The following is a 57671-nucleotide window of genomic DNA, read 5'->3' on the forward strand; positions in this document are numbered from 1 at the left end:
CATCGTTGTCGTCGTCCTCACCTGTGGGCCCTACATAGCCATCAGTCGGCTGGCCCTCAACATTGTCCGGGATCCCGTCATCGTCACTGTCGATGTCCAATCTATCTGGTAAACCATCCCCATCGGTATCGATATCATCGTTGAAAGATGTAGTCTGAGGGCTAACAAAATTATTTAGACATGAAAACTGAATTCCAGCTTGTCTAGCAACATTTGTTGTGAAATTTTCTAAAGTAGCGGTTTGAATACCAAATCGAAAAACAAAACTAGAAAGCTCTACAAACTCAACAGCTACATTAACTGATGGGTTCTGATTAGAAATACCATCATATTCTTTCATTCCTCCATTAACCAACAACCCCCCTAAGGTATTATTGACCAATATTTCATTATTCTCGTCCACAGTATAACTTGCCGGGGTATCAAATCTATTATATTCCTGATATTGATTATTACCGTCAACATCTATAAAGTTCATGATTATTTCATTTAATACAACAGAATTACTGGTTCCCTTATTCACCAGTGTTATTCTGAAATCAACATATGGACGTTTTTCATCGTCAGTTGTGGTAAAGAAAATTTCAGGCTTAAAAAATTCAGCATCAATTTCATTTTGATCAAGAATTGCAATTTCCCCATTAACAACTTTATCAATTGTTATCAAAGCATCCAAATCATTAGTGATATTTCTTATTCTATATACAGAACCCTCGGTAAACTCATACCCGGATTCCAGCTCGGGAGTTGAAGAAAAGTTCAAATTTGGAACAGTATTGCAATCAAAATTTGTAGTAACAGTACTGGACTCATTTCTGTCCAAAATACCATCGTTATCAGAATCTAAATCCAAATAATCATATATTGAATCTAAATCCGAATCTATTGGGTTTACTCCATTTGAAAAAACCTCATAAACATCGTCAAGACCATTTGAATTATCATCTATTCCCGAAGGTTTTTGATATGAACCCGGGGATTGACCTTCAATATTATCGGGAATACCATCATTATCAGAATCTATATCCAAATAATTTGGTGTTCCATCATTATCAGTATCTATATCTATAGTTTCAACAGTGTCAATAATTCCGTCACCATCATCATCCAAATCATTAATATTAAGAATTCCATCTCCATCAGTATCCACATCTGAAGTTAAATCAAAATTGTTACTGGAAATATTAAAGGAAGTACTAAGACAGAAAATAAAAAGAAAGGCAATCAGCGTTTTCCCACGAACTAATATACCCTTCGGTTTTAACAAAGTAAAATGTTCCATAAATGATAGTTTTTAGTATAAACTAATCACCATGGCTAAAGCAAGACTAAAAACAGGTAAGAAGGTGGGGCTTCTTAATTAAATGCGCAAGATAAAGTTAAATTTTTGATCAACCATGTTTTATAGATTATCGACGAACAAAAATCTTTCAACAACATTTTTCATTATGATCTATAATAAATGACAATCAACTTTAAGGCACATTTAAAATACGTAACCTTCTACAAAAAAGTTTACGAATTTTTTAATTTATTGTTGATTTTAACAACCCATATAAGGTATTTTTCTATCAAATATCTTATAAGCCTATTAATTTCCATTATTTTTGCCCAAATTTTTTGAATGGGTTTTGAACAAGAAATAAAAAAAAGGAGAACATTTGGAATTATTTCCCATCCAGATGCTGGTAAAACAACTCTTACAGAGAAATTACTTCTTTTTGGAGGCGCAATCCAAGAAGCTGGTGCGGTAAAAAACAATAAAATAAAAAAATCGGCAACCAGCGATTTCATGGAAATTGAGCGCCAAAGAGGAATTTCTGTTGCCACATCTATTTTAGCGTTTCTATATAAAGATAAGAAAATCAATATTCTAGATACCCCAGGGCACAAAGATTTTGCTGAAGATACTTTTAGAACCCTAACAGCCGTAGATAGCGTAATTGTTGTCATTGATGTTGCCAAAGGGGTAGAGGAGCAAACGGAAAAACTAGTCCAAGTTTGTAGAATGCGAAATATTCCCATTATTGTTTTTATCAACAAGTTAGATAGAGAGGGTAAAGATGCATTTGATTTGTTGGATGAGGTAGAGCAAAAACTTGGTTTAACTGTAACCCCATTAAGCTTCCCCATTGGAATGGGTTATGATTTTAAGGGTATTTATAACATCTTTGAGAAAAATATCAACCTATTTAGTGGTGATAGTAAAAAAAATATAGAAGACACTATTGCTTTTAATGATATCAACAATCCAGAGCTGGATAACATAATAGGAAAAAAAGCAGCAGAAGAATTAAGAGAAAATCTTGAGTTGGCCAATGGGGTTTATCCAGAATTTGACAAAGAAGCTTATTTAAATGGCACACAACAACCAGTATTCTTTGGTTCTGCTCTTAACAATTTTGGTGTTAGGGAATTATTGGACTGTTTTATTGAAATTGCCCCAATTCCCAAAGATAAAATGTCCCAAGAGCGATTGGTAAAATCCAACGAAAAAACCTTGACCGGATTTGTTTTTAAAATTCACGCCAACATGGACCCAAAACATAGAGATCGTTTGGCTTTTGTAAAAATTGTATCAGGAACTTTTGAACGTAACAAACCTTACTTACATGTTCGTTCAAATAAAAAAATGAAATTTTCTAGCCCTAACGCTTTTTTTGCCGAAAAGAAGGAGATTGTAGATATTTCCTATCCTGGTGATATTGTGGGCCTTCACGACACTGGAAGCTTTAAAATTGGGGATACGCTAACCGAAGGGGAGGTTTTATATTACAAGGGAATTCCCAGTTTTTCTCCAGAGCATTTTCGTTATATAAATAATGCTGACCCCATGAAGTCAAAACAACTCTCCAAAGGTATAGATCAACTCATGGATGAAGGTGTAGCTCAATTGTTTACACTGGAAATGAATGGAAGAAAAATAATTGGGACAGTTGGTGCCCTCCAATATGAAGTTATACAATATCGTCTTGAGCATGAATATGGTGCCAAATGTACCTATGACAATTTTTCTGTTTATAAGGCCTGTTGGGTACAGCCAGAAGATATAAACAATGAAGAGTTCAAAGAGTTTAAAAGGGTAAAACAAAAGTTTTTGGCCAAGGATAAAAAAGGTCAGTTGGTTTTCTTAGCAGATTCCCAGTTTTCATTACAAATGACACAACAAAAGTACCCCTCGGTAAAACTTCACTTTACTTCTGAATATGAGTAGATAAAAAAAGAGCGAACTTAATGTTCGCTCTTTTTTTATGCTTCTCCCGTAGGGCCAAAATTCAATGGGATAGGAGGCTGTTCATAGTCCTTAATAGTGCCATGGGCATCCTCAAACCTAGTAACATTATCATTTAACGCCTTTAAGAACTTCTTAGCATGTTGCGGTGTCAAAACAATCCTGCTTTTTACCTTAGCTTTTGGTGCTCCCGGCATCATACTGATAAAATCCACCACAAACTCTGATACGGAATGATTAATGATAGCCAAGTTGGAATAAATTCCTTCGGCCGTCTTTTCGTCCAATTCTATATTTATTTGTTTTTGGTTTTGATTTTTATCAGCCATAACAACATTATTAAAATTTCAACTCTTCCTTGCGAGCCATTATTTCATCATATTCTTCCTTGGAACCAACAATGATGTTCTCATAATCCCTCATACCTGTTCCTGCAGGAATTTTATGTCCTACAATAACATTTTCCTTCAATCCTTCCAAAGTATCAACTTTACCGCTAACAGCAGCCTCATTAAGAACCTTTGTAGTCTCTTGGAACGATGCGGCAGAAATAAATGACTTAGTCTGCAACGATGCTCTAGTAATACCTTGTAATATTGGTGTCGCGGTAGCGGCAACAGCATCTCTGGCAGACACCAAGGTTTTATCTGATCTTCTTAACAAAGAATTTTCATCCCTTAATTCCCGAACTGTTATAATCTGTCCTGGTTTTAAGTTTTCAGATTCTCCTGCATCCTCAACAACCTTCTTACCAAAAATCTCATCGTTTTCTTGAATGAAGTCATCTTTATGTGCCAATTGGTTCTCTAAGAAAATAGTATCTCCCGGATCTTCAATACGTACCTTTCTCATCATTTGTCGTACGACAACTTCAAAATGCTTATCATTGATTTTCACACCTTGTAAACGATATACTTCTTGAACTTCGTTCACCAAATACTGTTGTACAGCAGAAGGCCCTTTAATTGCCAATATATCCTCCGGTGTTATGGAGCCATCTGATAAAGGCATACCTGCTCTAACATAATCATTTTCTTGAACCAAAATTTGATTTGAAAGCTTTACCAAATATTTTTTTATTTCCCCTAATTTGGATTCAATAATAATCTCCCTGTTCCCTCTTTTTATTTTGCCAAACGATACAACACCATCAATCTCGGAAACTACAGCTGGATTAGATGGATTACGAGCCTCGAACAATTCGGTAACCCTTGGAAGACCACCAGTAATATCACCCGCCTTAGCAGACTTACGTGGTATTTTTACCAATACTTTACCTTCTTTGATTTTGTCTCCATCATCAACCATAATATGTGACCCAACTGGTAAGTTATAAGAACGTAATGTTTCTCCCTTACTATCTTGAATCAATAAAGTAGGAATCAATTTCTTGTTTCTTGATTCTGATATTACCTTTTCCTGGAAACCTGTTTGCTCATCTATCTCAACCTGGTAAGTAACACCTTGCTCAATGTTTTCATAAGCAATTTTACCTGCAAATTCTGAAACAATTACACCATTAAATGGATCCCACTGACATATAATATCTCCTTTTTTAATTTTATCACCATTTTTAACCGATAACTGGGAGCCATAAGGAATGTTGTTGGTACTTAATGTAATACCCGTATTGGCATCAACAACTTTGATTTCTGAAGTTCTAGAGATAACAATTTCTGCTAATTGACCATCAGCTCCTTCTCCCTTTACAGTTCTTAAATCCTCTATCTCAGCAATACCGTCAAACTTAGCTTCTAGTCTATTATCCTCAGATATGTTTCCTGCAATACCACCCACGTGGAATGTACGCAATGTTAACTGAGTACCTGGCTCTCCAATTGATTGGGCAGCTACAACACCAACAGCTTCACCTCTTTGTACCATTTTATTGGTGGAAAGGTTTCTACCATAACATTTTGCACAAATTCCTTTTTGAGCTTCACAAGTAAGAGCTGAACGTACTTCCAATTTTTCAATTGGAGAATCTTCAATTCTTTTGGAATCAGCTTCCATTATTTCTTGTCCAGCAGTTAACAACAATTCTTCGTTCAAAGGATTGTATACATCATGTAATGAAATTCTACCTAGAATTCTTTCTCCCAATGTTTCTACAACCTCTTCATTCTTCTTCAAGGCCTCCACAGTAACACCTCTTAATGTCTCACAGTCCTCAATGTTGATAATTACATCTTGTGACACGTCTACCAACCTTCGAGTTAGATATCCAGCATCCGCTGTCTTAAGGGCCGTATCGGCAAGACCTTTACGTGCTCCGTGAGTTGAAATAAAGTATTCCAAAATAGACAAACCTTCCTTAAAATTAGAAAGAATCGGATTCTCAATAATTTCCCCACCACCAGCGGTAGATTTTTTAGGTTTGGCCATTAATCCACGCATACCGGTCAACTGACGAATTTGCTCCTTAGAGCCCCTCGCACCAGAATCCAACATCATATATACCGAGTTAAATCCTTGTTGATCCTCACGAATACGCTTCATGGACAATTCAGTTAATTGTGCATTGGTAGATGTCCAAACATCAATAACCTGATTATAACGTTCATTATTGGTTATTAGACCCATGTTGTAATTGGCCATAATACCGTCAACTTGACCATTTGCATCAGCAATCATTTCATGCTTCTCTTGAGGAATAATGATATCACCTAAACTAAAGGACAATCCACCCTTAAAGGCAAATTGGTATCCCATAGTCTTAATCTGATCAAGGAAAGCGGCTGTAGTAGGAACATTGGTTACGCTTAAAATTTTGCCAATAATATCACGCAAGGCTTTTTTGTTCAATACTTGGTTAATATACCCAGCTTGTTCTGGCACAACCATATTGAACAATACTCTACCTACAGTAGTCTCAACAATTTTGTTAACCAATTCTCCTTCATCATTAAAGTCTTTGGTTCTAACTTTAATACCAGCATTAAGATTAACCATACCTTCATTAAAGGCAATCTCCACCTCTTCATAAGAATAGAATGTAAGACCTTCACCTTTAATCGGAACTTCAGGTGTAGACTTTCTTTCTTTAGTCATGTAATATAGACCCAAAACCATATCCTGTGATGGTACAGTAATTGGTGATCCATTAGCAGGGTTTAATATGTTTTGAGAAGCCAACATTAATAACTGGGCTTCTAAAATAGCTTCTGGACCCAATGGAAGATGCACCGCCATTTGGTCACCATCAAAATCCGCATTAAATGCCGTACATGCCAAAGGGTGTAATCTAATAGCCTTGCCTTCAATAAGTTTTGGCTGAAAAGATTGAATACCTAATCTGTGCAATGTAGGGGCACGGTTTAGTAAAACTGGATGCCCTTTTAATACATTTTCAAGAATATCCCAAACTACAGGTTCCTTTTTATCTATTATTTTCTTTGCAGATTTTACTGTCTTTACAATACCTCTTTCAATCAACTTTCTGATAACAAAAGGCTTGTACAATTCAGCAGCCATATCTTTTGGAAGACCACATTCATAGAGATTCAACTCCGGTCCAACAACAATTACCGAACGAGCTGAATAATCAACACGCTTTCCAAGTAAGTTTTGACGAAAACGCCCTTGCTTACCTTTTAATGAATCTGAAAGCGATTTTAAAGGTCTATTAGATTCTGTTTTTACTGCTGATGCCTTACGGGTGTTATCAAACAAGGAATCTACGGACTCTTGAAGCATACGTTTCTCATTTCTAAGAATTACTTCTGGAGCCTTAATTTCCACCAACCTTTTTAATCGGTTGTTTCTTATGATAACACGTCGATACAAATCATTTAAATCTGATGTTGCAAAACGGCCACCGTCCAACGGCACTAAAGGACGTAATTCAGGCGGAATAACAGGAATGACCTTCATAATCATCCATTCTGGTCTGTTTTCCCTATTTTCCTGTGATTCACGTAGAGCTTCCACAACTTGAAGTCTTTTTAAGGCCTCAGTCTTACGTTGCTTGGATGTCTCCGTATTTGCTTTGTGCCTTAAATCATATGATAATTGATTTAAGTCTATTCTAGCCAACAAATCAATAAGACATTCAGCCCCCATTTTAGCGATAAACTTATTAGGGTCTGTATCTTCTAAATATTGGTTTTCAGCAGGAATAGATTCCAAAATAGTAAGGTACTCTTCTTCAGTCAAGAAATCCATTTTCTGAATTTCCTCCCCTTCTGCACCTTTAGCAATACCTGGTTGAATTACTACATAACGCTCGTAGTAAATAATCATATCCAATTTCTTGGATGGCAACCCTAAAAGGTATCCAATTTTATTGGGCAATGAACGGAAATACCAAATATGCGCAACCGGTACAACCAAATTTATATGTCCTACTCTGTCTCTACGAACTTTTTTCTCTGTTACTTCAACTCCACAGCGGTCACATACAATTCCTCGGTAACGGATTCTTTTGTACTTACCACACGCACATTCATAATCCTTAACAGGGCCAAAAATACGTTCACAGAAAAGTCCGTCACGTTCTGGTTTATGAGTTCTATAGTTTATGGTTTCTGGCTTTAAAACTTCACCTCTTGACTCACCTAAAATTGCTTCTGGTGAGGCTAATCCGATTGAAATTTTATCAAACCTTTTTGTTGGATTATTATCTTTTATTCTAGCCATAACTTGTGATGATACTGTTTTAATTTATTTGATGTAAAATAGCTTGAAAACTATTTTATTATTCTTCCAATCTAATATCCAAACCTAATCCCTTAAGTTCGTGCATTAACACATTGAAAGATTCTGGCAAACCAGGCTCTGGCATTGTTTCTCCCTTAACGATAGACTCATATGTTTTGGCTCTACCAATAACATCATCAGACTTAACCGTTAATATTTCTCGTAAGGTTGCGGATGCACCATAAGCTTCCAACGCCCATACTTCCATTTCTCCAAAACGCTGACCACCAAACTGAGCTTTACCACCCAATGGTTGTTGTGTTATTAAGGAATATGGACCAATAGAACGTGCATGCATTTTATCATCCACCATATGTCCTAGTTTCAACATATAGATAACCCCCACTGTTGCAGCTTGGTCAAAACGTTGTCCTGTTCCACCATCATATAAATAAGTGTGTCCAAATCTTGGAATACCCGCTTCATCCGTGTATTCATTAATTTGATCTAACGTAGCGCCATCAAAAATTGGAGTAGCATATTTTCTGCCCAATTTAAGACCTGCCCAACCCAGAACTGTTTCGTAAATCTGTCCAATATTCATACGAGAAGGTACACCAAGTGGATTCAATACAATATCAACTGGAGTTCCATCCTCTAAGAATGGCATATCTTCTTGGCGAACAATACGCGCAACAATACCCTTGTTACCATGACGACCTGCCATTTTATCTCCAACTTTAAGCTTACGCTTTTTGGCGATATAAACTTTAGCCAATTTCATGATACCAGCTGGCAATTCATCACCAACAGAAATAGTAAACTTATCTCTCCTTAAATTACCTTGAAGGTCATTTAATTTAATTTTATAGTTGTGCAACAAATCCGCTACCAAAGCATTGGTGTCTTTATCTGTAGTCCAACTTCCACCAACCAAATGTGCAAAATCATCAACTGAATTTAACATTTTCATAGTGTACTTTTTACCTTTAGGAAGTACTTCCTCACCCAAGTCGTTCAATACGCCTTGCGAAGTTTTTCCATTGATTAAGGTAAACAGTTTTTCTACCAATATATCTTTAAGCTGCTGAAATTTAACCTCATAGTCCATTTCCAACTTAGAAATAGCCTCCTTATCTTCAGAACGCTTACGCTTATCCTTTATGGAACGAGAGAATAATTTCTTGTCTATTACAACACCTCTAAGTGATGGTGACGCCTTTAAAGAAGCATCCTTAACATCTCCTGCTTTATCTCCAAAAATGGCACGAAGTAATTTTTCCTCTGGAGTTGGATCAGATTCACCTTTAGGAGTAATCTTACCAATTAATATGTCTCCTGGTTTCACTTCTGCTCCAATACGGATCATACCGTGCTCATCCAAATCTTTGGTGGCCTCTTCTGAAACATTTGGAATATCATTGGTCAATTCCTCAGCTCCTAGTTTAGTATCTCTAACTTCCAAAGAATATTCATCAATATGAATAGAAGTAAAGATATCTTCACGAACCACTTTCTCAGAAATCACGATGGCATCTTCAAAATTATACCCTTTCCAAGGCATAAAGGCTACCTTCATGTTTCTACCCAATGCCAATTCTCCGGCTTCGGTTGCATATCCTTCACAAAGCACTTGTCCTTTTTTAACTTTATCACCTCTTTTAACAATTGGCTTTAAGTTAATACTGGTACCTTGATTGGTTTTTCTAAATTTTACTAATTGATAAGTTTTTGAATCTTCTTCAAAACTAACCAATCTTTCTTCATCAGTACGCTTGTACTTAATAGTTATTTTTTGAGAATCAACATACTCAATAACACCATCCTCTTCTGCATTTATCAATACTCTAGAGTCAGATGCGACTTGTCTTTCCAAACCAGTACCTACTATCGGTGACTGAGGTTTTAATAATGGAACTGCCTGACGCATCATGTTTGACCCCATCAAAGCACGGTTGGCATCATCATGTTCCAAGAAAGGAATCAATGAAGCCGATATTGATGCAATTTGATTTGGAGCAACGTCTGTATAATTTACTTCTGCCGGATCTACCACTGGGAAATCTCCTTCTTCTCTTGCAATTACCTTTTCCGTATCTATTTCCCCATTTTCCTTTAAAGGAATATTTGCCTGGGAAATTTTCATTCCTTCTTCTTCCTCGGCACTTAAATATATAAACTCCTTTGTATTTACTTTACCATTTGTAACTTTACGGTAAGGTGTTTCCAAGAAGCCCATTGGGTTTACTTTGGCAAAAACTGAAAGTGACGAAATCAAACCAATATTTGGTCCTTCAGGCGTTTCAATAGGACAAAGTCTACCATAGTGTGTATAGTGAACATCGCGTACCTCGAAACCAGCCCTCTCTCTAGATAAACCTCCTGGTCCAAGGGCAGACAATCTTCTTTTATGCGTTATCTCTGCCAATGGATTGGTCTGATCCATGAACTGAGACAATTGATTTGTTCCAAAGAATGAATTAATTACAGAAGACAATGTCTTTGCATTAATCAAATCAATAGGTGTAAATACTTCATTATCCCGCACATTCATACGCTCACGAATGGTTCTTGCCATACGTGCCAAACCAACTCCAAACTGAGATGACAACTGCTCTCCAACCGTTCTAACACGACGGTTAGAAAGGTGGTCAATATCATCAATCTCCGCTTTTGAGTTGATTAGTTCAATTAAGTATTTTATGATGGTAATAATATCTTCTTTGGTCAAGACCTGCTTGTCCATTCCAATATCCAACTGCAATTTTTTATTCATTCTATAACGACCCACTTCACCTAAGTTATATCGTTGGTCAGAGAAGAATAATTTATCTATAATCCCACGTGCAGTCTCTTCATCGGGTGGTTCTGCATTACGTAATTGACGGTAAATATGCTCAACAGCCTCTTTTTCTGAGTTTGTTGGATCCTTTTGAAGTGTATTATGTATAATGGCATAATCACTTTGAGCATTGTTCTCCTTATGTAAAAGGATAGTCTTTACATCTGCCTCAATAATTTCAGCAATATGATCTTTCTCTAAAACAGTATCACGGTCAAGAACAATTTCATTTCTTTCGATAGAAACAACTTCACCTGTATCCTCGTCAACAAAATCTTCATGCCAGGTATTTAATACTCTTGCGGCAAGTTTACGCCCCAATACTTTTTTTAATCCTGCATTAGAAACTTTAACCTCTTCAGAAAGGTCAAAAATCTCCAAAATATCTTTATCTCTTTCAAAACCAATAGCTCTAAAAAGAGTAGTTACCGGTAATTTTTTCTTTCTATCAATATAAGCGTACATTACGCCATTGATATCTGTGGCAAATTCTATCCAAGAACCTTTAAATGGTATAACTCTAGCTGAATATAGCTTTGTCCCATTGGCATGGAAAGATTGTCCAAAGAATACACCAGGAGAACGGTGCAATTGAGAAACCACAACACGCTCAGCACCATTGATAACAAATGTACCACTTGGCGTCATGTACGGTATAGTCCCTAAGTATACATCCTGAACAATAGTTTCAAAATCTTCATGTTCTGGGTCTGTACAAAATAATTTTAATCTTGCTTTTAGTGGAACACTATAGGTTAAACCACGTTCTATACATTCTTGGATTGAATATCTTGGTGGATCTATAAAATAGTCTAAAAACTCTAATACGAATTGATTTCGTGTGTCGGTAATTGGGAAGTTCTCCATGAAGGTATTGTACAAACCTTCATTTCCTCTTTCGTCAGATTTTGTTTCAAGTTGAAAAAAGTCTTGAAATGATTTAATCTGAATGTCCAAGAAATCCGGATAGTTCGGTATGTTCTTAGCGGATGCGAAACTTATTCTTTCAGTCTTATTTGTGAACATCGATGGACAAAATTTTTGAACGTGAATACTATGATATACGGGCGGTATATAACTTTATATACTATTATCTATAAAAGGGTTTAGGTCTAACCACCAAACTGGTGAAAAGACCTAAACCAATATAATATGGTTGTTGCTATTATTTAAGCTCAACTTCTGCTCCTGCTTCTTCCAATGATTTTTTGATACCTTCAGCCTCATCTTTAGCCACACCTTCTTTAACTGCTTTTGGTGCGCTATCAACAATATCCTTAGCATCTTTTAATCCAAGACCAGTTAATTCCTTAACTAATTTTACAACTGCTAATTTAGATGCTCCTGCTGCTTTCAAAATTACATCAAATTCTGATTTTTCTTCAGCTGCTTCACCACCTTCAGCGGCTCCACCACCTGCTGCTACAGCTACTGCTGCGGCGGCTGGCTCAATACCATACTCATCTTTTAATATATCAGCTAACTCATTAACCTCTTTTACGGTTAAGTTTACCAATTGTTCTGCGAAATCTTTTAAATCTGCCATTTTTCTATCGTTTAATAAATTTTTAAAATATAATTGTTTTTAGTGCGCGTTATTCTCTTTCTGATAATGTTTTAAGGATTCCTGCCAGTTTACCTCCACCAGATTTAAGTCCAGAAATAACATTCTTGGCTGGGGATTGCAACAATCCAATTATTTCACCAATCATTTCTTCTTTAGACTTAATACTAACCAAAGTATCCAACTGATCATCCCCAATATAAATAGCTTCTTCTACAAAAGCTCCTTTTAATAAAGGCTTATCAGATTTTTTTCTGAAATTTTTAATGAGTTTTGCAGGACCATTTCCCACCTCAGAAAACATTAATGAAGTATTGCCTTTCAACACTTCAGGAAGTTCGCCAAACTCTTTTTCAGAAGCTTGCATTGCTTTAGCAAGCAAGGTATTTTTAACTACAGCCAATTTTATATCGGCTTTAAAACATGCTCTTCTTAAATTAGAAGTCGTGTCTGCATCCAATCCAGATATATCAGCAAGATATATAGTAGAACTATTTGCCAATTGCGCAGTTAAATCTTCTATTACGGTTGCTTTTTCTTCTCTTGTCATAATTATAAAACTTAAACTACCGGTTAAACTGCTTTTGGATCCAATTGAACACTAGGACTCATAGTACTGGACATGTAAATACTTTTTACATAAATACCTTTAGAAGCTGTAGGTTTCAACTTCATTAAAGTATCAATTAATTCCTTGGCGTTGCCAGCAATTTTATCTGAAGAAAAAGAAGCTTTTCCTATTGCAGCGTGAACAATTCCTGTTTTATCTACCTTAAAATCAATCTTACCAGCTTTTACATCAGACACTGCTTTTGCAACATCCATTGTAACTGTACCTGTTTTTGGATTAGGCATTAAACCTCTTGGTCCCAATACACGTCCCAATGGTCCTAATTTACCCATAACACTTGGCATAGTGATAATAACATCAACATCTGTCCAACCGCCTTTAATCTTATCCAAATACTCGTCCAACCCAACAAAATCGGCACCAGCCTCATTGGCCTCCGCTTCTTTATCCGGTGTTACCAAAGCCAAAACTTTTACATCTTTACCTGTACCATGGGGTAATGTTACCACACCACGAACCATTTGGTTTGCTTTTCTTGGATCTACACCCAAACGCACAGCCAAATCCACAGATGCATCAAATTTTGTATTGGTTATTTCTTTTACCAAAGCTGAAGCCTCATCAATAGAATAAAGTTTATTCTTATCTATTTTACCGTGGGCCTCTTTTTGCTTTTTAGTTAATTTTGCCATTTTAATTGCTTTTAAGATTTTAAAAAGGACGTTTACCTGCCACTTTAAGACCCATTGATCTTGCTGTGCCAGCAACCATGCTCATAGCCGATTCCACAGTAAATGCATTAAGATCTACCATTTTGTCCTCCGCTATAGTTTTAACCTGGTCCCAAGAAACGCTCCCTGATTTTACTCTGTTAGGTTCGCCAGATCCTTTTTTAATCTTAGCTGCTTCCAATAGCTGAACTGCCGCTGGCGGTGTCTTTACAAGAAAGTCAAAAGACTTATCCTTGTATACGGTGATAACAACAGGCAATACCTTGCCCTGTTTGTCCTGTGTACGAGCATTAAACTGCTTACAGAACTCCATGATGTTAACGCCGGCAGCACCTAAAGCGGGTCCAACCGGTGGCGACGGATTCGCAGCACCTCCCCTAACTTGTAGTTTAACTACTTTACTTACTTCTTTTGCCATTGTTTAAAATTAAAATTTAAAGTGTGTCAATTGGAAGCAACACAACTTATATATATGTAACAATTTTATTATACTTTTTCTACTTGCATATAACTAAGCTCCAATGGTGTCTTTCTTCCGAAAATCTTAACCATTACCTCTAGTTTACGCTTTTCTTCATTGATTTTCTCAACAGTACCATTAAATCCATTAAAAGGACCATCTATAACCTTTACAGTTTCGCCTAAAACAAATGGAATAGCAACACTATCAGTGTTAACAGCCAATTCATCCACCTTTCCTAGCATTCTATTAACCTCGGCCTTTCTTAGAGGGACAGGGTCTCCTCCCTTTGTTTCCCCTAAAAAACCAATAACATTGGTAATAGAGCGAATAATATGGACCATTTCCCCTCCTAAATTTGCCTTCACCATAATATAACCAGGAAAATACACTCTTTCCTTGCTTATTTTTTTTCCATTTCTAATTTGGATTACCTTTTCCGTAGGTACCAAAACATCTTCTAAGTAATCCGAAAAACCAAGTCTAGCTACTTCGCTCTCTATATAGCCTTTGATTTTGTTTTCCTGACCACTAACAGCCCTTACCACATACCATTTCTTTTCCAATACTTCTGACATAGGGCTCTATTTAATTAATAATATTATCGAAATACAATTTTATCAACTTACTAAACAAACTATCTACCCCCCAAGTTGCCAAGGCAAACAAAATGGAAAAAACAGCCACAATAATCATAAGGTTAGATGATTTTTCCTTAGGCGGAACAGTAACATTGTTCCTAAGCTCCTCAATTGATTCTTTAATATATGTAAACATCAACTTTATTTTTTAGATCGAAACTGAAAATCCTAGACCTATGCTATAATTTCCTTTTGGCACGGGAGGAGAGACTCGAACTCCCGACACCTGGTTTTGGAGACCAGTGCTCTACCAACTGAGCTACACCCGTTTATATTTACACTGAAAGGTATCTTGCAGAAAAACAAGACACCCTCAGTGTAAAATTTATACTATAATTATTAATCTATAATCTTGGTAACCTGACCAGCACCTACAGTTCTACCACCTTCACGGATCGCAAAACGAAGACCTACGCTCAATGCGATTGGCTGAAGCAAATCAACAGTAATTGTTAAGTTATCACCAGGCATAACCATTTCTACTCCTGAAGGAAGGTTGATGGTACCGGTAACGTCTGTAGTTCTTACATAGAACTGTGGACGGTAGTTGTTATGGAATGGTGTATGACGACCACCTTCTTCTTTTTTAAGGATATAAACCTCAGCCTCAAACTTAGCATGTGGCTTAACAGAACCTGGTTTACAGATAACCATACCTCTTTTAATGTCTGCTTTTTCAATACCTCTCAATAAGATACCAACATTATCACCAGCTTCACCTCTATCTAATATTTTACGGAACATTTCAACACCAGTAACCGTAGAAGATAATTTCTCTGCTCCCATACCAATAATATCAACCGCATCACCAGTATTAGCAACACCAGTCTCTATACGTCCAGTAGCAACAGTACCACGTCCTGTAATAGTAAACACATCTTCAACAGGCATTAAGAAATCTTTATCAACATCTCTTTTTGGCAATTCAATCCACTCATCAACAGCAGTCATCAACTCCATTACAGTATCTACCCATTTTTGCTCACCGTTAAGTGCTCCTAAAGCAGAACCAGCAATAACAGGTCCATTGTCACCATCATACTCATAGAAAGAAAGTAATTCTCTAATTTCCATTTCAACAAGCTCTAAAAGCTCCTCATCATCAACCATATCCACCTTGTTCATAAACACAACAATTCTTGGAATACCTACCTGACGTCCCAAAAGGATATGCTCACGAGTTTGTGGCATTGGACCATCTGTAGCAGCAACAACCAAAATTGCTCCATCCATTTGGGCAGCACCAGTAACCATGTTCTTAACATAATCCGCGTGACCTGGACAATCAACGTGTGCATAGTGACGGTTAGCCGTAGAATACTCTACGTGAGAAGTATTAATTGTAATACCTCTTTCTTTTTCCTCAGGAGCGTTATCGATAGAATCGAAACTTCTCAATTCAGAAAGACCTGCATTAGCCAAAACAGTTGTAATAGCAGCAGTCAATGTAGTTTTACCGTGATCTACGTGTCCAATAGTACCAATATTTAAGTGCGGTTTGGAACGATCAAAAGTTTCCTTTGCCATGTTTAATGAATTTAATCTTAGTTTATATTATATTAGTGTACAAATTCTTATTTACTGTTGAGCCAATGACGAGATTTGAACTCGTGACCTCTTCCTTACCAAGGAAACGCTCTACCCCTGAGCTACACCGGCGTAAAGTGTTGAACCTACAAATCCTTAACAACTAATTATTAAAGAAAGAGATTCCTGCCTTCGCAGGAATGACATTACTGTCAATTTTAGAGCGGGAGACCGGGTTCGAACCGGCGACATTCAGCTTGGAAGGCTGACGCTCTACCAACTGAGCTACTCCCGCATTTTTTTGGGCAAACCCAAAAGTACTTCAATATTTCAAAACAATCTATACTAATATTATCGTATAAATCTTTTAGTTTTTGTGGGGAGAGCAGGATTCGAACCTGCGAAGACGTAGTCAGCAGATTTACAGTCTGCCCTCGTTGGCCGCTTGAGTATCTCCCCCCAAACTAAATTTTCAACAAAAAAGAGCCGATAGAGGGACTCGAACCCACGACCTGCTGATTACAAATCAGCTGCTCTAGCCAGCTGAGCTACATCGGCAATTTCGACCTTTTTACGCATAAAAAAGTCCGCTATTTCTAACGGACTGCAAATGTAATTATATTTTTATTTAAACAAAACTATTTTTTACAAAATTTTAATTAAGCAAAAAGTCTTTGTTTTTCCTTTCTTTTAACAAGCTTTCTTTCCAAAGAACTACATGCGATATCAACTGCCTCCTCAAAAGATTTACATTGTTTTTTCACAACGTATTTATCCTTAGGAACATGAACCTTGATTTCCACTATTTTATTTTCTTTAGAGCTTGTGTTCTCAACCTTCAGGTAAACATTGGAATCTATGACCCTATCATAAAAAACATCCAACTTGTCCATTCGATTTTGAATAAAATCAATTAGTTTTCCGTCCGCAGTAAAATTCACGGATTGCACATTTACTTTCATAGAATACGTTTTTAAAAGGTTAAACAAAAAGATAAAATCACTATTCCCTACTTCTTGGATGAGAAGACAAGTGTACTTTCTTTAGTTCTGCAATACTATTGTGCGTGTACACTTGTGTAGATGCCAAACTAGAATGTCCCAATAATTCCTTTACCGAATTTAAATCTGCCCCCTTATTCAACAAATGGGTAGCAAAGGTATGTCTTAATATATGTGGACTCTTTTTAACTTTAGAGGACACCTGACTAAAATAATGATTTATAATTCTATAAACAAAGGTTTCATATATTTTATTGCCTGTCTTTAATAAAAAAACGTAATCTTTATCTGATATTTCCTGAATATTTTTCCTGTATTTAAAATACTCTTTAAATAGCTTTTTAGTGGAGCCCAATATGGGTAACAATCGTTCTTTATTTCTCTTTCCCAAAACTTTTAAAACATTTGTTTCTATATCCACGTGCACCAACTTAAGATTAATTAGTTCTGCCCTTCTAATTCCTGTAGTATACAACAACTCAATAATCAATTTGTCCCGAACACCTTCAAAATCATTTTTAAATTCTATTTGTTGAAGTACATTTTCCATTTCCTCTTCAGAAAAAGGAACCTCCACTTTTTTTGATGTTTTTAATGCCCTGTGCTTAATCAAAGGGTTTGCCTCTATTTGACCTATTTTCAATAAAAACTTGTAGTATGCTTTAAGAGAAGCCACCTTTCTATTTATGGAACGATTGGAAATGGATGCATTTACCAAACTAACTATCCAACTCCTTATAAGCGTATAGTCCACAGCATCTATATTTTCAACATTATATTCTTGGAGAGCAAAATGGGCAAATGTCTTAATATCCTTTTCATACGCACTTACCGTATGTTGCGAATAATTTTTCTCCAAAGAAAGGTACGAGATAAAGGATGTAAGCACCATGAAACAAAGTTACGCTAACTTTGTCCAAAAAAAAATCCCACATCTCTTTAAAGAAATGTGGGACCTATAATTTATTAATAAAGTACTATATTTCCTCTTGGTCTCTTAAACCTTGGATATATTGTGCTTTTTGTATCTGAGCTCTTCTTTCAACAGAAGGTTTTGTAAACTGCTGACGACTTCTCAACTGTCTCATTGTACCCGTTCTATCAAACTTACGCTTAAAACGCTTTAAAGCTCTATCTATATTTTCTCCTTCTTTTACTGGTATTATTAACATTGGCTCTAACCTCCTCTCTTTTATGATTTTTGGAGTGCAAATATACTATTATTATCAATATATCACACTCAAACTAAATTTTTTATCTAAACCTTTGTTGCGGGCTTATACGTTTTCTTATCAATAATTATTTTTGACAGGATTTCTTTCAGGATTTCTGAAGTGCCACCTCCAATGGGTCCACATCGACTGTCCCTTAACAGTCTAGCCAATGGGTAATCTTCCATGTAGCCATACCCACCCAACATCTGTAGACAATCGTACACTGTACCATCCGCTATTCTAGTAGATAACAATTTGGACATGGTAGCTTCTTTTACCACATATTCACTTTTATTCAACCTTTCTGCAACCGAGTAGTTAAACTCCTTACACATTTCCACCTCAGCAGTTCTTTCAACTATGGTATGCCTCAATGCTTGAAATTGATTTATCTTCTTTCCAAAGGCATCTCTTTCAGACATATAATTAAGGGTATATTCCAGAGCATATTCTGCACGAGCGTGGGCGTTAATTCCCATAATCAATCTTTCCAAAGAAAAATGTTGCATAATATAAGGAAAACCCTTCCCTTCTTCTCCCAAAAGATTTTCTTCTGGTATAACCACATTGTCAAAAGCAATTTCACCAGTATCTGAAGCTCTCCATCCTAATTTGTCCAATTTGGTTGCTGAAATTCCAAGAGTCTCCCTGTCCACCACAAAAATACTGATTCCCTTATTCCCCAACTCAGGAGAAGTCTTTGCGGTCACCACCAAATAATCACTGTACACACCATTGGTTATAAAAGTCTTGGAACCATTTAACACGTAGGTATCCCCTTTTTTAACAGCAGTCGTCCGCATCCCTGCAACATCTGATCCACCAAAAGGTTCAGTTATACAAAGACACCCTATTTTGTCACCAGCAATACTTGGCGCCAAATATTCTGTCTTTATTCTGTGGTCTCCCTCTTTATTTAAATGAGTCATCGCTAAGTACATATGTGCCCATATAGCAGCCGCAAAACCACCAGAATTAACCCTTTGCAGTTCCTCCAACAAAATAACCATATAGAACAGGTCCAAATCCATACCACCATAATGAATGGGGTACGTCAGTCCCAAATAACCCATGTCACCAAATTTCTTCCATATAAATCTTTCTATGGTCCCAGTCTTTTCCCATTTATCAATATGCGGCACTACCTCCTTTTTTAAGAAATCCCTTAGGCTTTCTCTAAATAAATGATGTTCTTCACTGAAATATCTTGTATCCATGCTCAATTCTATACCCTTTTTAGGTTAACGAAGGGACAAATATAGTTGAATTCTATTAATCTTATCCGAAGGGAAACCTTCAATATATTCTAATTCCTCAAACGAATTTATTGCTCCTATATTCTCTCTATGCACTACAATCTTTTGGGCCACATTATATTGAATATAAACCAATTTGGCTATTTCTTTTACCGATGCAGTGTTAATGTTTGTTTTTTTTATCATTGGAGGGTTTAACACTTTAAATCTTTCCAGTGTCTTTTGAACTACTTCTGCCTCCAGTCCATATACGTCGTACAATTGTTCATCCACAAGAAAACCACCCAAACGATTTCTAAATTTTATAATCCTGGCCGATAAAATATCCCCAATACCATTTACCATTTGTAATTCTTCAGCCGTAACTATATTTAAATCCTTGATTTCAAGTAAATTTTCATTAGGAGTAATGGTTACCTTTTTGTTTTTACTCGACTGAGTATTATAATGTTTTGTCCACTCTGGAAATCTAAAATATGGAGAAATAATTTCTAATAATGAATCTGATACTTGGGTTACTTCTTGAAATTCCTTATCGGAATTCACAAATTTATTTTGGGCTCTAAAATCATGCAGTCTATCAATTTCTGAAACGGACATACCCAAAGCATATCCTTTATAGTCCGTTATAAAATTGGGGTTAAATGGGTATATCGGAATTGTGTCACTTTCTAATTGATGCTTTTTTAATTCATCTATTTCTGCTTGGAGGTCCGTATCAACCGATAACAAATCTTTATCCCCTGTTATTTCTGTAGAGATATAGACTAAATGAACTCCTTGGAGCACTACTATAATGAGCAGCAAAAAGAAAATCCCATTCCGTTCTTGTTTATTGAACTTAAAATGGGATTTGATTTTTTTCAATTTGTATGATTATTTTGCCGCCTTAATGGCATCAAGATATCTATTCAATTGCTTTTTTACTATTGGGAACAAGAAATATAAACCTATCATATTAGGAAATACCATTGCAAAAATCATTGCATCAGAGAAATCCCATATGGATTTCATACTTGCTGCTGCACCAATAATTATGAATAACAAAAACAATAACTTATATACCAAATCTGCTGTTTTTCCACGTCCAAAAAGATATTTCCAGGATTGCAACCCATAATAGGACCATGAAATCATAGTAGACACGGCAAACAATACTACCGCGACAGTCAGGAATACATTTGAATATGGAATATATTTAGCAAAAGCCATAGAAGTAATTCCCGCTCCCTCATAAGAAACCCCATCGATCATTACGGCACCACCCTCTCCTCCATACTCAAAATAACCACCAAAATTAAATATAATGATGACTAAAGCGGTCATGGTACAAATTACCACTGTATCAATAAATGGTTCTAATAAGGCCACTAATCCTTCACTTGCAGAATAATTTGTCTTAACTGCTGAGTGTGCGATTGATGCGGAACCGGCACCAGCCTCATTTGAAAAGGCGGCACGTTTAAAACCAACCAATAGCACCCCAATTATACTACCCACCCCAATTGCGGTAGGGTTAAAAGCTTCTTTTACAATTAGACTAATAGCATCATCAACTAAGGAGAAATTGCTTAAAATGATATACAAACATGCCACTAGGTACATTACTGCCATGAAAGGCACTACTTTCTCCGTTACTGATGCTATTCTTTTGATACCTCCAATAATGATAATTCCTACCAAAATTGCCAATACCAATCCTATAACGGCTCCCGCACTTGTACTTTCCAGTCCCATTAATTCTTTTAGAACAATAGTTGCCTGATTTGATTGTGCTGCATTACCACCTCCGAAAGAGCCTCCAATGCAGAAAATGGCAAACAATACCGCCGCAATCTTACCCAGCATTGTAAATCCTTTGTCTTTTAAGCCCTTACTTATATAATACATTGGACCACCATAAACGACTCCATTTTCATCTACATCCCTATATTGGACGCCAAGAGTACATTCCACAAATTTGGTTGACATTCCTAGAAGTCCGCAAATAATCATCCAAAAAGTGGCACCAGGCCCTCCTAAGGCTATTGCTAAGGCCACACCAGCAATATTACCATTTCCCACTGTTCCGGAAACCGCAGTTGCCAAGGCTTGGAAGTGGCTTACTTCCCCCTCTTGGCTTTCATCCCTAATCGTATCTCTTATATCACCATCAACAGCAATATCTGGCGCACCAACTGAGTGCCCCCCTTCAATTTCATCATACTTTCCCCTTACTGTGTTTATAGCTTTTCCAAAATATCTAATGTTTGGAAAACCGAAATAAATCGTAAAAAACAATGCACTCACCACCAACAATATCAATACGAAAGGCACTCCCCCTATTTCAAAGAAGATTACATTCGAAAAGAAATCCGATACGGGCTTAAATCCTTGGTCAATTTTTTCATCTAAGCCCATTTCTTGAGCAGATATAAAAAATGGTAAAAACAAGGCTATAAATGCGAGGATTCTGTACTTCATATTATCAGTTTTTGGAGTTTAATTAGTCTTTGGTCGGCAATATCATAAAAAATACCAATACAATCAAGTATTGGCATTGAAATGTGGCTCCTCTATGTGGAACATTTCATTTAGTTTCTTAATCTGTTCTGGCCTTCCCAAAACAATCACTTTGCTTTTTGGCTCCATCTTTAAGTCAGCCTCTGGATTAATTATATAATTTCCATCTGGTTCAATATAACCTATAATTGTACAACCTGTCTTTCGTCTTAAATCCAAATCCCTTAAAGATTTACAATCCGCTTTGCTGTTAAAATTTTCTATGGCCACCTCCTCTATATTAGTGGTATGCTCTCCTTCCAAGGACAGCTTGTCCATAAATGTTATTAAATCCGGTATCACGACTAAAGAAGCCATGTGATCCCCCCCTATTTTATCTGGCATAATGACTTTGTCCGCACCAGCCAATCTTAATTTTTTTTGAGAAGTAACTTGTGACGCCCTACTAATTATTATAAGTTTCTTGTTGAGCTGTTTTGCCGAGAGTACCACAAACAAATTGGCCGCATCATCCGGCATGGCCGCTATTAGATATTGTGCACGTTCTATCCCAGCTTCTAAAAGGACTTCATCCTCATTGGCATCGCCTTCTACAAAAAGAATATCGTCTTCATACTTCTCTATAACTTCTTTATCCCTTTCAATTATTACAAATGGCCTATTATAAGCCTTTAAACGTTCTGCAGCCTGTGTGCCATTGCGGCCATAACCACATATAATGATGTGATTGGATAGATTACTAATCATATTTTTCACTTTTTTCTTTTTTAGAAGTTCAAGAGAATTTCTACTTAATATATATTCTGTAATCACAGAGATTGCAAAGCCAAAAACAAAAACACTTGTGACAATTAAAAAAACAGTAAATATTTTTGCATCTGTTCCTAAGGGTTTTACCTCCGAAAAACCAACAGTAGTCACTGTGATTATAGTCATGTAAAAGGCTTCTATCCAAGAATAGTCAGATATAAACTTATATCCCATTACACCTATAAAAAGCACCAAAGACATTAAAAAAAGTGCTAAATACAGTTTGGACCTGAAAAATTTTATCATACTTATAAATCAAAAACTGAGGTTCTTTTGGTATACACCAAATCTTTAATTTTCAACCAAAAAGCCAAAAACAAATACAAAGCAAAACCAAAACCCAGTGTAACAAATGTTAAATAAATAAAGGAAGTTCTTACCACTCTAGCTCTAATTCCAATTCGCTCCGCAATACGCCGACATACTTCAAATCCTCTTTTTTGAAAATAGTACAATATTTGGTAGAAAAAATTCATGCCTAAAATTAGTCAATTCTATTTAATAAACTCCCTCCAATTGTACACTGTAAGCATTTGTTCTTTGAACAATATTCATTGTACATCTGAATTACCGCCTGGCTCTCCAATGAGTTTTCAGGATTTACACCAAGTTTTGTGAAACCATTGATAACATTATTCTCTTCTTTTTGCAAGCTTGCTGCCATTTTAAGCACTTCTTCACCTACATCCTTGCCACTATGCTTTGCATGGCAAAATTTTACAGGAAGTATAGTATTTATGATTAATAGATTAATGAATTTTTTGGTGAGTTTTTTGGTGCTTTTATTTGATTCCTTTCCAAAAACATAATGATTGTCCCAATAATCACTGGCAGAAACTTCAAAAACAGAATAAATTTCCTCAATTGTGTTTGCCCCAATCAGTTTACTAAAAACATTTTTATGAGTCGTATATAAGTTAGCCACTTGTGACAGTCTGATTGTTGGAAAATTAGGAGGCCTTAGTTTAAAAAACCCTGGCCTTATAATTCCTTCATTATTTATGGAATATTTATTTTTTAAAAATTGATATTCATTTCTAAGTGCAATATAATATCCGTCCACAATATCAGCATCATCTAGAAGTCCAGCCATCCCAAACATAATACTTTCCAGTTGCAGGACATTGTTTTGAAGTTTTCTTACGATAGAAAAATCTAATGCTTTCGCAATACTAAAAAAAGAATCCCCATTGATATTAAGCCCAAAATTCTTTAGCAAAAGGCAGAACAGAACTTTTTCCCAATCATTTTTGGTTTGCTCCAAGATATCCAATATAAATCCCGATTTTCTTTCCAGACGTTCGAAATAGAGCCTTTCCAACCAGTTTTTGAGCAAAAATTCATCAACATCATCTATATTATTTTCACAATTGATAAAAACAACATTCTTTTTATCCAATAACACTTGGTGCGCTTCCAATAGCTTCGTGGAAATATAATTTTTCAGTTCCAACGTTGGAATCTCAGTATTGTCCTTTCTATAAATAGGAGTATCATTTTCCCAAACCACATGAAGAATAACGTTCTCGTAATTTTTGTCTTCCTCATGATGATGTGCGTACCAATCTGATGTTTTAATGTGCATCTCTACATTACCTGCCCATAACTGACCATCAATCTTAATTTTAGCGTTAAAGAAGTCTGGTCCTTCCAATACATTGTGAGTACCAAAATCTACAATGGAGACTGGTTCACTATTGGTTGTGCACAAATCTGATGTTTGCATCCTCTTATACTTCCAAATAAAATGCAACAAATCTTCTCGCATTGTCCTAAAATAAAAAATCCTGCAATAAGCAGGATTCTTTTTACAATTATTTCTTTAACTAATCAACAACCTCACCTTCCCAGTTCATAAATCCACCCTCAAGATTATAGGCATTTTTAAATCCAATTTGGTTCATAAGTGCACAAGCTTGCCCACTTCTATTACCAGACCTGCAATACACATAATAGTTTTTTGTTTTGTCTAATTTTTCCAATTCATTTAAAAACTCTTGACCTAAATAAATATCGATATTGGTAGCTCTGGGAATATACCCCTCCTCTACTTCTTCGGGTGTCCTTACATCAAGAATGAAGGCGTTTTCGTCCTTTTCCAATTGTTCTTCCCATTCCTCTTGCGATAAATCTGCCATGTTTAACTGTTTTAATGAATGCAAAAATAAAAATCCGAAACAAAATTTCGGATTTTTATCATAGTTTTTATTACTAACTAAACTTTAATAGTGCACCCAATGGCCTTTGTTGTTTTTGTTTCAATATTTTTACCTGCCAACATAGCATCCACAGCATCTTCAACATATTTAGTTTCAACAGATGCTTCATCAGAATAATTATCATCAATGGCTCCTATATATTCCACTTTATACTTGCCGTCCCTCTTGTTTAATAAATATACATGAGGTGTCCTAGAGGCTCCATATTGCGGAAATACCTTTTGTCCTTCATCCAATAAATAAGGAAAAGTGAATCCTTTTTCCTTAGCCCTAACTTTCATTTTCTCATAACTATCTTTTGGTTGCACCTCTGGATTATTAGGATTTATTGCTATTACAGGAATTCCCATTTCTTTATATTTTTTATCCAAAGCAATGATTCTATCCTCATAAGCCACAGCATAGGGGCAACTGTTGCATGTAAAAATGACCAAGAAACCCTTGGCATCTACAAAGTCGGCCATTGAAACCATTTTTCCATTAATGTTCATTAAACTGAAATCAGTGGCATAATCCCCTACTTCATATCCCTCGGCATCGGAATTAAGATTAACAGTAAAAGCACTTGCCACTAACAAGATTACTATAAGTCCCAAGCTTTTTATTTTCTTCATGGTATTAGTTTTTTATAAATGTATATAAACTGCTATTGAGCTCCTCATAGGTAAAGGATTGCTCATAAAAGGTCCTTTTATTTTTATTATAGATTATAGTTGCGGGGATTCCACCAGACCATTCTTTGTCCACTTTGGGAATCCAGGTATTCTGTTTGGGGTCATCCAAAATAATGACCTTGGATCTAAGATTGTTTTTCTTTAAAAATGGCACCAATCTGGATTTCCACATTTTAGGCATATCCAAGCTCACTAAAACCACCTCAACATTGTTATCCTTTTGTTCCATGTGAAGTTTTTCAAAATAAGGCAGTTCTTCCACACAGGGTTGGCACCATGTTGCCCAAAAATTGATTACATAAGTTTTGTTATCCTCCATATGGAACAAGGGCTCAATCCCATCAAAATCATAAACAGGAAGATTTATATCATCCACCTTAACTGTTTCTTTTGTTATTAGATCAGCTAACAACATTTGCGGTTCCTTCTTTTGCTTAGAACCACAAGCTGCCATAAAAACAAAAATTAATAAAGCTGTAATCTTTTGCATATCAGAACATTGATAAATAAAATTAATCATCATAAAATTGGAGATAGCCCTTTTAACAAAATTTTATCTCTTTTTAACACTTAAAGCAACGTCATTATCTATACATTTGTATATACAATTATTGTATTGACATGAATGTAGAGAAGATTATTAAAACGGATAAGGAAATGTCTTTGGAAAGTAAGTCCATTATCCACTTGGTTTTGGTCAATAATAAAATAAATGAGGCTTTAACCAATGCATTAAAACCTTTTGATGTGTCCTTACAACAATTTAATGTACTTAGAATATTGCGAGGACAGAATGGGAAACCTGCCAACCTCAGCACTCTCAATGAGCGTATGGTTACCAAAATGAGCAATACAACAAGATTAGTGGATAAATTGTTGCTAAAGGAATTTGTGGAAAGAACAACATGTGAAAGCAATAGAAGAAAAGTAGAAATTACCCTCACTAAAAAAGGTGGTACAGTTCTTGAAAAGATGGATTATGTAATAATAAAAACCCAAAATTCACTGCTTAACAATTTTAAGGATGAAGAACTAATTGAATTAAACAGTCTATTAAACAAATTTTAATCATAACAATAATCATTAACACATTAATTAAAACAAAAAATGAAAAAACAATTATTTAGTTTAGCATTGGCCGTTGTATTCGGATTTACAGCAGCTGCCAACACTCCAATAGATGGAGAGAAAAAAGTAGTAAAACCCAGTGAAAGTTCAGTTACTTGGAAAGGATATAAAGTAACAGGTTCTCATGCGGGAACCATTTCCTTAAAAGAAGGTTTTTTAGAATTTGATGGCAAAAAGCTTATTGGTGGAGAATTCGTGGTTGATATGACCACATTGGAAACTACCGATGACATGGGCGACATGAGTGCAAAACTCAATGGTCACCTTAAATCTGATGACTTCTTTGGAGTAGAAGCCCACCCAACTTCTAAATTGGTCATTAAAAGTGCAAATTCCTTCAACAAAAACTCCTATACCGTTACAGGGGATTTAACAATTAAAGGAATTACAAAGCCGGTTACATTTGTTGTTTCTGTATTTGAAAACAAGGCAACGGCTACATTAAAAGTTGATCGATCTAAATACAACGTAAAATATAACTCAGGCAGTTTTTTTGATAACCTTGGTGACAAAATGATCTATGATGAGTTTGACCTAGTGGTTGATATGGCATTTTAACGCCCCGAAACCCTACTGTTATAATCCCCATCCTGAACAATCAGGATGGGGATTATTATTTTAAAGGATTTAGGAGTTTGATAATTTAAAATTCCTTTCTATATTTGATGCAATGAAACTAATTACAGTAAATATTTGGTGGTGGAACAACTTACGTCAAACGTCGTGAGATAGTCCATACTATTATAATATATAGAGGCTTGTCATTCACGACAAGCCTTTTTTAATTTATAGTTTTTAATATGACTTATAAACTCAACACATTTTACAAGAAAATTTTGGCAGACACCATTACCCCAGTGAGTGTCTATTTAAAAATTAGAGACACATTCCCCAATAGCATACTATTGGAAAGTAGCGACTACCACGCCAATGACAATAGTTTCTCATACATTTGCTGCAACCCTATTGCCTCAATAAAGGTTGAAAACGAAGTGGTTACACAACAATTTCCTGATGGAACTATTGAAGAAACCCGTTTAAGTACTGGAGTTGACGTTACAGAAATCATAGAGTCGTTTTCAAAGAAATTCTCCATTTCTGGTCAAGACTTTAAGTTCATAAACAATGGGTTATTTGGTTATATGGCATATGATATGGTTCGCTACTATGAGGATATTAATTTAAAGAAAAAAGAAAATAGCGTAGTTATCCCGGATTTGTATCATGCAGTATACAAAAATATAATAGCTATTAATCATTTTAAGAACGAAGCCTATATTTTTGCCCATTCTTATGGCAATGATAACAATATAGATGAAATTGAGCGCTTACTTAAGGTACGTGATTTTGCTTCTTATAACTTTTCCATTGAAGGCAAACCAACATCCAATTTAAAAGACGAAGAATATAAAGAACATGTAGAACTTGCCAAAAAGCATTGTCAACGTGGGGATGTTTTTCAACTTGTATTATCAAGGCGTTTTTCTCAAGAGTTCAAAGGGGACGAATTTAATGTATACCGAGCTTTACGATCCATAAATCCATCTCCCTATTTATTCTTTTTTGATTATGGAGATTTTAAAATATTCGGAAGTTCTCCAGAGGCTCAATTAATAGTCAAAGAAGGCAAAGCAGAAATTCATCCTATCGCCGGCACTTACAAAAGAACGGGTAACGATGAGCAAGATGCAAAACTGGCTATTGAATTAGCTCAAGATAAAAAAGAAAACAGCGAACATGTTATGTTGGTTGATTTGGCCCGCAATGACTTAAGTAGAAATGGGAATACTGTAAAAGTGGAAACGTATAGGGAGGTTCAATATTTCTCCCATGTAATTCACTTGGTTTCTAAAGTAACTGGGGTAAAGAAAAAAGACATTCCTACGATGAAAGTAGTTGCAGACACCTTTCCTGCAGGAACATTGAGTGGTGCGCCAAAACACATGGCCATGCAACTCATAGAAAAATACGAAAAAACAAGTCGGGGCTTTTATGGTGGTGCTATAGGTTTCATGGATTTTAATGGCAATTTTAACCATGCTATAATGATTCGTACTTTTTTGAGCAAGAACCATCAATTACATTTTCAGGCTGGTGCCGGTTTAGTGGCCGCATCTAATGCCGAGGCAGAATTACAAGAAACATATAATAAATTAGGAGCTTTAAACAAGGCCCTAGAAATTGCTGAAACTATCTAAGAAATGAGCAAACGAAAAGTTTTAATGATTGACAATTATGATAGTTTCACCTACAACCTGGTGCATTATCTAGAGGATTTAGATTGCGAAGTGGTAGTAAAACGTAACGATCAACTTGCTCTGGAAGAAGTTGATGCTTTTAATGATATTGTACTATCACCTGGCCCTGGAATTCCCAACGAAGCTGGACTATTAAAGGATATTATAAAAAAATATGCCCCTACCAAACGTATCTTGGGCGTATGCTTAGGTCAACAAGCAATTGGTGAAGTTTTTGGCGGAACCCTAGAAAACCTTGATCAAGTTTATCATGGCACCGCCACTAAAATAGATATTGTAGTTGATGACCCAATTTTTGAAGGCATGCCAAGAGAAATAGAAGTAGGTCGCTACCATTCATGGGTTGTAAATCCAGATTTACCCGAAGTGCTACAAGCTACCTCTTTAGATGAGAATGGGCAGATAATGTCATTAAGACATAGAGAATATAATGTTACAGGAGTTCAATTCCACCCAGAATCGGTCTTGACACCTCAAGGAAAACAGATGCTAAAAAATTGGTTAAAATGAAACAGACTTTAAATAGGTTAATCAATCATGAAATCCTTGAAAAAGAGGATGCCAAACAAATATTGGTAAATATTGCCAAGGGTGACTATAATACCAGTCAGATTGCGGCTTTCTTAACGGTTTATATGATGCGTAGCATTACCATTGAAGAATTGGAAGGTTTCCGTGATGCGCTTTTGGAATTATGTTTGGCTGTGGACTTATCGCATTACAATCCTATAGATTTATGTGGAACCGGTGGTGATGGCAAAGATACTTTTAATATTTCTACCTTGGCTTCTTTTGTAACAGCTGGAGCTGGTGTAAAAGTAACCAAGCATGGCAATTATGGCGTTTCTTCCAAATGTGGAAGCAGTAATGTTATGGAGTTTTTAGGTATTAGATTTAGTAATGAAGCTGATTTCCTAAAAAAGTCTATTGATGAAGCTAGTATTTGCGTGTTGCATGCTCCATTGTTTCATCCAGCAATGAAAAATGTGGCCCCTATACGCAAAGAATTAGGAGTGAAAACATTTTTTAACATGTTAGGACCTATGGTAAACCCAGCTTTTCCCAAGAACCAAATGGTTGGTGTTTTTAATCTAGAGTTAGCAAGAATGTATGGATATTTGTACCAAAACACCGAAAAGAATTTTACTGTATTACATGCGCTCGATGGCTATGATGAAATTTCATTGACTGGAAACACCAAAACCATTTCTAGAAACACCGAAAGCATGTTGAAACCATCAGATTTTGGAGTTTCGGCAATTTCACAAACTGATATTGTTGGCGGTAGTGATGTGGCAGATTCTGCACAAATTTTCCTCAACATTTTAAATGGAAAAGGTACAGAACCACAAAACAATGTGGTATGTGCCAATGCCGGTGTTGCCATTGCCACAGTAGAAGGCTTAACACCGAAAGAAGGTTTTGAAAAAGCTAAGGAATCCCTCTTAGGAGGAAAAGGTTTGGTGGCATTAAAAAAATTACAAGAGCTAAGTGTATAATGGACATTTTAGAAAAAATAACTAGGGACAAACGCAAAGAAGTAGATTTAAAAAAATCACTCATCCCTATTTCTCAATTGAAAGCTTCTGTTTTGTTCGAACGTGAAACTTTCTCCTTGGCCAAAGCACTTCGAAATAGTACCACTGGTATTATTGCAGAATATAAAAGGCGATCGCCCTCTAAAAAGAGTATAAACCAAGATGCCAATGTTGGACAAGTAGCTCAAGGATACCTAAAAGGAGGTGTTTGTGGTATGAGCGTCCTAACAGACATTAAATACTTCGGTGGTTCATTAGAAGACCTTCTTTTGGCTCGGGCATCTGTAACTTTGCCTCTATTGCGCAAGGAGTTTATAATTGATGAATACCAAATATTGGAAGCTAAAGCCCATGGTGCGGATGTTATTCTACTCATTGCGGCAATATTAACTCGGAATGAAATTAAAACACTATCCGTGCTGGCAAAAAGTCTAGGTCTCAATGTGCTTCTAGAAGTGCATAATGAGGAAGAATTACATAAATCCGTAATGCCCAGTTTAGATATGTTGGGTGTAAATAATAGAGACCTTAAAACTTTTGAAGTTAGTTTAGATACAAGTAAACATTTATCCTCTTTAATTCCAGACGACTTTGTGAAAGTATCGGAAAGTGGCATTAGCAGTATAGAGGCAATCAAAGAGTTAAAACAATATGGATACCAAGGATTTTTAATTGGTGAAAATTTTATGAAAAGTGAAAATCCAGGCGAAAGTGCCTTTGAGTTTATTCAAAAATTGAAATAGCCAATGGACTATTATTATACCAACAATAAAAATGATGTTTCCACCATGGAGACGGGTATTCTGCGGCTAAAAATTTGTGGTATGAACAAGAACACAACACAAGTAGCAGGACTGCATCCCGATTATTTGGGTTTTATTTTCTGGGAACCTTCAAAACGCTATTTGGAGAATGACATTCCAGCTATACCCCATAGCATTAAAAAAGTAGGGGTTTTTGTAAATGCTTACATAGATGAAATTAAAGCTAGAGTAGAACAGTTTGGATTATTATTAGTGCAACTCCATGGAAAAGAAAGTCCCACTTTTTGTAATATACTTAAAAAGGAAATTCCCCAGATTAAAATCATTAAAGTATTTTCAATAAAGGATGATTTTGATTTTTCTGTTTTAGGTGCTTATGAGAATGTTTGTGACTATTACTTATTCGATACCAAGGGAAAACTACCAGGCGGAAATGGATACACTTTTAATTGGTCTGTTTTAAAAGATTATCCATCAACCAAACCCTATTTTTTAAGTGGGGGAATTGGTTTGGAAAATTCAGATGAAATTTTATCATTCTTACGCGGAAAGGAGTCAAAATACTGTCACGCATTGGACATCAATAGCAAGTTTGAAATTGAACCCGGACTTAAGAATATAGACAAACTAAAAGAGTTCAAAAACATAGTGATGGAAAAACAAAACCATCAAAAAGAAAAGAACAATTAACAACCATGTCATACAACGTTAACGAAAAAGGATATTACGGTGAGTTTGGAGGAGCTTTTATTCCAGAGATGCTCTATCCAAATGTAGAGACCCTAAGACAGCAATATCTCACGATTATGGAAGAGCCTTCGTTTAAAGAAGAGTTTGACCAATTATTAAAAGATTATGTAGGCAGACCTTCTCCCTTATATTTTGCCAACCGATTATCCAAAAAATATAACACCAAAATTTACATAAAACGAGAAGACCTTAACCATACGGGTGCCCATAAGGTAAACAACACCATAGGTCAAATTTTAATGGCTAAACGCTTGGGCAAAAAGCGTATTATTGCTGAAACCGGAGCGGGTCAGCATGGTGTGGCAACTGCCACCGTTTGTGCCCTTATGGGAATGGATTGTATTGTGTATATGGGTGAAATTGATATTGCCCGCCAAGCTCCCAATGTTGCGCGTATGAAAATGCTAGGAGCAAAGGTGAGACCTGCACTATCAGGTAGTAAAACCTTAAAAGATGCAACTAATGAGGCTATCCGTGATTGGATTAACAATCCTGTGGACACCCATTACATTATTGGTTCCGCTATTGGTCCTCACCCCTATCCGGATATGGTCACAAGGTTTCAATCTGTGATTTCGGAAGAGATAAAATGGCAATTAAAAGAGAAAGAGGGTAAAGAAAATCCAGATTATGTAATTGCCTGTCTCGGTGGCGGCAGTAATGCTGCAGGTGCTTTCTATCACTATTTACACGAGGAAAACGTTGGGTTAATAGCTGTGGAAGCAGCAGGAAAAGGTATAAATACAGGAGAAAGTGCTGCAACTTCAGTCTTGGGAAAAGAAGGAATTATCCATGGATGCAAAACCCTATTGATGCAAACACCCGATGGACAAATAACTGAGCCGTATTCTATTTCTGCTGGATTGGACTATCCTGGTGTTGGTCCCATGCATGCACATTTGTATAAGAGTGGACGAGGGGAATTCATCTCCATAACTGATGATGAGGCTATGGCAGCAGGATTAGAATTGACCAAGTTAGAAGGTATTATCCCGGCAATAGAATCATCCCATGCTTTTGCAGTTTTTGAGCAGCGAAAGTTTAATCCCGATGATATTGTAGTGATTAACTTATCAGGAAGAGGAGACAAAGATTTACAGAATTATATTGATTATTTTAAACTATAGGCTTATTTAGCCATTCGTGCGTAGGCGGGAATGATAAAGTGTTATTATTCATGAACAGAATACATCAAAAACTACAAGAAGATAGAAAACTTCTATCCATATATTTTACAGCAGGATACCCAAATCTAAATGATACGGTTCCCATTATCCAAGAATTGGAAAAAAATGGTGTGGATTTAATTGAAATTGGCCTTCCTTTTAGCGATCCATTGGCAGATGGCCCAACTATTCAGGAAAGTTCAACCGCTGCGTTGAAAAACGGAATGACCACAGAAATTCTTTTCAATCAAATAAAGGACATAAGGAAGACAGTGTCCATTCCCTTGATTTTAATGGGATATTTTAATCCTGTTTTTCAATATGGTGTTGAAGCATTTTGTAAGAAGTGTTCAGAAATTGGTATTGACGGACTTATTCTTCCCGATCTTCCTTTGAATGTTTACCAAGAAGATTACAAAGCCATTTTTGAGAAATATGGGCTTATAAACGTATTCCTTATAACTCCACAGACCAATGATGAACGTATTCGTCAAATTGATGATGCCTCAAATGGATTTATTTATATGGTAAGTTCTGCCAGTACTACGGGGGCAAAAACTGGTTTTGGAGAGGAACAGACAAACTATTTTAACCGTATTGAAAGCATGAATCTTAAAAACCCTCAAGTAGTTGGTTTTGGAATTAGCAACTCAGACACCTTTAATCAAGCAACAAAAAAGGCAAAAGGAGCTATTATAGGGTCAGCATTTATTAAACATTTGACCAAAAACGGAACGACAAAAATTGATGAGTTTGTAAACAAAATAAGAATTTAACCCATGGACATTCTAAATAATTGGAAAATTGTAATTCTCCTTTGTCTTACATTGGGACTAGCTCCATTTTTTCCAGAACCCCACATTTGGGGAAAACTAAGATGGATAGCGGGAGGAGCCATCGGAATGAAACCCATGGATTGGTTTGATGTAATATTACACGGTTTCCCATATATACTTTTGTTTCGTTTACTTATTTTAAAGGTTATTTCCTTGTCCAAAAAATAGAATTGTCTACTTTTAAATCTTAGACAAACTAAATTTAAAAATGAGAAAATTATTATCCCTACTAATCATTTCTTGTTCTACTTTTTCCTTCGCTCAAGATGCTACACAACTTAAATCCCAAATACGGCACACTATTGATGAATTAAGGGATTTTGTGCTTATCCCAAATGATGCTTTAGAACATGCCGACATCAATAGAAATCTTACATGGCTGACTCAAAAATTTAATGCAAGGGGATTCAATACATCGGTACTTCCTACTGAGGGAGAATCCATTTTTTTTGCAGCACTGCCTATAGAAGATAACAAACCTACCATTCTCTTTTATATGCATTTTGATGGACAATCTGTTGACCCAAACAAATGGGATCAATCCAATCCATATAAAGTAGAACTAAAAACTTTAGCAGGTGATGAATGGAAAACGTTGCCTTTTTCAGATTTAGATACGGATATAAATTACGATTGGCGCCTTTTTGGTCGTTCAACATCAGATGATAAGGGACCTATTGTAATGTTTTTGAATGCCATTGATTTATTAAAGAAGAATAACAAAACTATTCCCTTCAATATAAAAGTAATTTTAGATAGTGAAGAAGAAAAAAGTAGCAAACCCCTACCAAAAGCAGTAAAGGAATATAGGGAATTATTGGAAGCCGATTTTTTGGTCATTAATGATGGTCCAGTCCATGTTTCTGGAAAACCTACTATTGTATATGGTTGTCGGGGAATTACCACTTTATCACTTACCACATATGGTCCAGTGAAACCCCAGCACAGTGGCCACTATGGCAATTATGCACCAAACCCTGGATTTCAATTGGCACAGGTATTGGCGACCATGAAAGATGTTGATGGCAAAGTACTTATACCCGGATATTATGACGGCATTACTTTGGATGAAAATACGTTATCAATTTTAAAAAGCGTGCCAGACAATGAAGGTACCATAAAAAATACATTGCAAATAAGAACTTCAGAAAAAGTAGGGAGTTTTTATCAAGAATCATTGCAATATCCTTCCTTAAACATTAGAGGATTAGGGTCTGGATGGATTGGCAAACAAGCACGGACCATTGTTCCCGAAAGTGCCACGGCGGAAATTGACATTCGTTTGGTACCAGAAACTAATGGCACTAGGCTAAAGGACTTGGTAAAAAAACATATTGTGAGTCAAGGTTTCCATATAACCGATAGTAACCCTTCCAAATCTGAACGATTGGCACATGACAAACTTATAACAATTACTGAAGGAAGTGTAACCGATGCCTTTAGAACAGACTTGAACAATCCCCATGGTCAATTTTTGGTTGAAATTCTAAAAAACACTTTTGAGGATGATGTGGTACAAATTAGAATTATGGGAGGTACCGTACCCATTTCACCCTTTATCAATGAATTAAAAATTCCAGCGTTTATTGTGCCCATGGTCAATCCTGACAATAACCAGCATAGTCCCAATGAAAATCTTAAAATTGGTCAGATTGCTTATGGAATTAAAACGTTTTATGGAATTCTAAGCTCGGAAGAATAAACATGCCCTTTTACTGCACGGTAATTCCTCTCCCCACTTGTTTTAACGCAAACGTTAGAGTGGAATTCCTCTTTTAAGGGTAAAATTCATAAATTTTAGCCTCTCAAAAAGAAATCCAATACCATGTTCAGGTGATATTCCTTACCTTTAAAAGATGTCATAATTTCCTATATACAAATTACAAAAACAAAAATTACAAAACCCATGAGTAAATCAAAACAAATGGATACATCTAGACGATCCTTTATTAAAAAAGGGGCTATGGCCTCCTCCATTCTTCTTGTCCCAAGACATGTTCTTGGTGGTGTGGGTTATACCGCCCCAAGTGACAGATTGCATTTAGCGGCCATTGGAGCAGGTGGAAAAGGAAGAAGTGATATCCTCAATGCTTCTGTCAATGGTAGAGAAAGAGTGGTCGCACTTTGCGATGTGGACTTCTCGGGCTCGGCAAAAGGTTCTATAGAGAATTTCCCAAAGGCAAAGTTGTTTGATGATTATAGAAAAATGCTGGATAGTGTAAAAAATTTGGATGCCGTAACCATTTCCACTCCCGACCACGTGCATGGGCCAGCTGCCAAATATGCCATGGAGCGCGGTATACATGTATATGTCCAAAAACCAATGACCCACAACATTCGGGAAGCCAGAATGCTTACTGAAATGGCCAGGGAAAAGAAAATTGTGACACAAATGGGAAACCAAGGAGGGTCTAATCCTCTTTTAAACATGGTTCAAAAATGGGTAGATTCTGGTATGTTGGGAAAAATATCCAAAGTGGAAGTATGGACTAACCGCCCCGTATGGCCACAAGGAGGTGCTTTTCCCCAACCCGATGAAAGTTCAAAACCTTCAGCTTTAAATTGGGACCAGTGGCTTGGCCCTGCTGAATATAAGCCCTATACCCCAAATTTACATCCTTTTAGTTGGAGAGGTTGGTGGGATTACGGAACAGGAGCACTTGGTGACGTAGGTTGCCACCTAATAGATATTCCATTTAGAACTTTAGGATTAAAATATCCCACGGATGCCGAATGCAGCGTAGGTTCTGTTTTCTCGCAAATGTGGAGTCCGGACTATCATCCAGAAGGTTGTCCTGCTTCATCGTTTATTACATTACATTTTGGAGCTACCGAAAAAACAAAATCCCCTATTAAAATGACATGGAGTGATGGGGGCATACGTCCTTCGCATCCAGATATTATTCCGGCCGACCATGATATAGGAGGAAAAAACAGTAGTAATGGGGTGTTGATACATGGAGAAAAAGGAATTATTTCAACCAATATCAATGATAGTTCGCCTATCATGCCCAAACTATATTTAAATGATGGTACAACAGAATTTGGTCCTGAAGTAGAAGAAAATGATGAACCTGAATATGGACACCAACGCAAATGGGTAGATGCATGTAAGGCAGGTTTTAATAGCCCAGAGCATCTTGGACTAACTTCTTCTTTTGACTATGCCGGTCCTATGACCGAAACTGTTTTAATGGGTAATCTTGCTATTCGCAGCTATATGCTAAGAAAGGAAAACAGTGAAGGAAATATGGATTTTTACGCCCGCAAAAAACTATTATGGGATGGTGAAAATATGAGAATTACCAATTTGGAAGAAGCCAATCAATTTGTAGGAAGAACCTATAGGGAAGGTTGGGAAATGTAGAATACATTAACATTCGCTAACAGGGATTTAGTAGGTCATTAACATTAATTCCATTTTATAATAGTTATATTATTTAAGAACAAAATAAGTAAATATTATGGGAATTATAGAAGACAAGAGAAAGTTTAAAAGAAAAGTTGAACAAACAAATCCTACCAATCCTACTGGAAATGTTAACCAAACAACCAATAAGGTAGACTTTGATAACGCAACAATAAAAAGTCAGCAAAATAAAAAGTAAGACCATTCTATTTTAACAAATAGAAGTGAAATTTCACATATTAAGTCCGAGATTAAGTTCCCCCTTGAATCTCGGATTTTTTATTTTAAAAAAAAACAATTAAAAATGTCCCCTTTTACTTTCCACGTTTCGTCATTAGTATGAATCATTTTATTAATTTAAACAAAAAAAGAAATGAAAGACTTTATGATGATTTTTATCGGAGCCGACTATCAAGAACTAGGATTATCACCAGAAGAACTACAAACCCGTATGGGAAAATGGTTTGCATGGGGAGGTAAAATGGAAGCCGCCGGTATTCTAAAAGGTGGTGAAGCCCTAGTGTCAGAAGCAAAATGCGTCTCTGGACCAAATAGAACGGTTACAGATGGTCCCTATACAGAAAGTAAAGAAATTATTGGAGGCTATTATACAGTAAGTGCCAAAGATATGGACGCTGTTGTGGAAATTGCCCAAGATTTTCCTGATTATGACTTAGGAGGCACAGTAGAGATAAGGGAAATAATGGTTTTTGATAGATGATCAAAGAACAGGAATTGGACCATCTTTTTCGTCACCAGTACGGAAAGATGGTTTCTATTTTAACTCGAATTTTTGGATTGTCACATATAGAGACCATTGAAGATGCGGTCCAAGATACTTTTTTAAACGCATCGCTTAAATGGCGTAAGGAAATTCCCGAAAACCCTGAAGCTTGGCTTACCAAAGCTGCAAAAAATAGGGCCATTGATTTATTGAGAAAAATCAAAACCGAACACAGTAGAATTTTAAACTTAAGCACAGGACCTTCTTCTATTGCATTTAACCAATTATTTCTAGAACATGAAATTGAGGATAGCCAATTACGGATGATATTTACAGCTTGCCATCCAAAATTAAAACCTCAAGACCAAATTGCCTTCGCTTTAAAGACTATCGCTGGATTCAGCGGAAAAGAAATAGCTTCCGCTTTACTATTAAAAGAGTCAACAGTTAAAAAAAGACTAGCAAGAGCTAGAAAAACAATCAAAGAAAAAAATCTTGTCTTTCAGCTGCCTAAGGATAAAACCTTTGCTGATCGCTTGCACCGAGTGCATGAAGTAATCTATCTTATTTTTAATGAAGGGTTCCACTCCAACCAAAAAGAATTTCTTATCCGAAAAGACCTGTGCGGGGAGGCCATTAGATTATCAAAACTCATCTTAAAAAAAGAAAGCTACCGCACTGGAAGTGGCTATGCCCTATTCGCTTTGCTATGTTTTCATGCCTCGCGACTAGAAAGTAAAATCTCAGAAAAAGGAAAAATTATTGACCTTAAAAACCAAAATAGGACCTTGTGGTTTAAGCCATTGATTCAATTGGGGAAACATGCACTATCCAAGTCTGAAGCATATCCTGAAGTATCCTCTTATTATTTTGAGGCTGCCATTGCCCAAGAACACTTAGATGCAAAAACTTTTGAAGAGACCGATTGGAAAAAAATACTAGTGTTATACCAAAATTTAAATTTGCTGCAAGAAACACCTTTTACTTCATTGAATTTGGCCATTGTACTATTACAATTGAACGAAAATAAGAAGGCTATAAAAATTTTGAATTCAATAAATCCCAAGGATTTGGAACAAAGAAGTTATTTGTACTATGGAAGCAAAGCTGAATACCACAAAAATATAAATGAAATCCCAGAAGCAATTAACTGCATAGAAATGGCTCTAAGTATGGTTAATAATGCATTCGAAAAAAAGTATTTTGAAGAAAAGAAATCTATGCTGAAAAATAAGCAGTCCTCTTAGACAATCTACCACTTTAAAATATTGTCGTATTCGTAGAATTAACCGAACTTAGTTAATTGTTCTAAATCTAACTTCTACATCAATTTAAGCAATGACAAAAAGGAATTTTATACATGTACTTATATTCATTTTCCTTACAATTATTTTATTCTCCTGTAAGTCCGTAGAAAAAATAGTAGATGGCGCATCTACTACCAATTCAAAAACAGCTCTAAAAAAACCATATTTAATATTGGTCTCCTTAGATGGGTTTCGTTGGGATTATGTAGAAAGGTTTAACCCACCTAACTTAATTAATTTCATTAAAAATGGGGTGAAAGCGGAATCATTAATCCCTTCCTTTCCTTCCAAAACATTTCCCAATCATTATACCATTGCAACAGGCATGTATCCCGACCACCATGGTATATTGGGAAATTATTTTTACAGCTATAAAAAAGACCAAACATATGCTATAAGAAATCGTGAAATGGTAGAAGATGGCAGCTTTTATGGAGGAATACCTATTTGGGTACAGGCAGACAAAGCAGGTATGGTATCGGCCAGCTATTTTTTTGTGGGAACAGAAGCTGATATCCAAGGCATAAAACCAACTTACCACTATACTTACAATGCAAGTATAAAAAATGAAGTCCGAGTTGCCCAAGCTCTGGATTGGTTGGCATTACCTCCTAAAACAAGACCACATATCATAACTCTTTATTTTTCTGATATGGATGACGTTGGACATCGATTGGGACCCAATAGCGATGAGGAACTCAAAAAGGCACTATATAAATTGGACAAAAACTTAGGTGATTTAATCAAAGGGGTTAATAAAACAGGACTTCCCGTAAACATAATGATAGTTTCCGACCATGGAATGGCAAATGTGAAGACAACTAATTTTATACCCATAGAAGAGGTGCTAAACGATACAATGTTTTCTGTGATAGATAATGGTGCAATTTTAAATGTTCATCCGAAAGAAGGAGTTTTAATAGACTCTGTCTACCAGTATTTAAAACAGAAAGAAAAAAACTTTAAAGTTTACAAAACCAAGGACACACCAGGGTTTGAATATGTTCCTGAAAATAAGGATTGGGGAGCAATCCAAATTATACCCGATTTTGGCTATTATTTTTTAAGAAACAAAATTATCGAGTCAAGAAAAAAAAGTCTAAATACTACATTTGGAATCCATGGTTATGACCCTAAATACAAAGAAATGCATGGTATTTTTTATGCAAATGGTCCTTCTTTTAAAAAGGGGCATACCATTCCTTCCGTTAAAAACATTCATTTATATCCGCTAATGTGCACAATTTTAGGATTGGATATCCCAGATACTATTGATGGAAAAATAAGTGAACTAAAAGATACCTTAAGAAGTACTGATTAAAAAAACGGTCTATATTGTTGTACCCTAAAATCTAAAGTAGTAAAGTTTGGGTCCATGTCTTTTAAAATCTTGTAAGCTTGCAAGCTTCCTACTGCCCTGTTCGCAGCCCCAGAGGGTGCTGTTAAAGAGACAGTTTTAATGATTCTTTTAGATTTCTTCTCACCTTGGTGTGAGACAACTGGAAGCGAAAACTGATGGATACGGGGAACTTCATCAGAAACAACTTCTAACTTTATTCCATATTCCCTAATATGTTTTCTAAAAAAATATTCTGGTCCATTTTTACTGTTTCCACCTGTAAATAATAGTGTATCCACATTTGTATATTCCTCTAAATACCCAACCAAGTTTCTTAGTTTGATATTTTTCATTCCTAAATCCGAGGCATCAATTTTGGAACGTTCGGCACTGGCAACTATATCACAGACGCCTATTTTTCTTTTCCGTAAAAAGGTTTTACGTTGTTGAGCCGCTTCTTTTGTAGTTTCATATTTAAGGTTTAAGTCAAAAATCTGATTCAAAATAGGCCATAACTGGCCATTTCTACTCCCATAGCAAAAGTCAACATCGTCCTCCTTTAAATCTCCAGTGGTAAACCTAGGTGGTGGTAAAGTCCCTACAATTAGCTTTGTTGCTTCTTGAAAAAGAAAAGGCTCATATGGATGGGTATGCAAAAAAGGTTTCAAAGTTGATGTTGAAATGTTACATTTAGTATTAAATAACTTCCTATAATTATTCCAACACTAAAACTAAATCATCAGAATTTACCAGTGTGCCACCAGCAAGCAGGATAGTACCAACAACTCCTTCTTCAGTGGCTGTTACCGTTGTTTCCATTTTCATTGCCTCAATTACAAATAAAGGTTGGTTTTTCTTTACTTCCTGTCCTTTCTTTACCAATACACTTGACAATAATCCCTGTAACGGTGCTCCAATATGTTTTGGATTAGTACTATCAACTTTTTTGTTTTCTATCTTTTCAACCTTAATGGAATTATCTTTTACTACCACATTTCGCCATTGGCCATTCACCTTAAAGAAAATACTAACATTACCAGCTTCATCTGGCTCACCAATAAGCATTAAGGAAATAAGTACATTTTTTCCACGGTCCAGTTCCACCATGATTTCCTCTCCAATTTCCATTCCGTATAAGAAATTCTTAGTGGGAATGTTCATTACATTGCCATACTTTACATGGTGGTTGTAGGCATCTGTAAACACTTTTGGATAGAGTTTATAGGATAAGAAATCTGTAATCAACAATTCCCTGCCCATGCCAGCTTTAAACTTTCTCTTGAATGATTTAAACTCTTTATCAAAATCTATTGGCTCAAGATGTGCATTGGGTCTTTCTTTATAAGGCTTTTCATCCTTTAAGATGATTTTCTGAAGTTTTTTAGGGAAACCACCAACAGGTTGTCCTAAATCTCCCCTAAAAAAACTTTTCACCGATTCCGGAAAAGAAATTGTTTCTCCCTTTTCCATGACATCCTGAACAGTAAGGTCATTACTGATCATATATTGGGCCATATCCCCAACCACTTTAGAACTTGGGGTTACTTTTACAATATCTCCAAAAAGTTGGTTTACCTCTCCATACATTTTAGTGATTGCAGGGAATTTATCTTCCAATCCCAATGCAATGGCCTGCCCTTTTAAATTAGAATACTGACCACCAGGAATTTCGTGCTTGTATACCTCTCCACTACCGGCCTTTAAACCAGATTCAAAGGGGTAATAATAGTTACGAACGGTTTCCCAATAATTTGAATACTCAGCAAGTTTATCTGTATTAAAACTATTTTCTCGTTCATTGAACCTCATCATTTCAACAATAGAATTAAAATTAGGTTGCGATGTAAGTCCCGATAAACCTCCCAATGCTACATCAACCACATCCACACCTGCTTCAATAGCTTTTAAGTACATAGCCGCTTGTATAGAAGAAGTATCATGCGTATGTAAGTGGATAGGAATGTTGATTTCTGATTTCAAAGCAGAAATCAGTTCAAAAGCAGCTTCTGGTTTTAGTAGACCAGCCATATCTTTTACACCTAAAATATGTGCTCCTGCATTTTCTATATCCTTTGCGAGCTGTACATAATATTTTAAGTCATATTTAGTCTTGGCGGGATTAAGAATATCTCCTGTATAGCAAATAGAGGCTTCTGCCAATCCCTGTGTCCTATTACGAACATGATCTATGCAGGGTGCAATGGATTTCATCCAGTTTAGGGAATCAAAGATTCTAAAAACATCCACTCCGGTTTCCCAAGACTGTTCTACAAATTTTTCTATAAGATTATCAGGATAGGCGGTATACCCCACTCCATTGGAACCCCTTATCAACATTTGTAACAAAACATTGGGCATGGCCTTTCTTAACAAGGCCAAACGCTCCCATGGGTTTTCTTTTAAAAACCTTAGACAAACATCAAAAGTAGCACCCCCCCAAACTTCCATACTGAAAATTTCTGGATGGTTTTTGGCATAACCCTCAGCCACCTTCATCATATCCTGGGTGCGCATACGGGTTGCCAATAAACTTTGATGGGCATCACGCATGGTAGTATCCGTGAAATGGATTTTCTTTTCGCCCTTTAACCACTCTGCAAACTTCTCTGGCCCCAGTTCAGTCAGCAAATCCTTTGTTCCTTTTGGGTATGGGTCATTTTTGGGAAACGAAGGAATTAATGGTTTGGAAAAAACTTTGTTTGGGTCTTTCTTTTTTACATCTGGGTTCCCGTTAACTATAGTCTCACCTAAAAAATCCACCAATTTATTGGCACGGTTTCTAGGCTCCACAAACTCAAATAAAGAAGGTTCGTTCTTTATCCAATTAACGGTAACAGCACCATCTCTAAAAGTTTGGCTTTTTAAAATATTATCTAAAAAAGCCATATTTGTATCCACTCCCCGTATACGGAATTCTGCCAAAGCTCTTCTCATTTTTCTACAAGAACCATCTAAAGTCCTGCTTAAAGCAGAAACTTTTACCAGCATGGAGTCAAAGAAAGGAGAAATGTTTACGCCTTGATAAATACTTCCTGCATCTAAACGAATACCCAAACCTGAAGCACTCCTATAGGTAGTGACCACACCATAATCTGGTTTAAAATCATTGGCAGGGTTTTCTGTTGTTACTCTACATTGCAAAGCATAACCCGTAATGGTCACGGCTTCCTGGCTGGCAATTTTTATTTGTTCATCAGACAGTTTATAGCCCCCGGCAATAAAAAGTTGTGCTTTTACCAAATCTATATTGGTAATCATTTCAGTAACCGTATGCTCAACCTGTATACGCGGGTTTACTTCAATAAAATAAATACTACCATCATCATCTACCAAAAACTCTACCGTACCAATATTGTTGTAATCAACTGCCTTGCAAATATCTATGGCATACTTATACAAACTATCCCTAGTTTTTTGGGGAAGTCCCATAGAAGGGGCAAACTCAATTACTTTTTGGTAACGCCTTTGCACTGAGCAATCCCGCTCGTATAAATGAACAATATTGCCATGAGTATCGGCAACAATTTGAATTTCTATATGTTTGGGATTTTGCACGTATTTCTCTAAAAATACAGTATCATCCCCAAATGCATTTAAAGATTCCCTTTTTGCTTCGGGAAAAGCTTTTTTAAGTTCCTCGTCAGAAGTTATAACACGCATTCCACGTCCACCTCCTCCAGAAGCAGCTTTTAACATGATAGGGTACCCTATTTTTTTTGCCTCTGAAAGAGCCGTTTTAATATCTACAAGATCCTCATCACTACTTTGTATTATGGGAACATTGTTGGCCACGGCAACTTCTTTTGCCATTATCTTATCGCCCAAAGCCTTTAATACTGAAACTTTCGGGCCTACGAAAATAATTCCGTTGTCCTCACACTTCTGTGCAAATTCTGCATTCTCTGAAAGAAAACCATATCCAGGGTGAATGGCATCCACATCATTATCTTTTGCCACTTTAATAATGGCATCCATATCCAAATAGGGTTTTAGAGGCTCGTTATCTTCACCAATTTGATAACATTCATCAGCTTTGTAACGGTGAAGGGAATAACGATCTTCATAGGTATAAATACCTACCGTTTTTATACCAACTTCAACACAAGCCCTAAAAATTCGTATTGCTATTTCCCCTCTATTTGCTACTAAAACCGTTTTTATTTTCATGTATGTACTTCCTTATATTAAACTTGGCAGGACAGGCTCCCAAACATACAAACATACTGCATTTAGGCCTTTTTATCAATAATAGAAAGCTATAAATTAAGGGAAATTTGTTACAATATAACATTGTTTAAAATCCAATATAGAACAGATAAAAACATGCAATAAAATAAAGTAGATTGTAAAAAACTTGATTAATCCCTAGTAAACCATTATCTTATATAAGACAGAAACTAATAATAGAGAATGGGAAAAGGAGATAGAAAAACAAGAAAAGGAAAAATTGCCAATAAAAGCTATGGGGTAAGACGACCAGGCCATATTAAAAGAAAACCTACATTGGAGGAAAAAATAAGAGTTGACAAAAAAATATAAATTCCTAAAAATCTATGACAAAGTTCAAAAGAACATTTCCTTCCTCATCAATATCCAATTCATAAGTATAAACGCCTATCGCCAAAGGAGTTTCTCCCACAAAATCAAAAGGCTGCAAAGTGTAAACTTCTGCTCCTGATTTTATTTGGATATATGCATATCTATAGGCTGTTTCATATTCCAAGTATTCCGAAAATTTATCTGGAGCAATATTTTCATGTATCATTTCCTCTCCCCCGACTTGAACTTCGTCGAAAGTAACCGAACTAACATTTTTTATCCTGATGTCAACAGTTTCCACATTATCATCTCTATCTGTACAAGAAATACCTGACAATGCTACTATAAACAATAAGAATAGGACCGCTTTTTTCATGTGCTAATTTTTATGAAGATGCTATAAACCAATAACGGTTGCTTTTTACAATTATTCTATCTTATGAAAACTGGCTGGTCTTCCCTTAGCGTATGTTCCTTACTATAGGTGTATTCGTCTCTATTAAAACCTCTTATATCTTCCATGGTTTTTGCATTGGTATCCAAAATATAGCGCACCATGGAACCCCTTGCTTTTTTAGCAAAAAAGCTAATTACCTTTAGCTTATCATTCTTCCAATCTTTAAAAATTGGAGTAATTACAGGAACCTTAAGGGCTTTTACATCAATAGCTCCAAAATATTCATTGCTTGCCAAATTGATAAAAAGTTCGCCATCCTCCAATTCAGAATTCAAATGTTCCGTAAGTTCTTTTTTCCAAAACTCATGCAAATTCTTTTTTCTCCCTACTTTTAATTGAGTACCCATTTCCAAACGATATGGTTGAATCAGATCAAAGGGTCTTAGCACCCCATATAGACCAGATAGAATTCTAAGAGAATCCTGTAAAGCTTTCAATTTACTTTCGAAAATAGAATAAGCATCCAGTCCTTGATACACATCACCGTTAAAGGCATAAACTGCAGGTCTTGAATTTTCCGTTGTAAATGGTATTGAAAACTGCTGATTTCGTTCCCAGTTCAATTGGGCCAAATTATCAGAAATACCCATAAGTTGAGATAGTGCTTTTGGTTTTTTCTTTGCCAAAATTTTGTTCAGCTTCTCAGCTTGTTCCAAAAATAGTGGCTGGGAATATTTGGTGGTGGGCAATTCGCTTTCAAAATCCAAAGATTTTGCAGGAGAAATAACAATTTTCATTTTTTAGCTTTTTTCTGATATAAAAATAATCGGTTTTTTTTGAAATACCCCTCATACTTAAGAAGTGTTTTCAATGGAACTATTGGCAAAGCTTATTCCATCGATTGATGCTTGGAATAGGTCTTCCATTTTTCAATACACTGTAGCATATCATCCGGAATATCCGCACTAAAACGCATCATTTCATTAGTAACTGGGTGAATAAAGCCTAGTGTTTTGGCATGTAATGCTTGTCGCGGCAAAACTTTAAAAGCATTATCTACAAATTGCTTGTATTTGGTAAAAGTAGTGCCCTTCAATATTTTGTCACCACCATATCTTTCATCATTGAACAAAGTGTGCCCAATATACTTCATATGTACACGTATTTGATGTGTTCTTCCCGTTTCCAATTTACAGGAAACCAAGGTGACATATCCCAACCTTTCCAATACTTTATAATGAGTCACAGCCTCCTTTCCTTGATCACCCTCCGGAAATACTGTCATTTGCAATCTGTTCTTTGGATGTCGAGCCAAGTTTCCTTCAATAGTACCAGCATCATCCTCCACATTTCCCCAGACCAGTGCAACATACTCCCTTTCTGTTGTTTTATCAAAAAACTGCTTGGATAGATGGGTCATTGCTTGCTCTGTCTTGGCAACGACCAAAAGACCAGATGTATCCTTATCTATCCTATGTACTAATCCCGGACGCTCGTTGCTATTTGACGGTAAATTCTCTATGTGATAGACCAAAGCATTTATTAAAGTACCAGAGTAGTTTCCATGCCCAGGGTGCACTACCATACCAGCAGGTTTATTCACAACTAAAAGCGCATCGTCCTCATATACAATATCCAAAGGAATATTCTCGGGAACCAGCAGAAATTCATAGGGAGGGTGCTCAAACATGACCTTTACCTCATCGTAAGCCTTTACTTTATAGTTCTGTTTTACGATGATATCGTTAACCCAAATATGTCCGTCTTTTGCCGCTTGTTGAATTTTATTCCGCGTGGCATTTTCAATAAAGTTCATTAAAAACTTATCCACACGCAGGGGCTCCTGTCCTTTTGAAGCTGTAAACTTATAATGCTCAAAAAGCTCATCATCGTTAGGCTCCAAATTATCTTTTGAATCCATTTTATTGATTATCAGCCTGAATAATGGCCTTTTCAGGTATTTTTCCGTTTCCGCAGATAAGTTCAACTTTGGAAGTTTTTGGAAGCCTCTCACCTGGTGAAATATACTTTCCCTTATACTTAATATTATAGACCATGTCCTTCCCCAACTCATCAATATATGTAATTCTTTCCACATCCAGGCCAACTGCTTTTAGCATGGATGACGCATTTCGTTGCGTGACTTGAATAATTCTAGGAACCGTTACTTTTTTATAACCAGAAGGATTTACAGTGACATAAATTTTTCTGTTCTCCTTCACCTTATTTCCCGCAGGTGGGGTTTGTTCAATAATAGAAAAGCGGGGATAATTGGGATCATAGTTTGCAGAATCTACTACCTCATACCTCAAATTAGCCTCTTCGATTACCTTTCGCATATCCATTACGGAAAGTTTAGAAAGGTCTGGAACCTCAACAAATTCTCCATGGTTTGTAGAACTTTTTAACCAGTTTAACGCCAAGAAAACCAAAAGTATAGATACCAATAGGGCCAGCCCCAATTGTATCAAAAAAGTCCTACTTTTTAAAAAGTTGAAAAAATTCCTCATTCTTTGTGTATTTATGGGCAAATATAGCAAACCCAATGCTTTTTTCTTTATTATAAATACGTGATATTTGTTCAATCAGATTAAACATTTCCTGTGAATATGAAAAAAAATGTGGCCATTATAATGGGCGGTTACTCTAGCGAGTACAAAATATCCTTAAAAAGTGGAAATGTGGTGTATCAATATTTGGACAAAGAAAAATTCAATGCCTTTCGTATTCACATTTTAAAAGAGAAATGGGTTTATGTTGATGCAAATGAGTCTGAGTTCCCTATAAATAAACATGATTTTTCTGTTGATATAAATGGAAATAAACAGGTTTTTGATTGTGTTTTCAACGCAATACATGGCACACCTGGGGAAAATGGGCTCATGCAAGCTTATTTTGAGTTGTTGGGAATTCCGCAAACTTCATGTGATCATTATCAATCCGCTTTAACATTTAACAAAAGGGACCTTTTAAGCACCCTAAAACCTTATGGTATTAAATCGGCTGAATCTTACTACATAAATCTTGGAGATAAAATTGATTCCAATGAAATAGTTAAAAAGGTGGGGCTTCCTTGTTTTGTCAAGGCAAATAAAGCCGGGAGTAGTTTTGGCATCTCCAAAGTCTATAAAAAAGAGGAATTAAACACCGCAATTGACAAAGCTTTTAATGAGGATGATGAGATTATTATAGAATCCTTTTTAGATGGCATAGAAGTATCTGTTGGAGTCATCACCTACCAAGGAATAACAAAAGTACTACCCATCACGGAAATAGTTTCGGAGAATGATTTTTTTGATTACGAGGCCAAATATGAAGGAAAATCACATGAAATAACTCCTGCAAGAATTTCCAAAGAGCAAAAAGAAAATGTTACCGAAATAGCTAAAAAAGCTTATGAAGTAATAAAAATGAAAGGATATTCCAGAAGTGAGTTCATTTTTATTGGCAATGAACCTTTTATGTTGGAAATGAATACCACACCAGGTCTTACAACCGAAAGCATCTTACCTCAACAGGCAAAGGAAGCCGGGATCGGTCTATCAGAATTATTTGGTTCTGCCATTGATGAAGCATTAACCGTAAAATAAGTACCTTTATAAAAGCAACACAATAGCAATACAACCAACTAATGAAACGTGCCATATTTCCAGGTTCTTTTGACCCACTTACTTTAGGACATTATGATATCATAAATAGAGGAATTACCCTTTTTGATGAAATTATAATTGCAATAGGCAAGAATGCAGACAAAAAGTATATGTTTTCCCTTTCAGAACGCAAAAAATTTATTGTAGATGCCTTTAAAGATGAACCCAAGATTAAAGTTGAGGTTTATGAAGGTCTAACAGTAGACTTTTGCAAAAAAGTGAATGCAGGTTTTATATTAAGGGGATTAAGAAATCCTGGGGATTTTGAATTTGAAAAAGCAATAGCCCATACCAATAGGAAGCTTTCGGAAATAGAAACTGTTTTTTTACTTACTTCTTCAGGGAAATCTTACATAAGCTCATCTATTGTTAGGGACGTTATTAGAAATGGGGGGGATTATACAGGTTTAGTTCCTGATACTGTGATTGTTAACAGATAAAATTGACATATTCCCTAAATTCCCGCCAAACTTATGGCAAATACTAGTATTTCCACCTATTCCACCAAATACACAAATTCCTCTTTCTTATGTTTAGTGTAGGAATATACAACATCACAACATATTTTCAAGGATTCACAACAATCCTTTAGAATTCTTAAACAAGAAATATACATTAGTAAGAAATTTCTCCATTATGCTGAGTGAGTTTCAAGTTAACGTTAATGATTATCTAATAAAACAGCTTCCTACATCTACCGCTTTTTTAAATAGAAAATTAGAGGTTCTTTACGCTTCGGATAAGTGGTATAAAGAATTTAATCTATCTCCCAAAAATGTAATAGGCGAAAATATATCTATACTTTTCAAAGCAAAGAATCCAGAATGGGAACAAACATTAAAGCAATGTTTAGATGGTAAAAGTGGTAAAAACGGAATAGTAAGTTTTTTTGATAAAAGCAATAAAGAAAAGTGGTTTGAATACAACAACGCTTCCTGGTATGATGATCAGGAGAATGTAATTGGTGTTATAGTACAAACAAAGGATATAACTGAAAAAATTCATGCCGAACAAAAGCTTAAAAAATTAGAACTTCTATTAAAAGAAAAATCTGAAATCGCAAAAATTGGAAGTTGGGAATTGCGAATTGCAGACAATAAGGTTACATGGTGCGATATAACAAAAAAAATTCATGAAGTCCCTAAAAATTATATGCCTGATGTAGACACAAGCATAAATTTTTATAAAAATGGTTTTAGCAGAAATACTATATCCATGGCCGTGTTTCATGCAATAAACAATGGGACTCCTTGGAACGAAAAACTACAGATGATTACCGCCAAAGGAAAGGAACTTTGGGTAATTGCCGCAGGAAAACCAGTATATGAAGGAGAAAAACTGGTAAGCATAATTGGTACTTTTCAAGACATTACCGCCCAAGTTGAATCTGAAATGAAAGCCAAGGAAAATGAGCATCTTTTAACAACACTTGTGGATAATCTTCCCATAAATATATATTTTAAGGATTTAGAATCAAGAAAAGTGTTTGTAAATAAATCTGAATGTGAATACTTAGGAATGCCACAAAATAAGCTTTTAGGAAAGAATGATTTTCAGTTATACAACAAAGAAATAGCACAAATTTCGAGAAATGAGGATTTAGAGGTAATGCACAATCTAGAACCTATATTGGGAATGGAGACCACCAATATTAAAAAAAATGGTGAAAAAACTACATTTATAACCTCTAAAATACCTTTAAAGGGAGAGGATGGAAATGCATATGGTCTTGTGGGGTTCAGTATGGACATCACTCCCATGAAACAAAAAGAGGAAGAATTAAGAAACCTTATAAACGTTACTTCCCTTCAAAATAAAAAACTTATAAATTTTGCCCATATTGTATCCCATAACCTTAGATCCCACTCCGCAAATTTTTCAATGTTATTGGATTTCTTTGTAAACGAAGAAAATGAAAAAGAAAAACAAAACATTATTGGAATGCTTGTCGATGCCTCGGACAATTTATTGGAAACCTTGGACAATTTAAATGATGTGGTTGCAATTAACACCAACATTAATTTAGATAAAAAATCTGTTAATTTAAGTAAGAAGATTGATTCTGTCCAAAAAAATCTAATAGCCTTTCTACAAGGCAATGATGCCATAATTGAAAATAAAGTCCCGAATGATATAAATATAAAAGTGGTTCCTGCATATATAGAAAGTATTTTAATGAATTTCATTACAAACTCTGTTAAATATAAGGACCCCAATAGAAAACCTATAGTAAGTTTAAAAGCAAAAAAACTAGAAAATTATACATTATTGAGCATATCTGACAATGGTTTGGGTATTGACCTTAATAAATACGGAGACAAACTTTTTGGTATGTATAAGACTTTTCATAACCATTCAGATGCAAAAGGAATTGGTCTTTACATTACCAAAAATCAAATAGAGGCTATGAACGGTTATGTGACCACGCAAAGTGAAGTGGGCAAGGGCACAACATTTAATATATACTTCAATGAAAACAATTAATTCTATATGTATAATAGATGACGATCCAATCACAGTATTTGGGGTTAAAAAAATCCTGGGTAAAATTGTTGAATGGAATGAAATGAGTTCTTATGCAGATGGAAAATCCGCTATTGATGGGCTAACTTCGGTTTTTATAAACAATGGCAAAACTCCAGATATTATTTTTTTGGACATTAATATGCCGATTATGGATGGGTGGCAATTTTTGGAAGAATTTATAAAGTTACCCATTACAAAAAAAGTTCAAATTAACGTTGTTACTTCTTCCATTGATCCAGTGGATCAAAAAAAGGCAGAGGATTTTGCCCTTATGACCCATCACATTATAACTTTTAGGAACAAACCACTTAGAATTGAAGAAATGAAAGAGGTTACAAAAGCTGCTTAGTTTTAAAAAATAATTTTGTTTAAGTTTGTTGTATATACCTAGCAAGGTAAATGGATGCAAAAAGAACAAATGAAACGGCTTGCCTATATTTTTTTATTTATTGTCTTTCTATCTTGTGAAGAAAAACAAACAAATCAGGTATTGGATTTTCAAACCTATTTTGAAATTTCCGATGGTCAGGAAACACCTTCATACAATGAGGTAATAAATTTCTATATTGAGCTTGCCAAAAAATTCCCTGAAATAAATATTCAAACTATTGGAGAGACGGATAGTGGGTTCCCTTTACATATAGTGACCTACAATCCTGATGGGGACTTTAATTTTCAAAAAATATCAGAAGACAAAGCCATTATAATGATAAATAATGGTATTCATCCTGGCGAAAGTGATGGTGTAGATGCTACCATGCTTTTATACCGAGATTTAGCGGTAGAAAAAATAAAAGCTCCAAAAAATACTGTTTTGGCAGCAATTCCAATTTACAACATTGGCGGAGCACTAAACAGAAACTCGACCACAAGGGTCAATCAACAAGGTCCTAAGGAATACGGGTTTCGGGGAAATGCACAAAACTATGACCTGAACAGGGATTTTATAAAAACCGACACCAAAAATACAAAAACCTTTGCCAATATCTTTCATTTAATAAAACCTGATATTTTTATTGACAATCATGTTAGCAATGGTGCGGACTATCAATATGTATTGACCCATCTTTTTACTCAGCATAATAAATTGGGAGGAAAATTAGGGAACTATCTTCACAATGAATTAATGCCTGCGCTTGAAACTTCCTTGGCAAAGGACAATTGGGACATTACTCCATATGTCAATGTATTCAATGAGGTTCCAGAAAATGGGTTTTCCCAATTCATGGATCATCCAAGATATTCTACAGGCTATACAACCTTATGGAACACGTTGGGAATGATGGTAGAAACACATATGCTAAAACCTTACAAACAAAGAGTTGAGGGCACATATGAGTTGATGAACAAAATGATTTCCATAGCAGAAAAAGATGTAAAAAAAATAAAAAGATTAAGACAAGAAACCATAGAAGTACAATCAGAACAGGAGTTCTATTACAATAACTGGCAGTTGGACACTTCCAAAATTTCAACACTGCAATTTAAGGGTTATGAAGCTGATTTTATTCCAAGTGAAATAACTGGCTTTACAAGGCTCAAATATGACAGAAATAGACCCTTTACAAAAGAAGTGGCATACAGCAATTATTTTGTTCCCCAGGATACTTTAAAAATTCCAGAAGCTTACATATTTAAAAAAGGATGGTCCAAAGTAGTAGACCTTCTCGAATTAAATCATATTTCTTATGAAAGATTGGCCAAGGATACATTATTAACAGTTGAATCCTATAGGATTAAAGATTATAAAACTAGAAACAATGCCTATGAAGGGCATTATCCTCATTATGAAACCAAAGTATCCAAGATCACAAAAAAAATACAATTTTCAGCAGGGGATTTTCTAATCCCTACCAATCAATTGGGATTAAGGTATATTATGGAGACTTTGGAACCCACGGCAGTAGATTCTTTTTTTAATTGGAATTTCTTTGATACCGTACTTCAACAGAAAGAGGGTTTTTCACCCTATGTTTTTGAAGAACTTGCATTGGAAGTTTTAAATGGGAATGAGGTGTTAAAAACAGAGTTTGAACTCAAAAAGGAAAACGAAAAAGAATTTTCTGAAAATTGGTATGCTCAATTAAATTGGGTTTATCAACATTCAGAATATTACGAGCAAGCTCATTTACAATACCCAGTGTATAGAATTATAGAATAAATCTATTCCCGGAAAAGGATTTTAATATTTGTATAGGAATTCTCCAAAGCCTTCTTTATTTTGTTAGGGTCTTTCCATTTTACTTTAACAATACCCTCGTTCAATTGACCTACCAGCTCACCTTTATAAGAAGTTTTCATGGCGTACCAATGAACCTCTTTTAGCTTAAAGACTCCATTTCTTTTAAATACATGGTAGGTGGTTTTAAGAAAGTTTTCAATCTTTAGACCCTTTACACCCGTTTCCTCCTCAACCTCGCGAATGGCACATTGTTCTATGGTCTCTCCCTTATCCAATTTCCCTTTTGGTAAATCCCATTTATCATTCCTATAAATAAAAAGGACTTTACCCTCCTTATTAGTCACAACACCTCCCGCTGCTACAACCAAAGGTATCTTTTTGGTGAATTTTTTTAGGATTTCCTCGTGGTTAGGGTGATAAATGTAAGCTTCGGGAAGTTTCTTTTTAACCAATAAATCTATTGCACTATTAATTGCCTTTTCATTCAATAAAAAATATTTTCCGTCTACGGTATCTGATAATTTATTTGTTAAAATCAGAGGGGATTCATTAACAAAAACTTTATACATTTGCGATATGGTTTTGGACAAAGACACCGCTAAAAAGACAGCAGAGCTTCTTTTACAAATTAATGCAATAAAGTTGAATCCTGAAAATCCTTTTTCATGGGCATCTGGATGGAAATCCCCAATTTATTGTGATAACAGAATATTACTCTCCTACCCTTCAATACGTACTTATATTAGGGAAGAAATTGGAAAACAAGTGGAGTCCCTATATGGAAAACCAGATGTTATTGCCGGGGTGGCCACTGGCGCCATAGGAATCGGTATGTTAGTTGCAGAATATTTGGGCCTGCCCTTTATCTATGTCAGGCCAGAACCCAAATCCCATGGAAGACAAAACCAGATAGAAGGATATTTGGAAGCGAACCAAACAGTTGTGGTTATTGAAGATTTGATAAGTACTGGAAAAAGTAGCCTAAATGCAGTGGATGCACTTAAAGAATCTGGTGCCATAATTAAGGGAATGGTCGCAATTTTCACCTATGGTTTTGATATTGCCAATAAAAATTTTGAGGATAAAAATATTGATTTACATACATTGTCCGATTATGAACATCTAGTGCAAAGGGCATCAGAAACAAATTACATTAAAAAAGAACAATTAAATACGCTCATGGAATGGAGAAAGAACCCATCCCAATGGCAACCGTAAAAATATGCATATAGAATCTCCCAAGAAGACTGTAAATAAAAGTAGCAAAGATATTTTTGAGTTTTTAATTGATATTAAAAACTTTGAAAGTTTAATGCCGGACAACATTGCAAAATTTGAAGTATTGAGTGAAGATAAATTTCTGTTCGCCCTAAAAGGTATGCCGGAAATAGTCTTAAAACTAAAAGAAACTATTCCTTATGAAAAGGTGATTTTAGGAGCTGCCAGTGACAAGCTACCTTTTACTCTAACAGCAGATATAGTTTCTACGGATGAAAGCACCAGTGAAGTTGTCCTAAATTTTGAAGGAGAATTCAATGCTATGATGGCAATGATGATAAAAGCTCCAATTACCAACTTTATAGGAACTTTATCGGATAAATTAACAAATATCTAGTCTAGTACAACAACTTAATCTCCTTTAAATCAAATTCTTGAAGAATATTATCCTCCAGGATTACCTCTAATTTTCCATTAGCGGATACTCCCCGTATAAAACCCATAAAAAGTTCATCCTTTTGATTTTTAAAAGTTGATGGCTTATCTTTTCTAAAGAGGACAGCTTCGTATTCACTTTTTAATTGTACCATGGATTTGGCTTCTGAAGCAGAAAAACTCTTTTTTAGATTTTTTAAGATTAGTGTTAATATTTCATCTAAATTAAAGGTCTGCCCCAAAATTAATTTTAAGGAAGATACATTTGGAAGTTTATGGAATACTATTTGGTTAACATTTAACCCAATTCCCACAATGGAAGATTGAATGTTTTTTCCAGAAAGCATATTTTCAATTAAAATTCCACATATTTTGTCGTTACCTGACAGAATGTCGTTTGGCCATTTCACCTTTAAATCAGGCACTTTTAAACCATGCAAAACTTCATAAACAGCAAGTGATACTTTCATATTTACAACAAACTGTTCAACCACAGGGAGAGAGTTTATTTTTTTTAAAATACTGAATGTCAAATTTTTACCTTCTTCCGAATCCCAAACAGTGCCCATTTGCCCCCTTCCATTTAATTGTTTCTTGGAAACAACTACCGTAAAATCATCCAATATATTGTCACTAATTAAGTTCTTTAAATAAGAACTTGTGGAATCGGTGGCATCAAGTTTGATTATTTGCATATAGTTTTAATAAAGATAGGTACAATCTTATGTTAAATTCAATAGCTAAGAAAACAAAAAAATAATAACTTTGTAGAAAACTAAATCTTTTGAATGCAGAAAACAAAAGCTAGCGCAGATGAATTAATTGCTTTAATCTTACACGGAATAGAAGAAGTAAAAGGAAACGACATCAATTTATTGGACCTTAGGGAAATAGAAAACACCGTTTGTGACTACTTTATAATTTGCAATGGAACTTCCAATACGCATGTTAATGCAATAGTAAACTCCATACAAAAAACAGTTAGTAAAGCTATACAAGACAAACCATGGCACGTAGAAGGTTCTGAAAATGCCGAATGGGTGTTAATGGATTATGTTAATGTGGTAGTGCATGTGTTCCAAAAGCATATTCGCGAATTCTACGACATAGAGGCGCTTTGGGGAGATGCCAAAGTAACTCAAATAGAAAGTAGCGTTAATCAGTAAAAAAAAAGAATGGCTAAAGATAAAAATACAAGTCCCAAAAAACCTAAATTCAGCTCATGGTGGATATATGGTTTAATTGCAATACTATTGTTGGGCTTCCAATTTTTTGGCAGCAATAGTTTTGCCAACACAAAGAAGACAACAACCTCTGAGTTACAGGAATACCTTAGGAATGGTGATATTTCTAAAATATTGATCATTACCAATACACGCCAGGCAAAAGTTTTCCTTACCGACGAGGCATTACAAAAGGATGTGCACAAAGATGTGGCCGAAAAACCATTGATACCATCAACTGGTATAGTTCCCCAGTATGTACTTGATTATGGGGACCTACAGAATTTTGAGAATGATATCAAAAAACTGAAACAAGAGAATAATCTGGAGACCATTGTAGACTATGACACTGAGTCCAATTTATTTATGGAAATGCTATTGGGGATACTTCCTTTTATCC

Annotated in this window: 57 protein-coding genes, 5 tRNA genes and 1 pseudogene (1 of these 63 only partly in view); 27 read left to right on the forward strand and 36 right to left on the reverse strand. The window is 35.7% G+C overall.

What is annotated here, in order from left to right; genetic code table 11:
• Window positions 1–1282: pseudogene (locus GGR42_RS05465) on the reverse strand (gliding motility-associated C-terminal domain-containing protein); the annotation flags it as partial.
• Between the two features lie 342 nt (window positions 1283–1624).
• Here GGR42_RS05465 and GGR42_RS05470 point away from each other — a divergent pair.
• Window positions 1625–3214, forward strand: a complete 1590-nt coding sequence (locus tag GGR42_RS05470) for a peptide chain release factor 3 (RefSeq protein WP_167961632.1) — start codon at window positions 1625–1627, stop codon at window positions 3212–3214.
• Between the two features lie 35 nt (window positions 3215–3249).
• Here GGR42_RS05470 and GGR42_RS05475 read toward each other — a convergent pair whose 3' ends face one another.
• The 27 genes from GGR42_RS05475 to GGR42_RS05605 form a co-directional block, all read right to left on the reverse strand.
• Window positions 3250–3561: a DUF3467 domain-containing protein gene (locus tag GGR42_RS05475; RefSeq protein WP_167961635.1), complete on the reverse strand. Its 312-nt coding sequence runs from the start codon at window positions 3559–3561 to the stop codon at window positions 3250–3252.
• A 10-nt stretch (window positions 3562–3571) separates the two neighbouring features.
• Window positions 3572–7870, reverse strand: coding sequence for a DNA-directed RNA polymerase subunit beta' (gene rpoC, locus GGR42_RS05480; RefSeq protein ID WP_167961637.1), 4299 nt, complete (start codon window positions 7868–7870; stop codon window positions 3572–3574).
• Between the two features lie 58 nt (window positions 7871–7928).
• On the reverse strand, window positions 7929–11738 hold the full coding sequence (gene rpoB, locus GGR42_RS05485) for a DNA-directed RNA polymerase subunit beta (RefSeq protein ID WP_167961639.1): 3810 nt from the start codon (window positions 11736–11738) through the stop codon (window positions 7929–7931).
• A gap of 139 nt (window positions 11739–11877) precedes the next feature.
• Window positions 11878–12258 carry a 50S ribosomal protein L7/L12 gene (gene rplL, locus GGR42_RS05490; protein ID WP_167961641.1) on the reverse strand — a complete coding sequence of 127 codons (381 nt, stop codon included), beginning with the start codon at window positions 12256–12258 and terminating at the stop codon, window positions 11878–11880.
• Between the two features lie 49 nt (window positions 12259–12307).
• Window positions 12308–12826 carry a 50S ribosomal protein L10 gene (gene rplJ, locus GGR42_RS05495; RefSeq protein WP_167961643.1) on the reverse strand — a complete coding sequence of 173 codons (519 nt, stop codon included), beginning with the start codon at window positions 12824–12826 and terminating at the stop codon, window positions 12308–12310.
• A 23-nt stretch (window positions 12827–12849) separates the two neighbouring features.
• Window positions 12850–13539 carry a 50S ribosomal protein L1 gene (gene rplA, locus GGR42_RS05500; RefSeq protein ID WP_167961645.1) on the reverse strand — a complete coding sequence of 230 codons (690 nt, stop codon included), beginning with the start codon at window positions 13537–13539 and terminating at the stop codon, window positions 12850–12852.
• A 19-nt stretch (window positions 13540–13558) separates the two neighbouring features.
• Complete coding sequence (gene rplK / locus GGR42_RS05505; protein ID WP_167961647.1) at window positions 13559–13996, reverse strand: 50S ribosomal protein L11; 438 nt, start codon at window positions 13994–13996, stop codon at window positions 13559–13561.
• Between the two features lie 68 nt (window positions 13997–14064).
• Window positions 14065–14616 (reverse strand): transcription termination/antitermination protein NusG, encoded by a 552-nt coding sequence (nusG, locus tag GGR42_RS05510; protein WP_167961649.1) that lies wholly within the window; start codon window positions 14614–14616, stop codon window positions 14065–14067.
• A 10-nt stretch (window positions 14617–14626) separates the two neighbouring features.
• The gene (secE, locus tag GGR42_RS05515) at window positions 14627–14815 is read right to left on the reverse strand and encodes a preprotein translocase subunit SecE (protein WP_167961651.1); all 189 of its coding nucleotides are present in this window, start codon (window positions 14813–14815) and stop codon (window positions 14627–14629) included.
• Between the two features lie 57 nt (window positions 14816–14872).
• Window positions 14873–14948 (reverse strand) — tRNA-Trp (locus tag GGR42_RS05520).
• Between the two features lie 70 nt (window positions 14949–15018).
• Window positions 15019–16206, reverse strand: a complete 1188-nt coding sequence (gene tuf / locus GGR42_RS05525) for an elongation factor Tu (RefSeq protein WP_167961653.1) — start codon at window positions 16204–16206, stop codon at window positions 15019–15021.
• A gap of 60 nt (window positions 16207–16266) precedes the next feature.
• Window positions 16267–16338, reverse strand: a tRNA-Thr gene (locus tag GGR42_RS05530).
• 90 nt (window positions 16339–16428) lie between these two features.
• Window positions 16429–16501 (reverse strand) — tRNA-Gly (locus GGR42_RS05535).
• An 82-nt stretch (window positions 16502–16583) separates the two neighbouring features.
• Window positions 16584–16665: transfer RNA gene (locus GGR42_RS05540), tRNA-Tyr, on the reverse strand.
• Between the two features lie 25 nt (window positions 16666–16690).
• Window positions 16691–16764 (reverse strand) — tRNA-Thr (locus GGR42_RS05545).
• 101 nt (window positions 16765–16865) lie between these two features.
• The gene (gene hpf, locus GGR42_RS05550) at window positions 16866–17168 is read right to left on the reverse strand and encodes a ribosome hibernation-promoting factor, HPF/YfiA family (RefSeq protein ID WP_167961655.1); all 303 of its coding nucleotides are present in this window, start codon (window positions 17166–17168) and stop codon (window positions 16866–16868) included.
• Between the two features lie 40 nt (window positions 17169–17208).
• The gene (locus GGR42_RS05555) at window positions 17209–18099 is read right to left on the reverse strand and encodes a tyrosine-type recombinase/integrase (protein WP_167961657.1); all 891 of its coding nucleotides are present in this window, start codon (window positions 18097–18099) and stop codon (window positions 17209–17211) included.
• Between the two features lie 85 nt (window positions 18100–18184).
• Window positions 18185–18379 carry a 30S ribosomal protein S21 gene (gene rpsU, locus GGR42_RS05560; protein WP_167961659.1) on the reverse strand — a complete coding sequence of 65 codons (195 nt, stop codon included), beginning with the start codon at window positions 18377–18379 and terminating at the stop codon, window positions 18185–18187.
• An 86-nt stretch (window positions 18380–18465) separates the two neighbouring features.
• Window positions 18466–19638 carry an acyl-CoA dehydrogenase family protein gene (locus tag GGR42_RS05565; protein WP_167961661.1) on the reverse strand — a complete coding sequence of 391 codons (1173 nt, stop codon included), beginning with the start codon at window positions 19636–19638 and terminating at the stop codon, window positions 18466–18468.
• 24 nt (window positions 19639–19662) lie between these two features.
• Entirely contained in the window at window positions 19663–20544 is an 882-nt protein-coding gene (locus tag GGR42_RS05570) for a ComEA family DNA-binding protein (RefSeq protein ID WP_167961663.1), read from the reverse strand.
• A gap of 9 nt (window positions 20545–20553) precedes the next feature.
• The gene (locus GGR42_RS05575) at window positions 20554–22140 is read right to left on the reverse strand and encodes an alanine/glycine:cation symporter family protein (protein ID WP_167961665.1); all 1587 of its coding nucleotides are present in this window, start codon (window positions 22138–22140) and stop codon (window positions 20554–20556) included.
• A gap of 63 nt (window positions 22141–22203) precedes the next feature.
• Window positions 22204–23235: a potassium channel family protein gene (locus GGR42_RS05580; protein ID WP_167961667.1), complete on the reverse strand. Its 1032-nt coding sequence runs from the start codon at window positions 23233–23235 to the stop codon at window positions 22204–22206.
• Window positions 23236–23237: 2 nt separating this feature from the next.
• On the reverse strand, window positions 23238–23465 hold the full coding sequence (locus GGR42_RS05585; RefSeq protein WP_167961669.1) for a PspC domain-containing protein: 228 nt from the start codon (window positions 23463–23465) through the stop codon (window positions 23238–23240).
• A gap of 8 nt (window positions 23466–23473) precedes the next feature.
• Entirely contained in the window at window positions 23474–24757 is a 1284-nt protein-coding gene (locus tag GGR42_RS05590) for a DUF2851 family protein (protein ID WP_167961671.1), read from the reverse strand.
• Window positions 24758–24815: 58 nt separating this feature from the next.
• The gene (locus GGR42_RS05595) at window positions 24816–25127 is read right to left on the reverse strand and encodes a rhodanese-like domain-containing protein (protein ID WP_167961673.1); all 312 of its coding nucleotides are present in this window, start codon (window positions 25125–25127) and stop codon (window positions 24816–24818) included.
• A gap of 77 nt (window positions 25128–25204) precedes the next feature.
• Entirely contained in the window at window positions 25205–25822 is a 618-nt protein-coding gene (locus GGR42_RS05600) for a thioredoxin family protein (protein WP_167961675.1), read from the reverse strand.
• Between the two features lie 4 nt (window positions 25823–25826).
• Window positions 25827–26372: a TlpA family protein disulfide reductase gene (locus tag GGR42_RS05605; RefSeq protein ID WP_167961677.1), complete on the reverse strand. Its 546-nt coding sequence runs from the start codon at window positions 26370–26372 to the stop codon at window positions 25827–25829.
• Window positions 26373–26503: 131 nt separating this feature from the next.
• Here GGR42_RS05605 and GGR42_RS05610 point away from each other — a divergent pair, with 131 nt between their 5' ends.
• From GGR42_RS05610 to GGR42_RS05685, 16 genes are all read left to right on the forward strand, one after another.
• On the forward strand, window positions 26504–26950 hold the full coding sequence (locus GGR42_RS05610) for a MarR family winged helix-turn-helix transcriptional regulator (protein ID WP_167961679.1): 447 nt from the start codon (window positions 26504–26506) through the stop codon (window positions 26948–26950).
• Window positions 26951–26989: 39 nt separating this feature from the next.
• A complete protein-coding gene (locus tag GGR42_RS05615) occupies window positions 26990–27568 on the forward strand; it encodes a YceI family protein (protein WP_167961681.1) in 579 nt (192 codons plus the stop codon).
• A 242-nt stretch (window positions 27569–27810) separates the two neighbouring features.
• A complete protein-coding gene (locus GGR42_RS05620) occupies window positions 27811–29208 on the forward strand; it encodes an anthranilate synthase component I family protein (RefSeq protein WP_167961683.1) in 1398 nt (465 codons plus the stop codon).
• Between the two features lie 3 nt (window positions 29209–29211).
• Window positions 29212–29778 (forward strand): anthranilate synthase component II, encoded by a 567-nt coding sequence (locus tag GGR42_RS05625; RefSeq protein ID WP_167961685.1) that lies wholly within the window; start codon window positions 29212–29214, stop codon window positions 29776–29778.
• Window positions 29775–30767 carry an anthranilate phosphoribosyltransferase gene (gene trpD, locus GGR42_RS05630; RefSeq protein ID WP_167961687.1) on the forward strand — a complete coding sequence of 331 codons (993 nt, stop codon included), beginning with the start codon at window positions 29775–29777 and terminating at the stop codon, window positions 30765–30767. Before GGR42_RS05625 ends, trpD begins: the two co-directional genes overlap by 4 nt.
• Window positions 30767–31549: an indole-3-glycerol phosphate synthase TrpC gene (trpC, locus tag GGR42_RS05635; protein ID WP_167961689.1), complete on the forward strand. Its 783-nt coding sequence runs from the start codon at window positions 30767–30769 to the stop codon at window positions 31547–31549. The genes trpD and trpC overlap by 1 nt, the downstream gene beginning before the upstream one ends.
• Before the next feature lie 60 nt (window positions 31550–31609).
• Window positions 31610–32260, forward strand: a complete 651-nt coding sequence (locus GGR42_RS05640; protein WP_449421098.1) for a phosphoribosylanthranilate isomerase — start codon at window positions 31610–31612, stop codon at window positions 32258–32260.
• Window positions 32261–32265: 5 nt separating this feature from the next.
• Window positions 32266–33447, forward strand: coding sequence for a tryptophan synthase subunit beta (trpB, locus tag GGR42_RS05645; protein WP_167961693.1), 1182 nt, complete (start codon window positions 32266–32268; stop codon window positions 33445–33447).
• 50 nt (window positions 33448–33497) lie between these two features.
• The gene (trpA, locus tag GGR42_RS05650) at window positions 33498–34262 is read left to right on the forward strand and encodes a tryptophan synthase subunit alpha (RefSeq protein WP_167961695.1); all 765 of its coding nucleotides are present in this window, start codon (window positions 33498–33500) and stop codon (window positions 34260–34262) included.
• A 3-nt stretch (window positions 34263–34265) separates the two neighbouring features.
• Window positions 34266–34490, forward strand: a complete 225-nt coding sequence (locus tag GGR42_RS05655) for a hypothetical protein (protein WP_167961697.1) — start codon at window positions 34266–34268, stop codon at window positions 34488–34490.
• 40 nt (window positions 34491–34530) lie between these two features.
• Window positions 34531–36024 (forward strand): M20/M25/M40 family metallo-hydrolase, encoded by a 1494-nt coding sequence (locus tag GGR42_RS05660; RefSeq protein WP_167961699.1) that lies wholly within the window; start codon window positions 34531–34533, stop codon window positions 36022–36024.
• A gap of 204 nt (window positions 36025–36228) precedes the next feature.
• Window positions 36229–37689 carry a Gfo/Idh/MocA family protein gene (locus GGR42_RS05665; protein WP_167961701.1) on the forward strand — a complete coding sequence of 487 codons (1461 nt, stop codon included), beginning with the start codon at window positions 36229–36231 and terminating at the stop codon, window positions 37687–37689.
• A 97-nt stretch (window positions 37690–37786) separates the two neighbouring features.
• The gene (locus tag GGR42_RS05670) at window positions 37787–37930 is read left to right on the forward strand and encodes a hypothetical protein (protein WP_167961703.1); all 144 of its coding nucleotides are present in this window, start codon (window positions 37787–37789) and stop codon (window positions 37928–37930) included.
• Window positions 37931–38104: 174 nt separating this feature from the next.
• The gene (locus GGR42_RS05675) at window positions 38105–38452 is read left to right on the forward strand and encodes a YciI family protein (protein WP_167961705.1); all 348 of its coding nucleotides are present in this window, start codon (window positions 38105–38107) and stop codon (window positions 38450–38452) included.
• Window positions 38449–39702: an RNA polymerase sigma factor gene (locus GGR42_RS05680; RefSeq protein ID WP_167961707.1), complete on the forward strand. Its 1254-nt coding sequence runs from the start codon at window positions 38449–38451 to the stop codon at window positions 39700–39702. The genes GGR42_RS05675 and GGR42_RS05680 overlap by 4 nt, the downstream gene beginning before the upstream one ends.
• 91 nt (window positions 39703–39793) lie before the next feature.
• Window positions 39794–41083, forward strand: a complete 1290-nt coding sequence (locus tag GGR42_RS05685; protein ID WP_167961709.1) for an alkaline phosphatase family protein — start codon at window positions 39794–39796, stop codon at window positions 41081–41083.
• On the opposite strand, the gene GGR42_RS05690 is transcribed toward GGR42_RS05685, so the two are convergent.
• Window positions 41080–41769 (reverse strand): uracil-DNA glycosylase family protein, encoded by a 690-nt coding sequence (locus GGR42_RS05690; RefSeq protein WP_167961711.1) that lies wholly within the window; start codon window positions 41767–41769, stop codon window positions 41080–41082. The genes GGR42_RS05685 and GGR42_RS05690 overlap by 4 nt on opposite strands.
• 46 nt (window positions 41770–41815) lie before the next feature.
• Window positions 41816–45268 carry a pyruvate carboxylase gene (locus GGR42_RS05695; RefSeq protein ID WP_167961713.1) on the reverse strand — a complete coding sequence of 1151 codons (3453 nt, stop codon included), beginning with the start codon at window positions 45266–45268 and terminating at the stop codon, window positions 41816–41818.
• A 243-nt stretch (window positions 45269–45511) separates the two neighbouring features.
• Here GGR42_RS05695 and GGR42_RS05700 point away from each other — a divergent pair, with 243 nt between their 5' ends.
• Window positions 45512–45640: a 30S ribosomal protein THX gene (locus GGR42_RS05700; protein WP_167961715.1), complete on the forward strand. Its 129-nt coding sequence runs from the start codon at window positions 45512–45514 to the stop codon at window positions 45638–45640.
• 4 nt (window positions 45641–45644) lie between these two features.
• Here GGR42_RS05700 and GGR42_RS05705 read toward each other — a convergent pair whose 3' ends face one another.
• The 4 genes from GGR42_RS05705 to GGR42_RS05720 form a co-directional block, all read right to left on the reverse strand.
• On the reverse strand, window positions 45645–46016 hold the full coding sequence (locus tag GGR42_RS05705) for a hypothetical protein (protein WP_167961717.1): 372 nt from the start codon (window positions 46014–46016) through the stop codon (window positions 45645–45647).
• Window positions 46017–46072: 56 nt separating this feature from the next.
• Window positions 46073–46834, reverse strand: a complete 762-nt coding sequence (yaaA, locus tag GGR42_RS05710) for a peroxide stress protein YaaA (RefSeq protein ID WP_167961719.1) — start codon at window positions 46832–46834, stop codon at window positions 46073–46075.
• A gap of 92 nt (window positions 46835–46926) precedes the next feature.
• Window positions 46927–47958, reverse strand: coding sequence for an RluA family pseudouridine synthase (locus GGR42_RS05715; protein WP_167961721.1), 1032 nt, complete (start codon window positions 47956–47958; stop codon window positions 46927–46929).
• Between the two features lies 1 nt (window position 47959).
• Window positions 47960–48547, reverse strand: coding sequence for a PASTA domain-containing protein (locus GGR42_RS05720; RefSeq protein WP_167961723.1), 588 nt, complete (start codon window positions 48545–48547; stop codon window positions 47960–47962).
• Window positions 48548–48646: 99 nt separating this feature from the next.
• Between GGR42_RS05720 and GGR42_RS05725 the strand changes: the two genes are divergently transcribed.
• The 5 genes from GGR42_RS05725 (at window position 48647) to GGR42_RS05745 (ending at window position 54374) form a co-directional block, all read left to right on the forward strand.
• Window positions 48647–49627 (forward strand): D-alanine--D-alanine ligase, encoded by a 981-nt coding sequence (locus tag GGR42_RS05725; protein ID WP_167961725.1) that lies wholly within the window; start codon window positions 48647–48649, stop codon window positions 49625–49627.
• A 41-nt stretch (window positions 49628–49668) separates the two neighbouring features.
• On the forward strand, window positions 49669–50127 hold the full coding sequence (coaD, locus tag GGR42_RS05730) for a pantetheine-phosphate adenylyltransferase (RefSeq protein WP_167961727.1): 459 nt from the start codon (window positions 49669–49671) through the stop codon (window positions 50125–50127).
• A gap of 196 nt (window positions 50128–50323) precedes the next feature.
• The gene (locus tag GGR42_RS05735; protein ID WP_167961729.1) at window positions 50324–52171 is read left to right on the forward strand and encodes a PAS domain-containing protein; all 1848 of its coding nucleotides are present in this window, start codon (window positions 50324–50326) and stop codon (window positions 52169–52171) included.
• Complete coding sequence (locus GGR42_RS05740) at window positions 52158–52562, forward strand: response regulator (RefSeq protein ID WP_167961731.1); 405 nt, start codon at window positions 52158–52160, stop codon at window positions 52560–52562. Before GGR42_RS05735 ends, GGR42_RS05740 begins: the two co-directional genes overlap by 14 nt.
• A 69-nt stretch (window positions 52563–52631) precedes the next feature.
• A complete protein-coding gene (locus GGR42_RS05745) occupies window positions 52632–54374 on the forward strand; it encodes a M14 family metallopeptidase (RefSeq protein WP_167961752.1) in 1743 nt (580 codons plus the stop codon).
• 2 nt (window positions 54375–54376) lie between these two features.
• Here GGR42_RS05745 and GGR42_RS05750 read toward each other — a convergent pair whose 3' ends face one another.
• A complete protein-coding gene (locus GGR42_RS05750) occupies window positions 54377–54964 on the reverse strand; it encodes an NUDIX hydrolase (protein WP_167961754.1) in 588 nt (195 codons plus the stop codon).
• A 7-nt stretch (window positions 54965–54971) separates the two neighbouring features.
• Between GGR42_RS05750 and pyrE the strand changes: the two genes are divergently transcribed.
• Both pyrE and GGR42_RS05760 read left to right on the forward strand, forming a co-directional pair.
• Window positions 54972–55613 carry an orotate phosphoribosyltransferase gene (gene pyrE, locus GGR42_RS05755; RefSeq protein ID WP_167961756.1) on the forward strand — a complete coding sequence of 214 codons (642 nt, stop codon included), beginning with the start codon at window positions 54972–54974 and terminating at the stop codon, window positions 55611–55613.
• Between the two features lie 4 nt (window positions 55614–55617).
• Window positions 55618–56010, forward strand: coding sequence for an SRPBCC family protein (locus GGR42_RS05760; protein WP_167961758.1), 393 nt, complete (start codon window positions 55618–55620; stop codon window positions 56008–56010).
• A gap of 1 nt (window position 56011) precedes the next feature.
• Here the strand turns inward: GGR42_RS05760 and GGR42_RS05765 are convergent, their stop codons facing one another.
• Window positions 56012–56743: a biotin--[acetyl-CoA-carboxylase] ligase gene (locus tag GGR42_RS05765; RefSeq protein ID WP_167961760.1), complete on the reverse strand. Its 732-nt coding sequence runs from the start codon at window positions 56741–56743 to the stop codon at window positions 56012–56014.
• A 93-nt stretch (window positions 56744–56836) separates the two neighbouring features.
• Between GGR42_RS05765 and rsfS the strand changes: the two genes are divergently transcribed.
• Both rsfS and ftsH read left to right on the forward strand, forming a co-directional pair.
• Window positions 56837–57214 (forward strand): ribosome silencing factor, encoded by a 378-nt coding sequence (gene rsfS, locus GGR42_RS05770; RefSeq protein ID WP_167961772.1) that lies wholly within the window; start codon window positions 56837–56839, stop codon window positions 57212–57214.
• A gap of 9 nt (window positions 57215–57223) precedes the next feature.
• On the forward strand, window positions 57224–57671 hold the 5' portion of the coding sequence (ftsH, locus tag GGR42_RS05775) for an ATP-dependent zinc metalloprotease FtsH (protein WP_167961783.1). 1526 nt of this gene lie beyond the right edge of the window; the window shows 448 of its 1974 coding nt (coding positions 1–448); the start codon lies at window positions 57224–57226; its stop codon lies off the right edge, out of view.

The organism is Saonia flava (assembly GCF_011927795.1).
Taxonomy (GTDB): domain Bacteria; phylum Bacteroidota; class Bacteroidia; order Flavobacteriales; family Flavobacteriaceae; genus Saonia; species Saonia flava.

What these genes read in the sequence shown, in the direction of transcription:
- GGR42_RS05470 (WP_167961632.1), top strand. Translation starts at nt 1,625, where the DNA reads ATGGGTTTTGAACAAGAAATAAAAAAAAGGAGAACATTTGGAATTATT.
- GGR42_RS05475 (WP_167961635.1), bottom strand. Translation starts at nt 3,561, where the DNA reads ATGGCTGATAAAAATCAAAACCAAAAACAAATAAATATAGAATTGGAC.
- rpoC (WP_167961637.1), bottom strand. Translation starts at nt 7,870, where the DNA reads ATGGCTAGAATAAAAGATAATAATCCAACAAAAAGGTTTGATAAAATT.
- rpoB (WP_167961639.1), bottom strand. Translation starts at nt 11,738, where the DNA reads ATGTTCACAAATAAGACTGAAAGAATAAGTTTCGCATCCGCTAAGAAC.
- rplL (WP_167961641.1), bottom strand. Translation starts at nt 12,258, where the DNA reads ATGGCAGATTTAAAAGATTTCGCAGAACAATTGGTAAACTTAACCGTA.
- rplJ (WP_167961643.1), bottom strand. Translation starts at nt 12,826, where the DNA reads ATGACAAGAGAAGAAAAAGCAACCGTAATAGAAGATTTAACTGCGCAA.
- rplA (WP_167961645.1), bottom strand. Translation starts at nt 13,539, where the DNA reads ATGGCAAAATTAACTAAAAAGCAAAAAGAGGCCCACGGTAAAATAGAT.
- rplK (WP_167961647.1), bottom strand. Translation starts at nt 13,996, where the DNA reads ATGGCAAAAGAAGTAAGTAAAGTAGTTAAACTACAAGTTAGGGGAGGT.
- nusG (WP_167961649.1), bottom strand. Translation starts at nt 14,616, where the DNA reads ATGTCAGAAGTATTGGAAAAGAAATGGTATGTGGTAAGGGCTGTTAGT.
- secE (WP_167961651.1), bottom strand. Translation starts at nt 14,815, where the DNA reads ATGTTTACATATATTAAAGAATCAATTGAGGAGCTTAGGAACAATGTT.
- tuf (WP_167961653.1), bottom strand. Translation starts at nt 16,206, where the DNA reads ATGGCAAAGGAAACTTTTGATCGTTCCAAACCGCACTTAAATATTGGT.
- hpf (WP_167961655.1), bottom strand. Translation starts at nt 17,168, where the DNA reads ATGAAAGTAAATGTGCAATCCGTGAATTTTACTGCGGACGGAAAACTA.
- GGR42_RS05555 (WP_167961657.1), bottom strand. Translation starts at nt 18,099, where the DNA reads ATGGTGCTTACATCCTTTATCTCGTACCTTTCTTTGGAGAAAAATTAT.
- rpsU (WP_167961659.1), bottom strand. Translation starts at nt 18,379, where the DNA reads ATGTTAATAATACCAGTAAAAGAAGGAGAAAATATAGATAGAGCTTTA.
- GGR42_RS05565 (WP_167961661.1), bottom strand. Translation starts at nt 19,638, where the DNA reads ATGGATACAAGATATTTCAGTGAAGAACATCATTTATTTAGAGAAAGC.
- GGR42_RS05575 (WP_167961665.1), bottom strand. Translation starts at nt 22,140, where the DNA reads ATGAAGTACAGAATCCTCGCATTTATAGCCTTGTTTTTACCATTTTTT.
- GGR42_RS05580 (WP_167961667.1), bottom strand. Translation starts at nt 23,235, where the DNA reads ATGATAAAATTTTTCAGGTCCAAACTGTATTTAGCACTTTTTTTAATG.
- GGR42_RS05585 (WP_167961669.1), bottom strand. Translation starts at nt 23,465, where the DNA reads ATGAATTTTTTCTACCAAATATTGTACTATTTTCAAAAAAGAGGATTT.
- GGR42_RS05590 (WP_167961671.1), bottom strand. Translation starts at nt 24,757, where the DNA reads ATGCGAGAAGATTTGTTGCATTTTATTTGGAAGTATAAGAGGATGCAA.
- GGR42_RS05595 (WP_167961673.1), bottom strand. Translation starts at nt 25,127, where the DNA reads ATGGCAGATTTATCGCAAGAGGAATGGGAAGAACAATTGGAAAAGGAC.
- GGR42_RS05600 (WP_167961675.1), bottom strand. Translation starts at nt 25,822, where the DNA reads ATGAAGAAAATAAAAAGCTTGGGACTTATAGTAATCTTGTTAGTGGCA.
- GGR42_RS05605 (WP_167961677.1), bottom strand. Translation starts at nt 26,372, where the DNA reads ATGCAAAAGATTACAGCTTTATTAATTTTTGTTTTTATGGCAGCTTGT.
- GGR42_RS05610 (WP_167961679.1), top strand. Translation starts at nt 26,504, where the DNA reads ATGAATGTAGAGAAGATTATTAAAACGGATAAGGAAATGTCTTTGGAA.
- GGR42_RS05615 (WP_167961681.1), top strand. Translation starts at nt 26,990, where the DNA reads ATGAAAAAACAATTATTTAGTTTAGCATTGGCCGTTGTATTCGGATTT.
- GGR42_RS05620 (WP_167961683.1), top strand. Translation starts at nt 27,811, where the DNA reads ATGACTTATAAACTCAACACATTTTACAAGAAAATTTTGGCAGACACC.
- GGR42_RS05625 (WP_167961685.1), top strand. Translation starts at nt 29,212, where the DNA reads ATGAGCAAACGAAAAGTTTTAATGATTGACAATTATGATAGTTTCACC.
- trpD (WP_167961687.1), top strand. Translation starts at nt 29,775, where the DNA reads ATGAAACAGACTTTAAATAGGTTAATCAATCATGAAATCCTTGAAAAA.
- trpC (WP_167961689.1), top strand. Translation starts at nt 30,767, where the DNA reads ATGGACATTTTAGAAAAAATAACTAGGGACAAACGCAAAGAAGTAGAT.
- trpB (WP_167961693.1), top strand. Translation starts at nt 32,266, where the DNA reads ATGTCATACAACGTTAACGAAAAAGGATATTACGGTGAGTTTGGAGGA.
- trpA (WP_167961695.1), top strand. Translation starts at nt 33,498, where the DNA reads ATGAACAGAATACATCAAAAACTACAAGAAGATAGAAAACTTCTATCC.
- GGR42_RS05655 (WP_167961697.1), top strand. Translation starts at nt 34,266, where the DNA reads ATGGACATTCTAAATAATTGGAAAATTGTAATTCTCCTTTGTCTTACA.
- GGR42_RS05660 (WP_167961699.1), top strand. Translation starts at nt 34,531, where the DNA reads ATGAGAAAATTATTATCCCTACTAATCATTTCTTGTTCTACTTTTTCC.
- GGR42_RS05665 (WP_167961701.1), top strand. Translation starts at nt 36,229, where the DNA reads ATGAGTAAATCAAAACAAATGGATACATCTAGACGATCCTTTATTAAA.
- GGR42_RS05670 (WP_167961703.1), top strand. Translation starts at nt 37,787, where the DNA reads ATGGGAATTATAGAAGACAAGAGAAAGTTTAAAAGAAAAGTTGAACAA.
- GGR42_RS05675 (WP_167961705.1), top strand. Translation starts at nt 38,105, where the DNA reads ATGAAAGACTTTATGATGATTTTTATCGGAGCCGACTATCAAGAACTA.
- GGR42_RS05680 (WP_167961707.1), top strand. Translation starts at nt 38,449, where the DNA reads ATGATCAAAGAACAGGAATTGGACCATCTTTTTCGTCACCAGTACGGA.
- GGR42_RS05685 (WP_167961709.1), top strand. Translation starts at nt 39,794, where the DNA reads ATGACAAAAAGGAATTTTATACATGTACTTATATTCATTTTCCTTACA.
- GGR42_RS05695 (WP_167961713.1), bottom strand. Translation starts at nt 45,268, where the DNA reads ATGAAAATAAAAACGGTTTTAGTAGCAAATAGAGGGGAAATAGCAATA.
- GGR42_RS05700 (WP_167961715.1), top strand. Translation starts at nt 45,512, where the DNA reads ATGGGAAAAGGAGATAGAAAAACAAGAAAAGGAAAAATTGCCAATAAA.
- GGR42_RS05705 (WP_167961717.1), bottom strand. Translation starts at nt 46,016, where the DNA reads ATGAAAAAAGCGGTCCTATTCTTATTGTTTATAGTAGCATTGTCAGGT.
- yaaA (WP_167961719.1), bottom strand. Translation starts at nt 46,834, where the DNA reads ATGAAAATTGTTATTTCTCCTGCAAAATCTTTGGATTTTGAAAGCGAA.
- GGR42_RS05715 (WP_167961721.1), bottom strand. Translation starts at nt 47,958, where the DNA reads ATGGATTCAAAAGATAATTTGGAGCCTAACGATGATGAGCTTTTTGAG.
- GGR42_RS05720 (WP_167961723.1), bottom strand. Translation starts at nt 48,547, where the DNA reads ATGAGGAATTTTTTCAACTTTTTAAAAAGTAGGACTTTTTTGATACAA.
- GGR42_RS05725 (WP_167961725.1), top strand. Translation starts at nt 48,647, where the DNA reads ATGAAAAAAAATGTGGCCATTATAATGGGCGGTTACTCTAGCGAGTAC.
- coaD (WP_167961727.1), top strand. Translation starts at nt 49,669, where the DNA reads ATGAAACGTGCCATATTTCCAGGTTCTTTTGACCCACTTACTTTAGGA.
- GGR42_RS05735 (WP_167961729.1), top strand. Translation starts at nt 50,324, where the DNA reads ATGCTGAGTGAGTTTCAAGTTAACGTTAATGATTATCTAATAAAACAG.
- GGR42_RS05740 (WP_167961731.1), top strand. Translation starts at nt 52,158, where the DNA reads ATGAAAACAATTAATTCTATATGTATAATAGATGACGATCCAATCACA.
- GGR42_RS05745 (WP_167961752.1), top strand. Translation starts at nt 52,632, where the DNA reads ATGAAACGGCTTGCCTATATTTTTTTATTTATTGTCTTTCTATCTTGT.
- GGR42_RS05750 (WP_167961754.1), bottom strand. Translation starts at nt 54,964, where the DNA reads ATGTATAAAGTTTTTGTTAATGAATCCCCTCTGATTTTAACAAATAAA.
- pyrE (WP_167961756.1), top strand. Translation starts at nt 54,972, where the DNA reads ATGGTTTTGGACAAAGACACCGCTAAAAAGACAGCAGAGCTTCTTTTA.
- GGR42_RS05760 (WP_167961758.1), top strand. Translation starts at nt 55,618, where the DNA reads ATGCATATAGAATCTCCCAAGAAGACTGTAAATAAAAGTAGCAAAGAT.
- GGR42_RS05765 (WP_167961760.1), bottom strand. Translation starts at nt 56,743, where the DNA reads ATGCAAATAATCAAACTTGATGCCACCGATTCCACAAGTTCTTATTTA.
- rsfS (WP_167961772.1), top strand. Translation starts at nt 56,837, where the DNA reads ATGCAGAAAACAAAAGCTAGCGCAGATGAATTAATTGCTTTAATCTTA.